Here is a 56801-nt window from a genome sequence, read left to right as displayed (position 1 = left end):
AGCTGCCCATTGATACCCGTCACCAGCGGCGAACCACCGACCGTTGTCGGCGCCGTGTCGCACACAGCCCAACGCGAAACCTGCGGCGACAACACCGCCGGAGTCTCCACCGGAGCGCCCTGTATCCCCACCGTCGGCCCTTTCGGCCACTTCGCAATCTCCCCCGGCGCCACAAACGTCGGCCGATCCGGCGACCCCGCAATCAGCTGCGCCGACACCAGATTCAACGCCGGATACAGCCGCTTGTCGACCACTACAAATAACGCACCCGACGAACGATCAGCAACGATCTTCGACGAGTCATCGATCACTCCAGCCGGGCGAAACCACCCGTACACAAACGCCCCCACCACGAGCACCACACCCAACACCGCTGACAACATCAACAGCGTGCGATGCCAGCGAACCGGATTGATCTCCATGCTCACCGAGCGACGCAACAACGCAAACGACAAGCGTCGCCGAACAAAGAAATGACCCGAAACCTGCGTCTTAGACGCCAACTTCAACGGCACACCGGCACCGTACCGCCGACCGCTACACGCCCGCTACCAGCCCGTCCAAAGTGGATGAAAACCCAGAACACCCTTAACCCCGCGTGCCGTGCCCATCAATTGCGGCCCATTCCGTCACCGTGACGGCCTCGGCGCGCCACGCCGTCCAACCCAGTAACTACGATCGAACCATGACCAATCCATCAGGCGCCGGAGGTCAATCCAGCACCGACGCTGGTGACCAGGACGCCCCGCCACCGCCTCCCCCGATCGCTCGTGGATCGAATTCGATATCGGAATCCCCCGCCGGCGCAATCAAGATGCGGGATTGACCTCCTCCCGCGACTGAACGTCGCGGGATTGGCTTGCGCCGAAGAATTTTCCGGTCATTGAGCGCAAGGTCATTGACCGCCACGACTAGCCCGGAACAGGCCACATGACGACGGTCCAAGCGAGGCCAATTCTTCACTGCGGTCCCCACGGTGAAGGTGGAATATTTCAAGCAACGAGCTCGGATTCGATTACCCGCCATAATAATTCAAATTTGGTAACGAAGTCGCCTGGATACGCAGTCGCCGCGGCATAGACCATATCCGCGACGTCGACCGGCCGCCGCTCCCAACCTGCCAGCAATTCCATCGTGCGGGCGGTGACCCACTGAGCGTGATAACGCTCGCGATCTCCCGTGGAGGCCTCCGGCCGAGGCCTGTTCGCGCTGAGGTTCACGTAATACACGGTTGAGGCGATCCGATACTGGTTCCACGCCTCCTGCGAAATGTCGTCGCCCGTGCCCAGCACATCCCACATCTGCCGCAGATCCGGCGTCATCTCCCCCGACATCTTCACGGCCTCAATCATCTGAACAGCCAGCGGCACAACCACTTGATTTTCAACCATGCGCTTCTCTGGGTTAGCAGAGGTCGTCTGCTGAAGCCGGGCATATATTTCCGGGTGCAAGGCTTCGAGACGATGCTTGTGCATATCGTCGAGGATGGGGCGGATGTAAGCACCGTCCTCGAATTCGCGCTGACACACCGCGTATTCGACACGGGGGACCCGACCCAAGGGACTCTCCGCAGTTACCGCCATCGCAACCAAATGCGTTCCACCGCGGCCGCGCAGCCGCGCGTATTCGGCTAGCACCTCAGCAGCGTCGGACGACCCGAACCAACGGTCCCGAAATTCATTGTCTACCAGCTTATCTGACGCCAAAAGGCGGGCAGTGCGCGGCAAGAACACTCCCCGCGGAATGAAACCGAAGCCTTCGTTGGACATCACCACGCACTCGGTGGCCCCGCCAGCCTCCCGGCGAAATACCCCTACTGCCCACTCAATGCACGCGTAATTAACGATGTCACTGTCACGACGGAGCTTGCGCGCCAATGCTTTTGCGGTCGCAAGCTCGGCTGACTCCGGCCGTCCACGCTGTCGGGCACCAGCCCCGGCGCTGACAACACTTGCCGGCACCACTACCGCCCCACCCGATCCGGCCGTTGATCCAGCTGCCGGACCTGTAGACGGCGCGGGACCACCTGGTGAGCCCGTGCTGCCCGTAGGGGCGACGGGAGCGGCAGCACTTGCGCCTCCAGCAGCAACCGGGGCCGCGGGTGCCCCCATCCCCGGGGGCGGAAGCATCATCGCCGGTGCAGCACCGGTTGACCCGCCAACATTTGCAGAGCTGGCGAACCCCGCGCCCGCGGGGTTCACCGCCGCAGGGGTAGCACCCGCCGCTGTCAGCCCCGCCGAGGGAACACCCGCACCCGAAGTCAGACCCGCCGCTGGCGTGGCCGCTGCCTGTCCCGCGGCCGGCGTTCCAGTGCCGGTCGCGGGTGGCAGCGATCCCAATGCCGATCCTGCTGAAAGTCCTTGGGAGAAAGCCGGTCCCAACTGCGCCGGAGCGCCCGCTGCCGGTGCGGGGTTAGCGGGCAGGTTGCCCAGCCCGGCGGCCTGAGTCCCGGGCAGCTGCCCCATACCGCCGGGCAGCCCGCCTAAGCCCCCACCAGAGCCCAGCCCCCCCATGCCACCCGCGCCCGGCATCGAGCCAAGTCCCCCCGTCATCGACGTCAACCCTGGCGGGAAACCAACGGACTGTATGCCGCTACCACCGCCACCACCAGGTATTTGCCCGCCGCCACTTGTGAACGGGTTTGCCACCACCGGCACCTGCTCCGCGGGATCTCCTTCCTGGTGGGTTCCTTGATGCCGGTTTCCGGGCGCGTGGCCGTTACCGGCACCGATACCCTGCGGTTTGTCAGCGGCGTTCGGATATCCGGGGTCCACGTCGTCATCACCTAGCCCGGTTTTTCCCTGTCCTGCAGGTACGGCTATTCCGCCTTCTCCGCCGTGGGGTAGGACGGGGTCTTGAGGTGCTGGACCGCCCAGGCGTGAAGTCAGGGCGGTGATATCCGTGCCGGCAGTGTGTTCGAAGACCCCGGCCTTGGCTGTAGCGGCTCCTACCGCACTCGTGGTCAGGGCGCGGGCGTGGGCGTGCCAGCGCGCTACGATCTCCTGCTGTTGTATCGCGTTTCTGGCTTGCGACAGTTCAGCATTGGCTTTGACCACGACACTCTGTTGGGCGGTTTGCGCGTCGCGGTAAACGCTGGCGACTCCGTTGAAATAGTCTGCCGCCGCGTTATAGATCTCGACCATTCGGCCGTAGTCGGCGGCCAATTGGCGATTTTTTTCGTGCCCAGCTTCCCAACCGGGCGATTGTGCGGCCTCTTCGCGCATCGCATTGGCGGCTTTGAGTCGCTGCTGCAGCTCCGTAGTCTTTTCCGCCCGGGCCTTGTAATGAGCGGCTTGAGCCTCCAGTGGTTCCGCCCCTGGCGGCACCATATCGGGCGTGATGATCATGTTGCCGGCGATGTTGGCTGCAGGCACATCCACCATCAGCAGTCCCCCTTTGCTGCGTTACTGGCAAGCTGCGTTGACTTTGCCCTCGGCGGCATTCACCCGATCGATTGCGGCATCTCGCGCCGTACCCCGCCGATGCGTGGTGGCGTTTTCCTTATCGATGTTCGCCGCCAAGTAATCATCGATCCCCGATCGAATCGTCGCGGGAGTCTCAGCGGGCAACTCCCGGCGCAGATACGTGCTTTCCACCAAAGTCACCCGCGCCTCATTGGTCAACGCGTCCTGCATGGCAGGTGCATTCCAGTCCGCCGGAGCGTGAGTTACCGCGTTGGCGGCGTCATCTATCGCTGAGGCTGCTCTCCCCCAAACTTGGCATGCCTTTGTGCGTGCGGCCGCGGCCTGGTCGGAACTCGGTTCGGGTGGCGACCACGGCGCGACGACCGTATTGACGGGAGCCTTGGACGGGGTCATAAACGTCACTCCGGCTAGCACGGCGGCCCCAAGCGCAACGACGAGCGCCGCGGCCGACCCCACCACCGCCCCGCGGGAGGGCCCTGCTGGAGGCGACGCAGGTGGCGGGAAAGCGGGTGGGAGCGGTGTCCCCGTTTGGGGCGGGTGCAGGGTGGCGGTCATATGGTCACCACCGGTGTTAGGTCCTGAGCGTTCTGATTGTCGGTCTCGACGTCTGCGGTCAACGATTGGTCGTTGCGCTGAGCCACCTTGCCACCGTGTGGTGCCAGTGCCGCTCCGGCGCTTGCGACTTCCTGGTTCACCCCTGCGCTGGCTGCCACGCTCGGTGCCCACATTGAAGCCGCGTGGACGCTGTCGGCCGCCGTGGCCGCCGCGCCATGGGCTGCTTGCTCGGGCACGGTCGCAGCGAACTCGACGGTTGCCGAGCCGGTCAGCATGTTCGCCGACTCCGCCGCGGCAGGCATGACCTGCAGAATGTCATGGGTTTGCATAGTTACCCACATACCTTGTCGAGTTGATCCCCGGTCTTCGTAACTGCGTCGACAAAGACGTCCGCATCGTGGTTGGACACTTCGCGAGTGTTGGCGTCGGCCAACGCAAGGAGAGCGGTTATGTAAGCGTTGGTCGCATCGGCCACGGCTTTGGGTGTTGCTGACGGCACATGCTGTTCCATGTACTGCGTCTCCACCATGACCACGAGCTGAAAATTGGCGAGCGCAGATCCGTACTGGGGAGACTGCCGGTCACGCGAAGCAACAGCAAAGCTCTTCTGCGAGTTGAGAATCGACGCCGCAGCGACGTTGCTGGCGTCGCAGGCTTCCTTCTTGGCCGCGGCCACTTGGTCCGGGCTGTAGCTCGGCGGTGGCGGGGGTGGCGCCGTGACCGTGGTGGTCGTCGCGGCCGGGGTTGATTGGCTCAACTTCATCGCACTCATCACCGTTGCGCTCAACGCCAACAGCAGCGCAAGCGACAGCATTACCCATACCGCCAGCCAGCCCGGCCAGGGCCGCCGGTACACCGGCTGCGGTAGGGGGGCTTGCGGCGGCATGTAGTTGGGCGGCGGCGGTGGCAACACCGCGGCACCGGTCGGTACGCCGACCGTACTCGTGGAAGTCGGCGGGCCGCTGGATGCAGCTGGATACCCCGGCTGCCCAACTGCCTGCGGATTCATGAATTCAGGGTACTTGTCTGCGGTGACATCGGGCTACCACTGCAAGTGAATCCGCGGCGAAACGCGTGCTCAGGTGGCGGTCCAGATTTCGCTTTTGGGGTCGATGAACGCTTGCACAGCAGCGTCGAGCGCCTCTTGCTCTTGGCCGCCTCCCACGCTGGCTGTTTCCTCGGCCGCGGCGTTGACTGCTTCGTCGATCGTGGTGTTGATGAGCTCGGCCAGCGCCCCGTGTGAGTAGCGGGTGGTGCAGCCCTGAGCCAGCGATAGGGAGGTGAGTTGTCCTTGGGAGTTCACCGACAACACGACGTCACCATCGCCACCGATGGCTTCTAGGTCGATGCCGTCCATCTCCTCAAGGAGCTTGGAGAGCATCGTCGATACCCGTTCCATGCGCGCTATGACACTGGCGGTGAGATTCTTATCCGCCTGGTAGCCGTCATACTCGTACACCGTCACGGGGCCTCACCGTTGTTGTTGGACGCAATCTCTTCCTGTAGGTGGGCCAGGGCTATCGACGCAGAGTCGAGCTGGGCCATCACCTCGGCGACGCGATCCTGATCGGATTGATAGCCCGCGCACCCATTCACCGTCACTGGGAGTCACCGCTGGTGTCGGGGTCGATGCGTCGGCTGCGCGACCTGACGGTCACTGTCCGCCTCGGCCCGTCTTTGGGGTAGGCAGCGGCGTCAACGGTGGCCGTGTGCCGAATTGGGTCTCCCCGTTCGCCTTTGATCGGTTCGGAATTAGGTCGCGATGGCATCTCGATGGACTTATGGGGGTCTTTTACCTTGCGGTTGGCCGCCCCGGCGCCGGCGCCCATGCCGCCCATCGGCGGCATGAACATGGGCGGGCCACCCATACCGCTCTCTGCGGCCGCAGCGGCGGGATTCGGGGCGCCGCTGGCCCCCGCCAACGGAGGCGGCGTTGAGGCGGGTGAACCCATTCCGGAGATCGCTGAAGCCGCCGGTTTGAGATCTGCTCCGCCGCTGGCCGCTTGGGTGGTAGCGCCGTCGTCACCATCGCCACCGCCACCGCCGGCACCGGAGCCCAGGGAATCTGCTGGCTCGATTTTGGCGGCATCGTCGAGCCCGTTCTTGCCTGCCATCCCTTGCGTTAATCCTGCGACGCCCTGGGTGGCTTGCTGCGCTAATCCCTGTAGCTCTTGGGCGAATTTCTGCGGTATCTGGGTGACCATCCCGACCCCGGCGCCCAGCATGCCGGTCAACATCGAGGGCAAAGATGAGGCCATGCCGGACATCGGACTCGTTCCCGCAGGCGCTAGCGGGTTAGCGGCGGGATCACCATCGCCGGAATCCAGACCGTCGAGGTCGCCAGGATCGGTGTCGGGGTTGACGTCGCCGCCGTGGGTGGTGCCCGGGTGATCGCGCGTCGTTTTCGGCTCGGTTCCCTGCGGGGTTGTCGATGGCGGGCTATCCCCTTGTCCGGCACCAGGTTCCACGATCGCTGGGGCTGGCGGTGGCCCAGGCGGAGCCTGCGGTATGGTCTCGCCGGTGTGGTAGCCAGCGGACACAACCTGGGTGTGGTTCGTTAACTGGGTCAAATTCGTATGTGCCTTGGCCACCGCAGCCGCCGATCCCGGACTGGGATAAGAGCTGTTGAGTGCGATCGCGTTGTGCAGCTCGCGGTGACGGTTAGCGAATTCCGTGGTCGTCGGAGTCGCCTGCTTGGCTTGGGCAAATCTGTCCTTGTGGCTGCCGGCGAGCTGTCCGACGGTGTCGGCATGGCGAGCCATCTCCTGCGCCCAGTCCGCGTAACGATTCAACGCCGCCGTAATACGCGGTGCCGCTTCCCCTTTGAGGTGTTCACCGACCGTGGCTGCCCCGCGGCGGGCCGAGTGCGCGGCACCGCTAAATCCTTCTGAGAGTGCGGCGCAGTCTGCCACAAAGGAATCCCCGGCAGCGGGCCGACCCGCTTCCATGATCGCTGAGGTCGTTTCGGCTGGGCGCGGTGCCGGCGGGGCGATCGGCATATCGGGGGCAACGAGATTCACCGTCACCGCCGGGGTGAAGCCCGGTGTGGGGGGTGCAGGGTTACCTTGCAAGCTGACCACGGCTTGATTGGACTGGTCCATCTGCCCATATGCCGCTGCTGACTGGGTTATCGCATTGGCGCCGGCGGCCAGGACCACGGCACCGTCAGCGGCTCGCGACGTCATTACCGCCGCGTGCTCACTAAGGCGGGCAGCCACGCTCGTTGAGGTCTCATCGGTGGCCAGCGGAGGGTGTACCGGTGACTGCGCGCCGAGCTCGGCAAGGCTGTTGGCAGCGGCGACAAGACCAGCGACCGCGCTCTGCAGCCCAGCAACATCCACCTGCAGCACCGCCGGTCCTCCCTCCCCTTCTTCTCGCTGACGTTGCGACGAGTTCGCTAGAAATCGATCAGGGCCTCATAGCTGGCCACCTGGTCCTCGGTGGGCAACGCACTCGAGACCGTCACGTGTTGGGCCTCCCACTCCTGGCGCAGCGCCAACTGCGAGCGTAGATGAGCCAGCGTGTTCAATTTGATGATGCGGTTAGCCAGTTCGGCGTCGCTGAGCTGCATCGCCACCGCCTGCAGCTCCACGCCTAACGAGTTGCCGCTGCGGCCCACCGCCACCACGATCGACTCATCGCGACTTGCGGCCTCGAACACCGCGGTGTCGTAGTCGGTCGACGGCGCTTCAGACATGTTGCTAATCCGTGGAAATCGTCAAATTGGCACGGTTTTCGGCGTTCATCTCCGCCATGCGGGCCGCGGCGGTGCGAAGCTGCTGTGCCATGGCCCCGTGCCGCTCTTGTTGGTCGCGCAATGCGGTCTCGCGGTCGTTGACAGCGGCCACTGCAGCACGACGCGCCTCATAAAACAACGGTCCCCACGACTCGGCCGCAGCCACGGTGCGGGCATGGTCAGTACGGGCCTGCCCGCACGCCTCGGCGGCGCGTTCGTGGGCGATCGCCCATTGAATCAGGTCATCGGTGTTGACCTGCAAGGCCTGCTCGTTCACGGTCATTACGCTACTCCCTCACGTTGTAGTAAAAGGTCGCTTAAGTTGTCGGCAGCGCCGGCGCGGTGGCCGCCGCGGTCACCGTTGTCGCTGTCGGGGCCGACACGTGCGTCCATCCCAAGAAATTCGGGCCGGTCTCGAGCTGGTCAATCGGCGTGACCTGGCCATTGAGCCAAACATGGTCTTTGTCCAGGGCCATCACTCGATGATCGGTGTATTGGCCCACATCGCCGAATTGCAGCCGCGAGGGAGCCATGGGTGAACTCACCGGCGAACCCAGCGGCGGCAACTGAAGATTGGCCGCTGCATAGGCGTCATCGATGCTGTCTCCTGAGAGCACCGCACGTCCGGCCTGCGCGAGTGCGCCATTGGCCGCGGTTCGCACCGATTGGTCGGGCAACTGGACCTGAGTCGAGGGTGCTGGCGTCTGACCCGGCGCGGCCGGCGCTGACGGCGGCGGTGTGGAGCCACTGCCAGCGTTTTCTGTGCCCGCCTTGTCCCCTTTGTCTTTGTCGCCTGGATCGTGCAGCGCGGCCGGCTGCGTGCCGCCTTGAGATTTGTCGTCACTGGTGTGCGACCCGGACGGGTCTTTCAACGGGTCGGCGTGCTCATCAGAAGCTAGGCCTGGATCGTGGCTGCCATCGCGTAGCGCCCCACCGATCGCGGAACCCAAATCTCCCAGCCCGCCGCCACCGCCAAGTGAGGGAATCGCTGAACCGAGAACACCTGGCAGCGAGCCGAGCGCGCCCATCGCAGGTCCGGCCATCATGCCCAACCGCGACATCAACGGGTCCGATGCCAGCCCATCCAGTAGCGGGTCATTGCCACTGGCGGCGCCGTCGCCGGGCCCGGCGCGAGAATCCGCGCCGCCGCCCGGTTTGGTGCTGGTGGTGTCCGGGCTGCCGCTGCCAGTGCCGTCGGGACCCTTCGTGTGAAGGTCATCGCCGGGTTTCTTTTCTTGCAACGCCTGATAGCGCGCCGAGAGGCCATCCAACACCCGCGCTTGTGAATCTGAGTCCAGCCCAGCGTTTTTCAGAACGTTGAGGATATCGTCGGTTTTGCCCTGCAAAAACTCTGCCAGCTGCTCCTGGCCGGTCGCAGTATCCAGCGACGATCCCAACTTGGTGACCTGGTCGATGATCTCTTGCTGCAGGCTTTGCAGCCGCTGACGGCCATCCGCGCTAGAACTCGACGCTTTCAGCAGCGCGTCGGCCAGTTTGTCATCAGCATCATTGAGCGCCGAATGATTCTTGGCCAGCGCCTCGTCGAGCCGCTTGGCGGCGTCGGCCCCTGCCCCGCTCAGCCTCGGTGGCGGTGGCGTGCCGGCCGGGGTCGTCGGTGCAGGCGACCCCGGAGGGGGCGGCGGCGCAGGAGGCGCTGCGGGTTGATCGCGGCCCAGCGCCTTATTGATTTCGGGCATCGGCGCCGTATCCGGGTTAATGCCCATGTACGTGAGCTTGGCCCGGTCGATCTTGGTGAGCTGATCGCGCGAGGTGACCGGAGCCGTTGGGGCCGGGTCTAGTGGCACCGGGCCGCCGGGCGCCGGGCTTTGAGGGAAGGGTGCCCCCAATACCTCGGATACTCCGCCGAGCACCTGGGACAGCGCTACATCGGTCCAGCCGGTCATGTTCGGGACGATAATTCCCGAGTCGCTTTAACCGCTACCAACAGCGCCACATTCACCAAAAACCGGCTAGGCCAGCATGCCCACACGGCCTGTCGACTTTTGTTTTCTTTCAAGGCACGCCGCACCAGATGCGTCCTGCAACTTCGCACACCTGCGTCAATCAGTCCGGAGATACGGCACACACGGAGTGCCTTAAGCCGGGAAGCCTCGCGACTGTGAGCGTATACGGCGAGGCAATCGGCGATAGCCGTAAGCTCCAAGGGCAACGATCGCGTGCTCTACATCGGTCGCATCGAGCAACGCGCATATCTATCGGCGGCAATGACTTTCGGGTTCGCACCACCATCACGGGTTGCGCCTCCTCGATTCTTCTCGCCGCACGCCCCTTCCCCGCAGTGGAATCCTAGCTGCACAAGTAGTTGCCGCCAACACCCGACATACGCGACGCAAAAGCGACGCACCTCTACTAGCGCCAGCCTGGACAAGAGCAAGGTCAAACTGCGATGGTAACGAATCAGCCTGGCGCGCAGGCCTATTGCGACCTGGGCGGGAACAGATCATCTGACCGGTGGCGCCGAAGAAGCGGTCTTGCGGCTGGCCGTAAGTACGTCCTGGATTTCCGCAATCTTCGTGTCGACGTCTTGCACGACTGCGCGCGTGATGCTCGGATCGTCGGCTAGCTTAGCTGGGATACCGCCGCGCAAACTGGTCAGCTCGTCGGCGATCCACTTTATTCGATGCGATGCGAACTGGTCGCCTTCGGCAAGTGGCATCGCCAGCGAGGCCAACCTGACACCTCTATCAGCGATCCGGGCGCTGCACCCCTTTGGTTCCAATGTTAAATCCCTTCGAGCGCTGCACTTTCCACCAACGCTAGGGCAACTTATCGGCCTACGCGACAATGACGGTCAACATTTCCACCAGAACTTTGGCGCGCGCAGGTTGACGCCGGCCTTGGGGGAGATTCGCATCGCGACGGGCCATGGGGGCAGTACGCCGCCCGTTGTTCGCAGGCCGTCCCTCGGGTGTGGCTTCCAGTCAGTAGTTAGCGGCCTCCCTGCGGATAGGTTGGTGGCCCTAGAGGGCCGGAAGGGTTGTAAGGTTCGGGGGTTAAATCGCTGTGCCACATATAAATCCCCGACCCTGGCAACCATTCGTCGTATCCGTAGGGTGGCAGCGGGTTAGAGCCAGGCGGATAGACTTTCGCTCCCGGAAAGTCCGACTGCGGTACCCACACGCCTGTGTTTGGGCCCAACTCGACATATGGGTCTGGATTGCCGTGTTCGTCAATGACTGTCGGCGGACCTACGGCTCCAGGCGGATACACCTTGTAGCCGGGGATTTCATCGGATCTGACAAAGTAGTGCGGAACCTTCTCGGGGTCGTCCGCTCCTGACCGGTCCCATATATCAACCCACGGTGGCGAATCAGGAAAGTTGGGGGGGCCCATCCCACCCCGGCCGGCGTTGTAGGGCATATGTCGCTTATCACCGGGCTTCCAAGTCCGCGAATCCAGCGGCGCAGCGGGCGGTGACTCCTTGCCGTGACCACCGGAAAGACGTCCGTAATCAGCGTTTTGGATGGTGCCGGCTATTTCAGTGTTGCGCTGGCGGACGTTTTGCAGCAATCCCTTCGCCTGGTTGAGCTGACCTTGCAAAAAGCTGGCGAGTTGCTGCTGCCCTACGGCGCTACGCATGCTGGGGGCCAGTGCGCTAACGCCCGCGCGGGTCTGAGCGATCAGGTCGTCCATGCTTCGTGCTCCCGCCGCGGCGGCCTGTCCCGCATGGGTCAGCGCCGGATTGACTTGGCCATCGGCGGCTACCGTGCGGTCTAACGCATGGACCTGATCGGCGTTGGTCGCAGCGTAGGTCGTCGCTGCCTCGCCTTGCCAATTGGCAGCTGCGGCCTGCCCCACTTGCGCTACAGCTGCTCGGCCCGCCATCAACTGCTGCGCCGAAGGCGCCGACCCTTCGAGGGGCGCCGCGCCGAAAAGCCGGCGAGCATCACTGAGCACGCGACCTGTCTCGGCCACCAGTCCATCGAGTGACGACATACTGGCCAGTATTACCCAGATCCAGTGCGGCTTCTATCGCCGTAGCCGACTTCGTGCTCATGTGGCGTGCGGGGCGTCGGCGACCGGATCGGCCAACTGCTCGTTCATTCGGTCTCCGACATGCACATGCTGGCGTACGAGCGGCGTCGCAGCTTCCTTCAATGCTGGGGCCGCGATCCAGGTCAGGGGTGCCGGGGGTGCGCGGCTGTCCAGGTCGCCAGTGAGTGCGAGCGCTTGTCTGATATCGAGCCGGGCGGCGGACTTTTGTTCGGGCGTGCTCGTGACATCCAGAAGGAGGGCCCGCGCGCGTTGCTGGACGGCATGAACGTGCTCGCGGCGGGCGAGATTGTCGGGCAAGGCTTGCGCGGCGCGGATGTCTTGTTGGGCTTGAGCCGAAGGTCCGGATTCGGGCATGCCGCACAGTAAACCGCGGGGCTGTGCCGCGCGACAAAGGCTGCGAGGTTTCGCCATGTGTCGGCATGCGGTGGCGACGGCTCGAATATGCGGCGATGAAAGGGCACGCGGAACTTCAGCGCCACACAAGGGACCGTTCGAATGTAGTGTCTAACTTCCGGTTTGGATAATCAGAAGTCGTGCTCGGGAGCGGCGAGGCCTTGCTGGTGGTCGTGTTGTTCGAGGGCGAGGCGTTCTCGGGCGCGGACAATTTTGCATAGGGCATCGGCGCTGGGGTAGCCGAGTTCTTCGACCAAGGCGGGTGTGGGGTTCAGGAGCAGGCTCCATCCGGGTTTGCGGCCGCGGGCGGCCATGCGTTGTTCGGCCGCGGCGGCTTTGGCTTTGGCTTCGGGGCTTTGGGCGGCCATGCGCAGCTCGAGGGTGAGGGCTTTAAGTTCTGCGTCTTTTGTGGCCAGTTCGTCGGCGTGTTCGAACGGTGCTGGGGGGTTGGTTACAAAGTCGTCGAGGGCGGCCTGGTCGCGGTCGCGTTCGTGCTGCAGTCGTGCGTGGTGTTCGGGTAGGCCGGTGTAGAGGTTTTCCACGCGGCGCAGCAGTCCGAGTTGTTTGGGGCCGTTGACGTCGGAGCCTAGACCTGCGCCGGTGGATAACAGTTCCAGTCCGGAGATTTCTGCGGTGCGCGACGGCACGGCTAGTCGTAGTACCAGTTGGTCGTGGGTGAGGTCGGGGGCGGCCAGGATGTCGATGCCGTAGATGGTGGCGCCGATGGGTTCGAAGCGGCTGGCGCCGCGGTCTTTGCCGGCGGTGTAGGCGCGCCGGCAGGCCGCAGCCAGTGCGTGGGAGGCGGGGACGCGCTCGGTGTAGGTGGTGTCTGCGACGGTCAGCCGTGGTGGCCCGCCGGCGGAGGCGTGCGCGGCGGCTGCCCGGGCGATTGGGGTGAGCTCGTCGATGGCGCGTTGTTTGTTGGGAATCGCGCGCTCGAGCACACTGACTTGCCAGTCGCGGTTGCGCACCGATTGACTGTGTGCGCGCTGCAGGGCGGTGAGGCGTTTGACGGTGTCGTCGAGTTCAACTTGGTGTATGTAGCGCGGGTCGCCGGTGGCGATGGCCTTGGTTTCTGCGGCGGCGGTCCCGATGTCACCGCCGGAAAGGTCGTCGATCTCGATATCGAGGACCTCGTTGCGGCGCATCTGTTCGATGAACAGCGTTTTGGCTTGGACTTTTTGCCACATGACGGTGTCGTAGGAGCCTTCGGTGACATAGATGAAGATGTCAATGCCGTCGAGGTTTTGGTTGCCTTGGCGCTGAATGCGGCCTTCGCGTTGTTCTAGGTCGCGCGGGCGCCATGGCACGTCGACGTGATGCAGGGCGGCGGCTCGGGCTTGCACGTTGACCCCGGCGCCGATTTTCTCGGTGCTACCGATCAGCACTGAGACGTCTCCCCTAATGCACTGGGCGAACAGCGTTTTGATCTCTTGAAGATTTTTTGCCTCGTGGACGAAGCGGATCGCGGCTTCGGGCATGCCGCGCGCCACGAGTTCGTCCTTGATCGCCCGGTAGATGGTGAACTGGGCGGGGTCTTTGGATGGGGTGCCACGGTCGCAGAACATGATCTGCAGTGCCCCGGTGCCGGCCGGCGCGCCGGTGTCGGGATGGGTGTAGGCGCGATGCGCGTGGCGGTGATGGACACGCATGGCTGCGTCGGCGACTGCGCAGGCGCGGCTGTGTCGGGGTTTGGGCAGGTGGGCCAACCGTGGATCCAACGACACGTTGCGCCCGTCGTTGCTGATTTTGAGTGGGTTGTCGCGTCTGGGATTGCGTGAGTCGAGATGATCGAGGCGGTAGCCCAAGTCGGTAATGAAGTCGACGACTTCGATGTCGGGGTGCAAGCTGATGATTTGGCGTTGCCCGGTGCGAAGCGGCGGCAGCTCGACGGGGACTTGGTCGCGGGTGACGACGTCGGTGTAGACCGAGGACAGCGCCAGCAGGGCGGGCAGGTTGGTGAACTTTCCCACTCGCGTGACGGGCCGCAGCTTGGTGCCCGTGGTGTTGACCTCGATGGTGGTGGTGGTCGCGGTAAACGCCGCACCCCAGTCCCCCAGGTCAGCGACCCCGGCTTGCTCTAAAAGGTCGGGCCGCAAGTAGGTTTGCATGACCCATAGCTCGCCTAATGAGTTGCTGATCGGTGTGCCGGTGGCGAAGGTCGCGACCCGTTCGACAACCCGGTGCGCGGGAATGCCTTTGGCCAGCGCCTCGTCGCGGCGCCGCTGGCGCAACACGGTGAGTTTGAGGGCGAGGTCCTCGGCACGTTGCGATGCGTTGGGGCACGACAATTCTTCAATGTTGCAGGTGCGGCCCAAGTTCTTGTACGTGTCGGCCTCGTCGATCATCAGATAGTCACAGCCGGATTCCTCAAACCGCAAGCCAGTGTCTTTGGTGTTGGCGGCTACAAGTTTTTCTAGCCGGGCCTTGGCGCTTTTGATGGCCAGCTCGATGCGCTTTTTGCTGCGGTCGGCTTCGGCGGATTGGAGTTGTTCGCGCAGGGTGTCGAGCTGGTTTTCGATGTAGTCGACGCGCATGTCCGTGGAGACGTTGATCGCGGTGAACGTCGACTGCGGGATGACAACGAGATCCCAATCGCATGAGGCGGTTTGGGCGATGAAGCGGCGACGTCCATCAGCGGTGGTGGCCGCTGAGCCGAGCAGAATTTTGGCGGCCGGATACCACTGTTGGGCTTCGCGGCCAACTTGTTCGGTGATCGCGTTGGGTACCACGAGCCAGGGTTGGCGTACCAACCCCAGGCGCCGCAGTTCCAGCGCTCCAGCGACCATGCTTCCCGTCTTGCCCGCTCCGACAACATGATCCAAGAGAACGGTGGGCTCGGAGATGATGCGCGCGGCGGCGTTGCGCTGGTAGAAGTGCGGCGTGAAGTGATCCGACATGCCGGGAAAACGCATGTGTGAGCCGTCGTAGGCAGGCGCGCGCAGCGAGTTGAAGCGCCGGTTGTATTCGGCGACCAGGGTGTCGCGGCGGGCCTCGTCAGACCACAGCCAGCGGGTGAATTCCTCGCTGATTTTGGCCATCTTGGCTTGGGCGGCGAAGGTGGCCTGCGGGTCGAGGACACCGTCGTCGTTGTTGACGAGGACGGCTTTGGAGTTGCAGGCGGTCTCGAGCAGGCTGACCGCGTCGCAGCCGCGTCGGTCGGTTCCCCATTCGTCGGTCATCAGCCGGCTGTGGCGTTTGTAGGAGGCAAGGTCGACGACCCAGCGCCCGCCGATGTGTTCGGCGACCACACCGGTGGTGTCGAATGTTTTCTCGGCGAAGGCGGCGACGACTTGGGCTGGGATCCAGGGCGCGCCGGGGCGCACTTTGATGTCTTGGGCTTCACGCTGGGGCGGCAGCACCTGTTGCAGGGCGGCGGCGTAGTCGTTGTAGATCGGGTTGGTTTCGGCCGCATCGAGTGCGCGGGCGAGTTTGGTGCGCACGTTGCCTGACAGGGCACTCACGGCGGGGACGAGTTCGTTGGGGTCGTCGAGGCTGGGATAGACCAGTCCGGCGATCAGGTGAAGGGCGTCGTCGACTTCGACTTCTAGCAGGTTGGCGATTAGGTCGACGTCGACGCGCTGGGTGCGGTCCAGGCACATCGCCAATGCTTCTTCGGGGGTGTCGGCGGTGGCGCGCTCCAGCGGCGGGGTGAGCAGGTCGGTGGAAAAGATGGGCGATTTCTGGGCGGTGCCGGTGTCTTCGTCGAAGATTTCCAATGAGGCGACCAGTGCCCATCCGGGGTCGTGGCGCATTCCGCCGTCGAGGTGACGCCGCTTCTTGTAGGGCGCGGGCGCTTCGGAGGCCTCGGTGTCCCATTGAGCGGCGACGTCGTCGGGCACGGGCCCGGTGTAGGGGCGCTCGGGGGTGCCTTCGGCGGCGCGCCAGGCGGTTTCGGCGGCGGCCAAGCGCTGATCGTGGCGTTCTTGGGTGACGGTGGGATAGACCCAGGTGAACCGGTTGAGTGGGCCATGGCGGCGCACGTAGTTGTCGTAGAGGGTGTTGAGGTGTCCGCGGAGCTGGTCGCGCTCGGCGGCGGGCTGGCCGCCGCGTTGTGAGGCGATGAGGCTGGCTGCGACGTCGCGCAGGCCGATGAGTTCGCGGGTTTCGGCGAGCAGCGTTTTCGGGGTTTTGTGGGGTTCCCATTGGTGTCCGGCCCAGTACTCGATGCCGCGAGCGGCCTCGCTGTAGCGCAGTGTGTAGAGCGGGATGTCCTCACCGCGGTCGGCTGCGGTGATCAGGCCGGGGTCGAAGGCGGCTGCGGCGAAGTCGGTGAGTTCAGCCGGCGTGGCGGTTAATCCGAGCCCGTGCTGGATGGCCGAGTCGATGATCACATGTAGCCGGTCGCGTAGCTGCTCGGCGAGGTCGGTGCCGCTGGTGCCGCGCACTACGAGTTGGTGGGAGCCGTTGAGTCCGCGGCCCGCGCGCATCTGGCCGAGCACGTTGTGGGGGTTGGCGACGAAATGGGCGTTGATGTGCAGGATTTCGGTGGCGCCGGTGTCGGGATCGATGAGCTCGATGGGTTCGGTGTTGATCCAGTCGGGCAGTTCGTCGGCGGCGGGAGTTCGGGGATCGCGGCGGCGCAGGATGAGCAGGTCGGTGACGACCTCGGTGCCAGCCACCCGCGTAAACGCCTTCGACGGGAGCCGGATCGCGCCGATGAGGTCGGCTTTGGCCGAAATGTCACGCCGGGCGGCCGATTTCGCCGCGTCCAGGGTGTAGCGGCTGGTCAGCACAGCCACGTATCCACCGGGGGCAGTCAGCGCGAGGGATTTGACGATGAAGTGGTTGTGGATGGAGTGACGTGCGGGGTTGTGGGCGGGGTCGGTAACCGCGTAGCGGCCGAAGGGGACGTTGCCGACGGCGGCGGCGAAGCTGTTCTCGGGGACGCGAGTGGATTCGAAACCTTCGTGGCGGATCTGAGCCGACGGGTAGAGCAGGGCGGCAATGGCTGCGGTGGTGGCGTCACTTTCCACACCAACCATGACTGCCTCATCGGGGGCGTGAGCGATAAATGTTCCTGCCCCGCAACCTGGTTCGAGGACCCTGCCACCGCTAAACCCGGCCCGACCTAGTGCTTCCCACACCACGGCGGCGATGGCCGGATCGGTGTAGTGGGCATTGAGGATGGAGGCCTCTGCCTGGCGGTATTGGTCACGGTCGAGCAACTCGGCCAGGGTGTCGCGTTCGGCGGCGAGCTCGCTGGCGCGGGGGTCGAACACCTGGGGTACTGCACCCCACCCTGACCAGGTGGCCAGGACACGTTGTTCGGCTGGGGTGGCCGGCCGCTGCGCGTCTTGCAGGGTGCGCAGCAGCTCGACGGCGGCAATGTTGGCACGGATGCGTGCTTTGGACCCCGATGGCACCAGGGTGTCGACGCTTGCCGGAAAGTCGGTGGGGCTGGTGAATTCTTCTATCCGCCGCTCGGCGGCCGGCGTCGGTTCGTCTGATACAGCCGGGCTTTGTACGGTGCCCGGTGACGCGTCGATTGGTTGTTGGGCTGGTGTGGGCGGGGCTGGCCGCGGCAGCGGGGCGCCGCCGGGGTCAATCGAGCGTGGATCGGTGGGCTGATCGGCCTCATCGAACAGTGAGGGCTGGGCGTTTACCGCTCGGGTAGGCCGTCGTCGCGCAGATCGGTGTAGACCATCTGAGCCAGCGTGCTCGTGAGCGGATCGTCCGGGCCGCTCGGTAGGGGCAGGCCATCCTCGGCCCGGGCGGCTAGCAGGTATCCGGCCTTGATCCGAAACACCGCCGAGTAATTCGGGTCCGGCCACAGATCCGCGATCAACGCCTCGATGTTCTGGCTGGGGTCGCTGCGATACTGGGGCCGGGTCCAGCGTTGATCCCAGGGCACCTGACTGCGATCGGGCGCTGGGTCGTTGTGCTCCCCCCACAGGTTGCTGGGCTGGCCCTCCTCGGTCGGGATCTGCTCGTAGAGCTCGTTGTTGAGCACGATCTCCATCGCCTGGCTGCGTGCTGTGTTCAGCAGCCCCGCCTTGGTCAGGTAATCCGGATGCTGGCCGCGGCTGCGGATCCACGCCCCTACCGCCTGGGCGCCCATCTCGGCCGCCAGCTCGGCGACCTGGTAGCTGATCCTGGCCGCCTGGCTGTCCAGGAATGTCTCGCGTTGGGCTGGGCTCCACTGCGGTGGCAGCTCGAGCGGGCCCGCGTAGGCTTCCGCCACGATCTGGCGTATCTCTGGGCTCGTCACCACCACCGTCCCCGCCGAAGATGTCGAACAGACCCGGCTGGTGTGGATCTGGCCGCGTCCTCCGTGCCATATTGTGCGCTCCGATCGGCTCGAGTCGGGGTCGGGGTAACCGTGGTTAGCCATAAACTGGCGCAGCCGACGCTCAGCGACCCGTCTTCGTGCCGCAGCCGAGCGTGCATCGGGGGGAGTCACGGCGTTGTGCCGCAGTCGAATAGTGTCGGGGTGGAGATCTGCCGGTTGGACCACGAGACCTCGGTACGCGCCGCGTAGACGCCGCTTTGCGATGTGGCAGATGGGATTTCGACTCGGTCCCAGTCGCGCAGCTCGATGTCATACAGTGTGTTTGCGCTCATTGGGTTGCCTTTCGGTTACGGGATCGGGGGCAACTGCCTGGTGGTGCAAGCGTGGGGGGCACGATGAGCGCCAGTGGCGGTGCGGATGTGAATGCTGCAGGAGGTCAGCTGCCGGACAAGGCGCAAGTTGTGACCAACCTTGCCTAGTGCGCGCGCATAGTCATCGGGGTTGACGTAAACGCGGATGCGGCGCTGTTCAGGGTTGATGACTTCGGCGATCGCAGACTTGATTCCCAGTGCGTTGATCACGTACCTGGCAGTGTCGCTGTCGTAGGCGATGATGCTGACATGTTCGCCGCAGAGGCGCTTTTCGACGTCGGCGATACGCAGGCCGCCCCACCCGATACAGACGGCGACCGCGTTGATCCCGCGAACACGTGATCGGACCGCGACTTTAGCCAACAGTCCGGGCTCGCGTGCGACCGCAATGATTTCGACGGAGCCGTTGGCCAGTTCGGGCACCCGAGCTGTCAGCGCCGCTCGAACGGGACACGTGATCATCGGATGGCGCCCTTTCAACGTGGCGCCGGCTGGCCGTCCGAGGCGCTGAAAGCGGCTTCCAGGGCGGCGATTTCGCGGTCGGCGGGGTTGGCGGCCGCCGTCCAGGTGACCTCGCGGCCTTCACGGCCACCGCGGGTCAGCAGGCCTTGACGCTCAAGGCCGCACAGCACCCGGTAGATCTGCTCGTGGATCGGGGCGCAGGATATCGCGACCCCCGCGACCGGCACGTCAGGCGCGTGCAGGCGCAACTGGGCTGTCGTGAGGGGCCGTTGCGCGATGCGGAGTTGGGCGAGCAAGTCGTCGCGCAGGACGCGGGTGGCTGCACTGCCGCTAGGCACTGGCCTTCTCCCTTAGCGTCGCACTTGCCCTGGACGCGGGTTTAGCTGCTTGTCGGCGGCGCAGGTCGCGCTGGGTGGCCGCAAAGTGCACGGCCTGACGGATTTGCAGGGACCGCAGCCGTAGCGCTGGGGGTTGGTTTCGGTAGCGGGCGATGACCTCGCGTAATTGCGCTCGAGCGGCCTTGAGGGCGGCGACGTCACGGGCGCCGGGCATGGCCACGCTCGCCCACACCCCATCGGTAGCGCCAAATCTGAGGGCGTTCTGGGCGCAGGCGACGATGATGGGGCAGTTGGTGCAGATCGCTGCCGACTCTCGCTCCCCGCTATATCCCCTGAACCAGGTGTCGGGGTCTTCGTACTCGCACAGGCCGGTGTCGGCTCGCAAGGGTCGGATGGTTGTCACGGCGCGTCTCCATTCCTAATTATACCTGTGCACCATGTTGTGTATGTTGTGTATTACTACGTTTATAGCTGCTCATGCGCTGATAGGCAACATCAGTCCGGAAAAGGCTTCGGCAGAGTAAGTCGACACAGTTCAAGGACGCACAGCTGTTGGCACCCCTGCGCATCTGCTGCGCGAAACCATCCTTTTCTGCCTTAAACAGGCTATTTCTGTGCATCTCTCGCGTGGCACATCTGTGGGGATCCCGTGTCCGACCGTGGCTGAACGTGGTCAACTTCTATAGTTAACTTGCAAGTATCCGAGAGGTCGTCGGTCGACGACGGCGGCGACGATGGCGAAGGACACGGTGAGCACCAAGGCGACTCCACCTGGCGAGAGCCCGCTAGAGCGGGTCGGTAAGGCCGTTGCCGACCGCCGAGTCGAAGTTGGGCTGGAAACGCAGCGAGAGCTAGCTGACGCGGCGAATGTGTCGCTGAACACGGCCGCGTTGCTTGAGCGCGGCAAGTCATTTCCTCATCGGATCAACCGCGTGAAGTTCGAAGATGCCCTGCAGTGGCCGCGCGGCACCCTCGATGCGCTACGCCGCGGTGAGCCCATCCCGCAGACCCAACCGCGCCCGGCAGCGGCGCTCACGGCGCAGCCCTCGTTCGAGTCGGTGTCGACCGATCCGCACACCACGTTGCAGGCCTTGGGAATCGCTAAGGCGATAGCGGCGATATCTGCGATATGCGCACAGATTCTGGTGCGCCACAGCAACAGTGCACAGGGGAAGGCAACGCTGCGCGACCTCGACGATCAACTGTTGCAGTTAGAGTCGCTCATTGTCGCGAGTCTGCCGCACGTGCGCGGAAAGTCGTTTAGCGAGACCATGTCGGCGCTGACCGAGCTGCACGAGTATCGCGACGTCATCCGCGACGCCGCCGGGGACGCGCAGGCCTCGACCGAAACTGCTACGCCATCGGCCGGCGCGCCACGTACGAGGCTGGCATCGGCGAAATCCTGACCGGCACACCGGATTGCTGGGCTTCTACGCACTGCGTTGAGCTGATGGCGAGCATGACGTGCCCTGCTTCGGGAAAGATCAGGTCTCCGGCTTCGACGTTTCCATGAGCTACCTTGGCGCCCTGGTGAATCTGGGTGTATGTGTCGGGACCCAAGGTGATGCCGGCCTGAGCGTAGGACCAGTGAACCAGGCCGGAGCAGTCAAATTGGTTGGGCCCCTTGGCCCCCCAGACATAGGGGCACCCCAAGCGGGTTAGTGCGGCTTTGACCGCGATGCGCGCTAATGGCCCTCCCCCAGCGATCGCGGCGTCGTGGTCACCGGCGAGTTCGGGGTTGGTGTGGTGGTGGTTTCGGGTAAGCCCGGACAGGGCGGTGTCGAGGCCGGGGATAGAAAGTGGGCTGCCCACTCCCCCGCCGGCGGCGCCCAGGCCGCCCATCGGCATGCCACCGGTCATGGCGCCGGCGCCCATCGGCATCGCGCCCATCCCTGCGCCGTAGCCGCCGGCACCTCGCCCGATCAACGCCGCCAGCTCCATATTGCGCCGCTCACAGATGCGCAACAGGGCCTTGGCCCGATCCAGCTGGCTTTGCAAATGCGTCACCAATTCCCGCTTGCCTGCCAGGGTTCCGGTGGCAGGAGCGATCGCGGCCACCCCCGAACGGGTATCGGTGATCACCCCATCCATGCCCCCGCCACCCGCGGCAGCAGCCTCTCCCACGCCGGTCAGCGGCGGGCCGGTCCCCGCGTCGGCGGCGATCGTGTGATCCAGGGAAAATAGCTGCCCAGTGTTGGCAACGCCGTACCCGGTGGCCGCCGCACCACCCCAGCCTGCGGCGGCCTGTCCCGCGCCCGCCACAACCTGGCGACCCGTCACCAGTCCCGACGTTGATGACCAACCCCCGTTAATCACCGGTGCCACCCCGAAAAGCCTGCGCGCATCGCCCAATACACGGCCAGCCTCAGCCACCACCTCATCGAGCGACATACCCGGCAGTATCACCTAAACCGCGCCCACCCGGCTATCACCAGCACCAACTTCGCCGCTCAGTAACCCTTCGGCGGTCGTGTGGGATCGGCCTGCTGGATGTTGGCTGCCAGATTCGACGCGTCAGCTGCGACGCAATAGCGGCCGCGGGCGTAGTTGATGAACGCGCACGCTTCGGATACGTCGTCGAATCGGCTACTTGCTGTGCCCGGCTGGTGATACTGCCGGAACGTTGCACCGGTGAATTGGAACGACCCTCCGCTGGGATCTCCCCTCTGCGCGTTGGCATCGGTGTGGTTTATGGCGTCGTTGCGGTATCCGGATTCACGTTTAGCCACCAGCATCATCCCGGCTTCCCACCGGGCACGTGCTACGGGATCGTGAACGCCTTCGATGTCGAGGGCTTTGCGGATCGCCGCGCGGACGCGGTCGGCCCCTGGACCTGCGGGCTCGGCGGCCAGGTTCAATCCCTGATCCGGTTCGGGGTTGGTGTGGTGGTGGTTTCGGGTAAGCCCGGACAGGGCGGTGTCGAGGCCGGGGATAGAAAGTGGGCTGCCCACTCCCCCGCCGGCGGCGCCCAGGCCGCCCATCGGCATGCCACCGGTCATGGCGCCGGCGCCCATCGGCATCGCGCCCATCCCTGCGCCGTAGCCGCCGGCACCTCGCCCGATCAACGCCGCCAGCTCCATATTGCGCCGCTCACAGATGCGCAACAGGGCCTTGGCCCGATCCAGCTGGCTTTGCAAATGCGTCACCAATTCCCGCTTGCCTGCCAGGGTTCCGGTGGCAGGAGCGATCGCGGCCACCCCCGAACGGGTATCGGTGATCACCCCATCCATGCCCCCGCCACCCGCGGCAGCAGCCTCTCCCACGCCGGTCAGCGGCGGGCCGGTCCCCGCGTCGGCGGCGATCGTGTGATCCAGGGAAAATAGCTGCCCAGTGTTGGCAACGCCGTACCCGGTGGCCGCCGCACCACCCCAGCCTGCGGCGGCCTGTCCCGCGCCCGCCACAACCTGGCGACCCGTCACCAGTCCCGACGTTGATGACCAACCCCCGTTAATCACCGGTGCCACCCCGAAAAGCCTGCGCGCATCGCCCAATACACGGCCAGCCTCAGCCACCACCTCATCGAGCGACATACCCGGCAGTATCACCTAAACCGCGCCCACCCGGCTATCACCAGCACCAACTTCGCCGCTCACGCCTCCCAGCGCGCCCAGCTGTGAGCGTTGCCGTGGGGTGCGTTTGGCTTTCGGCTCGCCGGTGTTGACGCCGACAACCACCACCTGCGATATCGAACGTTGCCACCGAAACCGCTTGACGCCCAACATAATTGAGTGTGGCTGAGCGTGCAGTATGCCACGCCACTTCGATGGATGGGTCAGTTTTCCGCGGAAAATTGACCCTCGCGATGCTATGTGAGCAACTTCCTGAGCTGGCCGACCAGTGTCCTGGCTCCTTTTTCGCCAAGTTGATCGCGCAGCGCTATCGCCAGGGCGCGTGGATCCGCGTCGAACTTTCGAAGCGCCCGCGTCACCGAGCGCAGCGGCGGCGTCGTTGGTTCGTCTTGTGCCGCCGAATCCGAATTGCCGTCCTCGGTTTCGTTACCGGTGTTGGCCCCTTCACTGGGCCGGCCGCGAGCGGCCTTCCATCGGGCGACCTGCTGTGCGAGCGGAACCTGGGCAAGTGTACGCGCTTCGCGAATCGCCAGATCGCCCCTGCGGGTGGCTTCCTGAAGATCGGGTGCCAGTTTGAGTAGCGCGCGCCGATGTGACACCCACGTCTTGCTCTTACGAAGATGTTCAGCGGCGGCGTCAGCGCTGCCGTACTCCCCTACGAGCCTCTCGACAGCTTTGGCTTCCTCGATCACGTCGAATCCCGAGCGGTCGACGTTCTCGGAGATTACCGCTGTGAGCAGCGTTGCGCGATCTTTGGCGAGTTCGTCTTTAATCACGATGTCGAGCTCGGGTCGGCCGAACTTCTGCGCGGCGGCCAACCGCCGGTTGCCGATGATTACGACCCACCGCGCCGAAATCGTGATCTCGGGGTAGAGGTTTTGAAATGCTCTTCGGGTGACAACAACTACGGGCTGTAGTTGGAAGTCAACGATGGAGGCCAACTCGTCGAGGTCTCCGACCGAATCGCGCGGGTTGTGTGGGTTGCCGACCAGGTCTCTTAGAGCCACCGACCGCGACAGGCCCGACCGTGGGGCGACGACGGGAGTGTTCGCGTTTCCGTCAACAGATGAGTTGTCGCCAACAGCATCGACGAGATCATCGAATGTCTTGACACCACCGCGCCCCATTACCGGACTCCTACCATGTTCAGTTCGTCGGCCAGCCTGTAGAAGTCAGCCGCCGCGTTGGCCGCCGAGCCACTCTTCTTGTACTGGCTGACCACGACGCCCTCGCTGGAGGCATTCGTGTGAATCTTGTAGTGCCGCACTACCGTCTCGGCTAAGGGCCACCCCTGTCCGCGAATGAACTTCTGTGTTTGCTTTAACCAGTGTTCGCCATCGCGCGGGTCCCAGTCATTGATGAAGACCCGCTAGGGGATGTTGCGCGGTTCGAGAAGCTTACGGATCGTGCGCGCGGTTGGGTCGAAGCACATCGGCGCCGGCAGCACCGGAACGATCGCTTCGTTGGTGACGTCGAGGACGGTCCGCAGTGCATCGGCGGAGTATCGTCACCTAGACCATCTCGAGAGGAGTCCGCGTCGAGGTCGAACCAGCCGGCGGTATCGACGTAGACCTCGACGATACCGGGCAGGTTGTTGAGCTGCTGCAGCCATTCGAGGGGATCGTCGTGCGCTTGGACAAGATGGAAGGGGAGTGCGTCGACCCGGTTGGCCCACCATTTTGCCGACCCCTGCGGGTCTATCGAGACCGCAGCGACCGGCGAGAACGCGTCGGGCTCGAGATGTGCGGTCAGTTTTTGGGCTCGTACGGCAGCCAGATTGACGGTCGCGGTACTCTTGCCGACACCGCCTTTTTGGTTCAAAACAGTGACAACTTTAGTCATGGGGGCGAAGACCTTGGTGTGCTTGGGCCGCGGCTGCGGCCTACTCCGGGAACCGGCCACCAGGAAGTACGTCGCTGACCGAATGACCACCCCTCAGAAACGCTGAATTGTGCGTTACATCTCGCCAGTTTTCCGCGGAAAACTGCCCAGATCCAACCGGAGATCGCGCGCTGTCTTTCAGGCCTTCCCGGTCCGTCAATCACATCAGCGAGTCCATGACCTGTGTCGATTGACGAGTGAGAGGCCAGTTTTCCGCGGAAAACTGGACATGTCGGGCTCGGATCATCACCCCAAAAGTCATGCGATTCCGCGGGGGCAGTGAGTTGTGCGCGCGCCTCGTCGACTCGCCGCTCCCGATGGCATCCGGCCGCGTCATGACGTTGGCCGGCAGCCGCCGCCGAGAGGGTGAACACTTCCTCGGGCGCTCGTGGATCGGGGCGTTGATTGCGCCGGGGCCCCGCACGACGTAGGAGTCGAACCGGCGGCATTCGCTGGCATGCACAACCGGGTCCACCCACAACAGCGCCCCAATCGTCGTTCGCACGTGCACAGACGCTTGACGACCTCACCGACACCATCGGTCGACGGTTCACGGCGCATCAGCACCTAGTGCTTGCGCCGCCACGTTGTTGGGCACGCCACCGCTGACCTCTGGCGCGGCGGCGTCTACTGAACCTAGTGCTTGCGCTGCGGCGTCGGTGGCTGCGCCACCGTTGGCTTCCGGCACCGCGCCCTCTCCTACACCCCGCGCCCCGCTGCCTTCCGCACCTAGTGCATCCGCACGCGGCTCTGCCTGCGCGTCGGCAGCCTTCAACACCGCGCGCACCTCACCGACTTTGACTCCCGCCAGTTCAGCGATCGCAGTGAGGCTTTCACCGCGGCCTTGCATCCGGGCCACCGCTGTCGCACCAGCCTGGCGGTGTTCGTGACGGCGCCGCTCCCCCTCTGCGCGTATCTCGTGGATACGGTTGCGCTCCCACTCATCGACGGCGACCAGCCGCCCAAGCTCGACGAGAAACGACGCAGCGTCATCGACATTTTGACGCTCACGCTCCAGACGTGCCTCGTTGGCCTTATGCTGCGCCTCCCGGACACGCTTGCGCGCCGCCGATTTCGAATTGATGTTCACCACGTAGGAACCATAGGACGCACCCACCGTCGCGCTCTACCATCCTGACCAACATCATCTGTGTCCCCATTTGTCCGCACCCACTGTCGCCAAATCGTCTGCCCACCAATGCAACACATCCGCACCGATCCGCACCACTCACCACAACCACCTGTCCGATTTGGGAAACGGTCGGGTGCGCTCGGCACGGGCTAACGCACACGTATGCCAACGCCGCCCCGTACCGCAGCCTCAAACCCGCTAGATGCACTGGTCGACACACCGTGGTTTCGCCTGGTGTCCGATGCCGCAATATGACCATTTCAGATGCACTTCCGGCGTCGCACCCGTTCGGGCTTCTATGCTCTCCTAGAGCTGGTCTCGCAGATTCGACCCCCTGACCGCACTCGACGGTGCATTTCCGATCGAATGTCGCACTGCTGGTAGCGGGGATCGAGAACTTTGCCTCATGATCTCGGTATGACCTGCCGGCTAGTACCGACGGCGGGAGACGGGGTTGGAGACGATGACTATAGAAAATGCGTCGGTCATGCTCACCGCTCATGAAGTTCGAGCGATGACCGGAGTTCCGGTCTCAACGCTGCATGATTGGGCGGCCAGGCGGGAACGTGGGATTGATGCGCCTGGTCCACATCACCTCAGGCTTAGCGATCGGCACCGTCGATGGTTACTGGATGACGTGAAAGATTGGCTGGAATCGACTCGGGTGTAGGGTGATTCGCCCTCACCCGACTACTTAGCGCAACCGCAAAGTTTGAGCTAACGATCGAGCTCGCACATGGTCAGTGCTGGCTGGAGGCACTGATCCTCAATTCCCCCAACGGCATTCGGGAGGAATCTTGGCCATAAAGCGCCGCGAGACGAAGGACGGCGTGCGTTATGACGTCCAATGGCGCCTACCGGATCGTTCGAAGCGCAAGAAGAGCTTTCGAACGGAGCGCGAGGCGCGCCAGTTCGAAGCAAGGCTCGTCACCGACAGCGCCGCGGGCGTCAGGGTGGATCCACGCGGCGGCAAGATCCTGCTCCGCAACGTCTATCGATCCTGGCTAGCCTCCCGACCCGACCTGAGCGCGAAAGTCCGCCGCGGATACGAAGACAACTGGAGGCTGCGTATCGAGCCACAGTTTGGTTCGTGGCCGATCGCACGGATCGACCACGAGTCGATCCAGCGATGGGTGAATGCCCTGTCAGCGTCGGGTCTCGGACCGCGGACGGTGAGGTGGACGCACTCGGTCCTCAAGATGACCCTTGACCGCGCCGTCGAGGAAGACCAGCTCCTCGGCAAGAACCCCGCATCACGCACCAAATTCCCACCGATGCGGCAAGCTACCCACGTCTATCTAACCGTCGGCGAAGTCGCAACACTTGCCCAAACATGCGGGGCTCAAGGCGATGTCGTCTTGCTCCTGGCTTACACGGGCCTACGATTCGGTGAACTCACCGGCCTCAATGTCGAGGATGTCGACCTGGGCGCTCGTCGAATCCGTGTTCGCCGGTCGATGACCCAAGTCGGCGGCAAACTCGTTGAAGGGAATCCGAAATCGGAGGCCGGCCGACGTTCTGTCCCTATCCCCGAGCGCTTGATGCCGGCACTTAAGGCGCGGCTCGACGCACGACCCGGTGGCGCGCCGGCGATCGCGTCGCCGAAGGGTTCCCGGCTGAGCCTGGAGAACTGGAAGCGTGCGGTCAACTGGCGGAAGTCTGTGACTGAGATCGGTCGGGCCAACTTGCGTGTGCATGACCTACGGCATACCTATGCATCGCTGTCGCGACGGGCCGGGGCCGACTTGCGACTCCTGCAAAAGGCAATGGGCCACGCATCAATCACCGTGACCGCGCACACCTACGCGGACCTGTTCGATGACGAGCTCGACGACATCGCAACCGCGCTTGACTCGCTCGACGATAGTTTTCGCGCGGGCCGCAGCTGATCCGGTTTGGCCCCATTTCATCGGCTGCTCACGCGGTCGAGGAGGCGCCGCGGCCGTTTTGCAGCGCTCTGAGCTGCATAAACAATGTGGTGGCCAGGGGCGGGATCGAACCGCCGACCTTCCGCTTTCCGGGGCCTGCCTGACGGTCACCTCGCCTTGTTACCCGCGACCCTGATACGCCACCAGAACGGACATATTGGGACAGGCTTGCAGACGCGTCGTAGGTTTGCACGCCAGAACAGGCCACGTCGGCCAACGGTCCACTAGGCACGGTGGTTTCGTGTCGCCGTCGCTCATGACGCAGACAACTGGTTACCGAACGAATACGGTAGACGCCATGAATGGCATCGTTGTGTCGGGCTGGGCAGGGCTACCCGATTCACCATCGCGGCACTACGCCAACACGATTGGCGCGATGGGAGTCTCGACGCCATTTCGCACCGCAGTGGGGCAGTTGGTCGACGGATGCCGCGTTCAGGCAACCGCCGGCAACATCGAGATCTACTCGTTCCAGGCGCGTGCTGAGTTTGCGCGCATCGCGGCCGTCGATGATTCTCCCGGCGCCGACCGCTGTTTCGTCATCGAGGTGTGGTCCCGGACAGCGAACGACGGCCAAGGGGCGTGGCATCCGCAGCGCCCCACTCCGCCGGCGCTGCACCGCGACGTCCTCGCACATGGCATGTGGCAGCTGTACAACTGCCTTATCGCGCTTCGGCCTGCGCTTCGTAGTGATGTACGTCAAGGGATCTACCCGCGTCTGTGAACAAGTTTTGCTCGATGGCATCGAACGTCAGCGAAATCCTGAACCATCGAGCCGCCTCAGCCTGGCGGCCTGCGGCAAGGGCGAGGCTACCGAGCCGCCACATCACACCGACACTCGGATGTTCATCTGCGGTGAGCGCAGTCAGGTAGCTCGCCCGCGCCAGTAACGTCTCGCCAGCCGCCTCGAATTTCTCGCCACCCAATAGGGTTTCGCGCGTCGCCTGCACGTCACCAATGTGGAGCGCGTCAACGACCGCCTCCGGCACGTCCGGGAACTGAACTGAAACGCCGCTACCCGCAGAGGCCGCCGCGGGTATCGCCTCGGTGAGGATGTCGAGAACCTGTTGCACGACATCCTCGATTTCCGAGCCATCATCGCGCCAATGCTGGATGTCCTCATATACCGCGCTATCGTCACTGTCGAGTTGGGCAACGGCTCCTCGTTCGCCTAGGAACCAGTCGCGCTCGGCCGCCGCGTCCTCGACGTCGAGACTATTCGAGTAGCTCACGATTTGTTCGAGCGTCGCGTCGGGATTTTCGTTCTGATAGTTGTTCACCGCTTCGGCCATAGCGCCAACGGCCGCAGCATCAGGCACCGCCGCGGGTACAGGGACGCCTGCGGGCGTGAGAATCCCGTATATATGGCTTTCTTTCTCGACAAGCGAGGGGAGCCCCTGTGCCGCGGCGGTAACGGCCGCCGAGGGAACACTTTGCCCCATTTCTCGGGCCGTCAGGGTGCGCAGGCTGACGAAGGGAGAAGCACGCAGCGCGGCGACGCTGGACGGTACGTACCGGTAGGGGCGAAAGGCGGCTCCGACGCGGCCGTGCTTAGTGACATAGACGGTTTTGCCTTCTTTGAGAGCATCAAAAACCACCGTGGCCTGCGCTTTTAGCGCCGACACAGGCAGAACGGTGTACCTAGGTCCTGTAGCCATGTCGTCCTTCCTAGTAAGCGCGAAAATGTGGCTATCGGGTTGTTATCGCACCGGCCCGCTATGCGGTGCTCGGTCTTGTCTGTTGTCTGTGACGCCCACTGAGGCCTAATATACCGACAAGTGTCGGCATTAGCAACGGAGGCTGGACGTGCACAAGGACACTGCCAAATGGCTGCTGGCGTTTCTCCCGATCCCGACGTTCTTTGCTCTCGGCATCACCCTTGGACCGCGATTCGCGGCGATCGATGAAGTCGGCATCATCCGCTGGATATGCCAGTTCTGGGTCGCCAGCCTGGCAATCGGGCTAGTACTGGCCGCCGCCCTGGCAATCATCTGGCTGTGCTGCAGAGTGCTGCTGGCCAACCCGGACGAGTGGTCCAAGCTCACAGCCGATGGCAACAAGCGATGGATGTCGAGGGCCTTTAGCACATACGGGGTCGGCCTGCCGATGTTCCCCGACGCCGATACTTTCTCCAGCACAGAGGCAAAAAGGGTGGCTAACACGGCCACGGGTGACGAGATAAAAGCTCTCACCGACACCACACAGCGGATCGTGGCGTTGTCGGCCGACCTGAAAGCCCGACGCCGTTTCAAGACCTTCGGATGGGCACTCGCCGCCTGCGCCGTGCTCATCGCTGGCGGCCTATTCGTGATCGGCGCCGCACTGCCGGTAACACCCGATGCCGTCACCAAGCCCACCAAGGTGTCCATCTACATGCCACCGGGTACAGAATCGAAGTTCACCACCGCTACCGGATGTACATGCCTGCGCACCACCACAGCAATCGCCGTACACGGCCTGTGGGACCGGCCCACACTACGAGTATTCGGAAATGGATGCAGAGACACTGAATGGACACCCTCAGCCGATCTACACGCTGTGATCGCACCAGGTTCAGCGTGAAAGCCAATGACCACGAGCGCCGCCAACACCAACCCCTTTCCAACTTGCCGGAAATTGCCGCATTCGCGGAGGTCGCTAGGTCCGCCGAATACCGCTGACTCGGAACACCGTGTCAGCACGGCTCCCCGTATCTCGCACTGCGCGGTACGTCTTGATGCTCCAATTGCTGTTAAGAAGTCAAGCGGCGGTGAGCCATTGGCGGTAGTTGGCTGCGAGGGTGTCGTTGCGTTGCCGTCCGCGTTCGAGCCGCGAGACGGTCATGATCGGGACCCCGAAGTGGTGGGCGACGATGGCTAGGCTGAGGTTTTTGGCGTGCCGGGCTGGCCGCAGGTCGCTGTAGTCATCAACGAGACCGGGCCGAGTGAGCAGTCTGAAGACCTCGCCGGCGTTGGCTCGTTTGAGCAGCCGCAGAATCTCTTTTTTGGTGCGGCCGTTGGCCAGTTGGCGCGCGACGTAGTCGCCAAAAGGCAATGGGCCACGCATCTATCACCGTGACCGCACACACCTACGCGAATCTCTTCGACGACGAGCTTGACGGCATCGCAACCGCGCTTGACTCGCTCGACGATAGCTTCCACCGGGCCGCGGTTAATCCGGTTTGGCCCCATTTTGGCCCCATTTCATCGGCTGCTCACGCGGTCGAGGAGGCGCCGCGAGCCGTTCTGCAGCGCTCTGAGCTGCATAAACAATGTGGTGGCCAGGGGCGGGATCGAACCGCCGACCTTCCGCTTTTCAGGCGGACGCTCGTACCGACTGAGCTACCTGGCCGGAGGGCAGCGAGTGCCTCGCCGCGCTTGGCGACCCTGACGGGACTCGAACCCGCGACCTCCGCCGTGACAGGGCGGCGCGCTAACCAACTGCGCCACAGGGCCTTGCTGCTGCTCCGCGTCACCGCGTCGCGTACCCCCAACGGGATTCGAACCCGTGCTACCGCCGTGAAAGGGCGGCGTCCTAGGCCACTAGACGATGGGGGCCAGAACCGAATCACTCCGGGGTACTCGCAACGTGGTTTCGTTGGGAGCCACGTCAGCTTAGGTCACGGTGTGCCCAATCCTCAAACGAGCCTCGTTTTCGGTCCAAGTATCCTGAATCTCCGCGGCCCCTATAGCTCAGTTGGTAGAGCTACGGACTTTTAATCCGCAGGTCCCAGGTTCGAGCCCTGGTGGGGGCACCACAACGCGTGTATTACCTCGGGTGATGCTTGACATTTCTACTTCGGGTGATGCTTGTCGGTGTTTCGGCTGATGCTTGACAGTTGCTTCGGCTGATCCTTGACACTCCCTAGATGAGGGAGTTGAGCGTGGCCGAGCAGCGGTATCAGGCCGTGATGGCGGTGATCAGTGATGGGTTGTCGATCTCGCAGGTTGCCGAGAAGGTTGGGGTGTCGCGTCAGACGCTGCACTCGTGGTTAGCCCGCTATGAGGCCTCGGGTCTTGAGGGGCTGGTGGACCGGTCGCATCGGCCGGTTAGGTGTCCGCATCAGATGCCGGCGGCGGTGGAGGCCGCGTTGTTGGAGTTGCGGCGCTCGCGGCCGTATTGGGGGGCTCGACGGTTGGTGTTCGAGCTGGCCAAGCGCCGGATAGGGCCGGTTCCCTCGGAATCGGCGGCTTATCGGGCCCTGGTGCGCGCGGGCATGATTGACCCGGGGCTGCGGGATCGGCGCTCGCGCAAGTGGAAACGCTGGGAACGCGGGGCGCCGATGGAGCTGTGGCAGATGGACATCGTGGGCGGATTCCCGCTGGCCGATGGCACTAGCGCCAAAGCCCTGACCGGGATTGATGATCATTCCCGGATGTGTGTTTGCGCGCGATTGATGGCTCGTGAGCGCACGCGGGCGGTCTGTGAGGGACTACGCAGCGCGCTGGCCGCGTACGGGGTGCCCGAGCAGATTTTGACCGATAACGGCAAGGTGTTCACCGGGCGGTTCAATCATCCGGTGGTCGAAGTTCTCTTCGATCGCATCTGCCGCGAAAACGGGATCGAGCACCTGTTGACCCAACCGCGCAGTCCGACCACGACCGGCAAGATCGAACGATTTCACCGCAGTATGCGTGCCGAATTCCTCAGTAACAAGCCAGCTTTCGCGAACCTCAAAGTGGCCCAGCAGGCGCTCGATGAGTGGGTGGACTACTACAATTCCGCCCGACCGCATCAGTCACTGGACATGGCGACACCGGTGCAACGGTTCACCCCAGCAGCCCCGAGGTCGCCGGCAGCGATGTCAGCGCCACAGGGTGGCGACGAGCGCACCGGGGACAGTTGGGTCAGCCGCCGAGTGTGCGCCAATGGCATCGTGTGCGTGTCCTGGCAGCAGGTCTGTATCGGGCGCCACTATGCCGGTGCCCGCTGCGATGTCCATGTTGATGGGGACCTGCTGCGGTTTTGGGTTGGCGAGGATCTGGTCAAAACCGCCGCGCGCACCAGCCGCGGCGAGGTACGAAACAAACGGGCCCTGCGCTCCAGCGCACCGGCCTAACTAACAAACAGAGTGTCAAGGATCAACCGACATAAATCTGTCAACCATCAACCGACTCTGAACAGGGGCACCGGCATGGTCCGATGACGGCTCATCGCCCGAACACGGCGGTGCTGTAGGTGACATCGGCGAAGGCCGTGGCGACGTCGTCGTCGGCGTAGACGAATCCGTTGGCCGCGTGCAACTCCGCAACCGTGGTGGAGGTGGTCTGCCAACCGCGCTGGCTCAGATGCTCGACGATGTGGCTGCGCTGGCCGTGGTAGACCAGGTCGTTGAAGTCGATCTCGAAGCCGAGTTCGCTCATCCGGTCGTGGTGGGCGCGCCACCGCGGGTCGGCGAAAACGGCAGTGTCAGGGACGAATTCGAAGGCGAGACGGCTGCCCGGGGCGCTCAGGGCCGTGATGCTGTCGAACAGCGCGTCCTGGGCTTCGTCCGGCAGGTAGACCAGCAAGCCTTCGGCACTCCATACCGAGGGGGTCTGCGGATCGAATCCGGCCGCCTGCAGGGCCGAGGCCCAATCGTCGCGCAGGTCGATGGCGACGGTGCGCCGCTCGGCGGTGGGCTCGGCCCCCAGGTCGCTCAGCGTCAGGGTCTTGAACTCGATCTCCTCCGGCATGTCGACCTCGTAAACGACCGTGCCCGCCGGCCAAGCCAGCCGGTAGGCGCGGGAATCGAGGCCCGACGCGAGGATCACCGCCTGCCCGATGCCGCTGCGGGTCGCCTCCAGAAAGAACTGGTCGTAGAACCGCGTTCGGCAGGCCATCCCCCGCGCCATTCGCTGCGGATCGAACTCCGTGTTCCCGCCGGCTGCTATTTCGCCGTTCACCAGCCGGACGTAGACGTCGATCCCGACCGCGCGCACCAGCGGTGCGGCATACGGGTCGTCGATCAGCTTCGCGTCGGAAGACAGCGCTCGCTGCGCGGCCACCATGGTGGCCGTCGCGCCGACACTCGTCGCAAGATCCCAGCGATCACGTTCGGTGCGCGCCATAGTGCCCCCTTAGACCCGGGCCGGAAAAGATAGACAACCTAGTTAGTATCACAAGGCCGCCGCGGGACTACTCTCCGAGTTATCTGCCCCCGTTCGACGCCGGAGGACCGATGACCGATTTCGCGCAGCGGACGATCGAGCTGGCTCGCCGCAACGTAGGCGAGGGTGGGCGCCCGTTTGCGACGGTGATCGTCCAGGACGGCGAAGTGCTCGCCGAGAGCGCCAACAAGGTGGCCCAGACGAACGATCCCACCGCTCACGCCGAGATCCTGGCGATCCGCGAGGCATGCATGAAGCTGGGCACCGAGCACCTCGTCGACGCGACCATCTACGTGCTGGCCCACCCGTGCCCGATGTGCCTGGGCTCGCTGTACTACTGCTCACCCAAAGAAGTCGTCTTCCTGACCACGCGGGACAGCTACGAGCAGTACTACCTGGATGACCGCAAGTACTTCGAGTTGTCCACCTTCTACGACGAATTCGCGAAGCAATGGGACCAGCGACGCTTGCCGATGCGCTACGACCCCAGGGGCGACGCCGTGGAGGTCTACCGGCTCTGGAACGAGCGCAATGGCGGCCGCCGGTCGACGGTCGTTCCGTCGGCCTGATTCACGTCCTTGGCAGGACGACCGGCCTTCGCTAGTATTTGCGTATGCATGCAGATAATGGCAAAGGCCGGCTGCCTGACGACCAGGCCAACCTGGTGGTCGAGGTGTTCCGGATGCTGGCCGATGCCACTCGCGTGCAGGTGCTCTGGGCGTTGACCGACCGGGAGATGGCGGTCAACGAACTCGCCGAGCACGTGGGGAAACCGGCGCCGTCGGTCTCCCAGCACCTCGCGAAGTTGCGGATGGCGCGGCTGGTTCGCACCCGCCGGGAGGGCACGACGATCTTCTACAGCCTGGAGAACGATCACGTCCGCCAGCTCGTCACCGACGCGGTCTTCAACGCCGAGCACGCCGGCCCCGGTGTGCCCGGCCATCACCGCGGCGACGGTGGCCTGAAGGCCGTCGGCCAGTCGTCTCGCTCGCCGACCCGGCGGCGCGGCGCGCTGAACGAGCAGTAGTCACAAGGCATTTGACAAAGGAGAAGTCAACGATGAGCGAACAGCACACCCATGACGCGCCACACGCGCACGAACACCAGCACGGCGACGTGACGCATGCCCACGCGCACACGAGCCACGAGCATGACCATGTCGAGCACGAGCACTCACACGCTCACGAGGACGGGACCGAGCACACCCATCAGCACGTGCACCAGGCGGGCCTGGAAGAAGTTCACGGTCACCTGCACGCATAGCGCGAGCGGCGCTTCGGCGACTCAGGAAACCATCGGGCAGTAGTGCTTGGGGTTGCCGCGCTCGTCCTCGGGCGGCAGGTTGCGCGCCGGTGTTTGCACCAGCGGCGTATCGAGCGGGATCCGCCCGCTGGCGCGGTCCAAGCCGGCCCGCGCGCGGGGGTGCTTGCGGAATCTGCTGGGCACCAGGGCGAACACGCCACGCACGACGTCGCCGAAGCGCCGGTGCAGCCACTCGTCGCGCCGCGACCAGCGGTAGCCCATCAGTTCTCGCACCGGTGGGTCGTACAGGCCCACCGTCACCCAGACGAAGAACGGCGCCAACAACTTGCGTTGCGCGGCCCACAACGGATCCGGAATCCATTGCGCGAACGGGGGTTTGGGAAGCTCGGTCAGATCGAGCACGGCCCGGGCGGCCCAATTGTTCTCCAGCACGTTGCGGCACATGTGGTCCCAGTAGACCTGGAATTCCTCCCACGAACCCGGCACCGGCCGCATGCTCATGCCGTACATGCGATACCACTCGACGTGTTCGTCGAACAGTTGCCGCTTCTGCTCCTCGGTGATGCCGCCGCAGAATCGTTCGGCCACATGAATGGTGCCCATAAAGAAGGTGGAGTGCGCCCAGTAAAAGACGTCGGGGTTCAACGCGTGGTAGCGCCGGCCCTGTTCGTCGACCCCCTTGATGTCGGTGTGGTAATCGCGGACCTCGGCGCCGGTACACGGGGCGCGATCCCCGTCGAACACGACTCCCCCGATCGGATACAACGAGCGCAGCAGGCGCGGCCAGCGCTCGCGGAAGAACGTGGAGTGATCGGTGACCGCCGCGCCCAGCTGAGGGTGCATGTTCTGCATTGAGCCCGCCCACGGACCCTGCAGCATGCCCCGCCAGTCCCCGAAGTACCGCCAGGTCAGCGAATCGGGCCCTAGCGGTGCGGGTGGCGCGTCATACCCCGCCGGCGAGACCGGGCAGCCGCCCGCGATGCCGTCGGACGCGCCCGCCGGGTCGCCGGAAACCGACTGCTCAGCGGTGCCCACACCATCGCGACCTGCGACGTCGCTGGCCAGAGGGGACGACGCGGACGTATCTTGAGTCACTATTAAGTCCCTGTAGGTATCGTGAATTTTGACTACAACCGTTGTCAATCTAGAGCTTAGGAGCGATGTGCAGACGGGTCAACGGCGGGGACGCTGGACCGGGGTCCCCTTGGAGAGTCGCCTCGCGCTTCGCCGTGACAACCTCATCGACGCCGGCGTGCAGCTACTCGGCAGTGCCGGCGGGCCGGCGCTGACCGTGCGTGCGGTCTGCCGTGAGGCCGCGCTGACCGAACGCTACTTCTACGAAAGCTTCACCGACCGTGACGAATTCGTGCGCGCGGTCTACGACGATGTCTGCACGCGCGCCATGAACGCCCTGACGTCGGCGACGACCCCGCGCGAGGCCGTCGAGCGATTCGTCGAGCTGATGGTCGACGACCCGGTCCGTGGCCGCGTGCTGCTGCTGGCGCCGGCGGTGGAGCCCGTTCTGACCCGCTCCGGCGCGCAGTGGATGCCCAATTTCATCGATCTGCTGCAGCGCAAACTGTCCCGGATCGGCGACGCCGTACTGCAGAAGATGATCGCCACCAGCCTGATCGGTGGGTTGTCAGGGCTGTTCACCGCCTACCTGCACGGGCAACTGGGGGCGACCCGCCAACAGTTCATCGATTACTGCACCAACATGCTCTACATCACGGCCGCGCCGTACGTCCCGGCCGGCGAGCTCGGCAAATCGCAATAACGCGCGTTGTCGGTGGCGCCGCATCGGCCGGCCACAAAGACCCGCACGAAACCGGCACAACTGGTCATCCGGCGCGCCGACGAGGAACTTGATGCTACTCAAGTACACAGATATATTGACTGCTACCCATCGACACAGATAACTGGAGGGCCTATGTCAGCCGAGCTGACAAACCTACAGCTGCTGCACGAACTCGAGCCATTCGTCGAGAAGTACCTGAACCGGCACGAGAGCATGCACAAGGACTGGAACCCGCACGACTACATCCCCTGGTCGGACGGCAAGAACTACTACGCGCTCGGTGGGCAGGATTGGGAGCCCGGTCAGTCACAGCTCTCGGACGTCGCCCAAGTGGCGATGGTGCAGAACCTGATGACCGAGGACAACCTGCCGTCATATCACCGCGAGATCGCGATGAACTTCGGCCTGGATGACGCCTGGGGGCAGTGGGTCAACCGCTGGACCGCCGAGGAGAACCGGCACGGCATCGCGCTGCGCGACTACCTGGTGGTGACCCGCGCGGTCGACCCCATCGAATTGGAAAAGCTGCGCATGGAGGTGGTGAACCGCGGCTTCAGTCCGGGCCAGAACCATCAGGTCCGAGCCGACCTGTTCGCGGAAAGCCTGTTCGACTCGGTCATCTATGTGACGTTCCAGGAGCTGGCGACCCGGATTTCGCACCGCAACACCGGCAAGGCCTGCAACGAGACGATCGCCGACCAGTTGCTGGCCAAGATCTCGGCCGACGAGAACCTGCACATGATTTTCTACCGGGATGTCAGCGAGGCCGGGTTCGAGGCCGCGCCCAACCAGGCGATGAAGTCGCTGCACAAGGTGCTGCGCAACTTCCAGATGCCGGGCTACCAGGTGCCCGAGTTCCGCCGGAAGGCCGTCGTCATCGCCGTGGGCGGCGTGTACGACCCGCGCATCCACCTCGACGACGTGGTCATGCCGGTGCTGAAGAAGTGGCGCATCTTCGAGCGTGAGGACTTCACCGGTGAGGCGGCCGCCATGCGCGACGATCTCGCGCTGCTGATCAAGGAACTCGAGACGACGTGCGAGAAGTTCGAGATCTCGAAGCAGCGTCAGCTCGAACGGGAAGCCCGAACCGGTAAGAGGACCACCGCGTTCGAGCTGCACCAGACCGCGGGCACGCTGACCATGAGCCGGCGGTAACCAAGCGGTGCACATCGGTTCCATCGCGCTCGCCAGCCCGGTGGTCCTCGCGCCGATGGCGGGCGTGACAAACGTCGCATTCCGGACGCTGTGCCGTGAATTGGAGCAGGCCAAGGTCGGCACCGTCAGCGGGCTCTATGTCTGCGAGATGGTGACGGCGCGTGCGCTTGTCGAGCGTCACCCGGCCACCCTGCACATGACCACATTCGCCCCGGACGAGTCGCCGCGTTCGCTGCAGCTCTACACCGTCGACCCAGCGACCACCTACGCGGCCGCCAAGATGATCGCCGACGAAGGCCTGGCCGATCACATCGACATGAATTTCGGCTGCCCGGTGCCCAAGGTGACCAAGCGCGGCGGCGGATCGGCGCTGCCGTACAAGCGGCGACTCTTCGGTCAGATCGTCGCCGCGGCGGTGCGTGGCACCGAGGGCACCCAGATACCGGTGACCGTCAAGTTCCGCATCGGCATCGACGACGAGCACCACACACACCTCGACGCCGGCCGTATCGCCGAAGCCGAAGGCGCCGCCGCCGTCGCACTGCATGCCCGCACGGCCGCGCAGCGTTACTCCGGCACCGCCGACTGGGACGAGATCGCCAGGCTCAAACAGCAGGTGCGGACCATCCCGGTGCTCGGCAACGGCGACATCTATGACGCCAGTGACGCGCTGACCATGATGGCCACCACCGGATGCGACGGCGTCGTCATCGGCCGCGGCTGCCTGGGCCGGCCATGGCTGTTCGCCGAGTTGTCGGCCGCCTTCACCGGCAGCCCGCCGCCCACCCCTCCGACGCTGGGCGAGGTCGCCGACATCGTCCGACGCCACGGGCAACTGCTAACCGCGCACTTCGGCGAGGACAAGGGCATGCGGGACATCCGCAAGCATGTCGGCTGGTACCTGCACGGCTTTCCGGCCGGCTCCGAGCTGCGCCGGGCGCTGGCGATGGTCAAGACGCTCGACGAATTGGACTCCCTGCTCGACCGGCTGGACGGCACCGTGCCGTTCCCGGACGAGGCGACGGGCCCTCGCGGCCGGCAGGGTTCCCCGGCCCGGGTGGTGCTGCCGGAAGGCTGGCTGGCCGACCCCGACGACTGCACGGTGCCGGCGGGCGCCGACGTCATGCACTCCGGGGGCTGAGCCGACGGCTCGAAATCGCGCCCGGGCCGATAAGTCAGTACGATGTGGGCTTTATTGCGTGCGCTCGGGTGGCGGATCGATTCCGTGCCGCCACACCAGCGGTGGCAATGGTTGGCACCAGCCGCGGCGCGCGCAACGCGACACTGCGCTGACATATGCACGAGCACGCTGACGTCTGCATCAGAGCTTCGGAGGCCTCTACGACATGAGTGACGCCGAGAACGACGCCACTCTCAATGGTCGGCACGGCCCGGGCGGGACGCGTACCCATCGGATCGCGACGGACCCGGCGCCGCTGGGCGCGGCGCCCTGGGAGCGATTCTTCGCGCCGCCGGCCAACGACAACCTTCACCGCTGGCAGCCCGAGGGCGCGATCGAGGCCGCCGGGCAGCGCGAGGATGACGCCGATCGGGGCGGATCCCACACCGGCGGCGGCGTCAGCGTCGCCGATCTGATCGCCAAGATCGGCGCCCCAAGCCGGCCGGTCCATCATCGTGCCGCTCCGGAGGACCCCGAGGTCGAGCCCACCGGCGCCGGGCCCGGCCTCCCGATCGAGCTGCAGAAAACGCAGGTGATCGACGACCTCGCCTATTCCGTGGACGCCGTCGCCGAGCTTCGCGCGCTGGAGGCCGCCGATTACCCGAACGACGACCCCCAAGACCTGGCTCCTGAGACCAGCGCCGAGGAACCCAGACGCCGGCGCCGGCCGCTGCTGGTCGCCGGGCGGTCGACGGCGGCCCTGGCTGCCGTGCTGGCGCTGGCCATGACCGGCGGGGCATGGCAGTGGAGTACGTCGAAAAACGCCCGGCTGAACACGATCAGCGCGCTCGACCAAAACTCCAGCGACATTCGCGACCCGGGCGGACAGTACGGCGACGAGGACTTCTTGATCGTCGGCCTCGACTCGCGCCTGGGCGACAACGCCAACATGGGCGCCGGGACGACCGACGATGCCGACGGAGAGCGCTCGGACACGGTCATGCTGGTCAACATCCCGGCTAACCGCAAGCGCGTGGTCGCGGTGTCATTCCCGCGCGACCTGGCGATCACCCCGATGCAGTGCGAAGCGTGGAACCCAGAAACCGGCAAGTACGGGCCCCTCTACGACCCCAAGACCAAGACTTACGGTCCCAAGATGGTCTACACCGAGACCAAACTCAACTCGGCGTTCGCCTTCGGCGGCCCCAAGTGTCTGGTGAAGCAAATCCAGAAGCTGTCCGGCTTGAGCATCAACCGCTTCATCGCCGTCGACTTCTCCGGCTTCGCGAAAATGGTCGACGCCCTCGGCGGCGTCGAGGTCTGCTCGAGCACGCCGCTGCACGACTACGAGTTGGGCACGGTCCTCGAACACGGGGGACGCCAGGTGCTCGACGGCTCCACCGCCCTGAACTACGTGCGGGCCCGCCAGGTCACCACCGAGGTCAACGGCGATTACGGCCGGATCAAACGTCAGCAGCTGTTCCTGTCGTCACTGCTGCGGTCGTTGATCTCCGAAGACACGCTGCTCGACCCCCACAAGCTCAACAGCGTCGTCAACATGTTCATCAGCGACACCGTCGTGGACAACGTGCAGTCCAAGGACCTGATCCAACTCGGTCAGTCGTTGCAGGGCATGGCGGCCGGGCACGTCACGTTCGTCACCGTGCCGACCGGCGTCACCGACCAGAACGGCGACGAGCCGCCGCGGATGGCCGACATGCGCGCCCTGTTCGACGCCGTCATCAACGACGATCCGCTGCCCGAGGAGAACGACCAGAACGCGCAGAATTTGAGCACGTCTGCAACGAAGGGCCCGTCGAAGGCGCCCACCACCAGGAAGTCCCCGGCACCGGCGCCGGAGGCGCAGCCCGAGCAGATCACCACGACCTCGCCGAGCGGCGTGACGGTGCGCGTTTCCAACGCGACCACGCAAAGCGGTCTGGCGACCACCGCGACCAGCCAGCTCAAGCACGACGGCTTCAATGTGATGTCACCCGACGATTACCCCAGTTCGGTCAACGCGACGACCGTGCTGTTCTCGCCGGGCAACGAGGAGGCCGCCGCCACGGTCGCGTCCTCGTTCGCCGGCGCGAAAGTCCAGCGGGTTTCGGGCTACGGACAGGTCGTGCAGGTGGTGTTGGGGCCCGATTTCAAGTCGGTCTCGGATCCCTCGCCCAGCGGCTCGTCGATGAGCCTGCACATCGAACGCGGTTCGAGCAACGCACCTGCCAAGCTGCCGGAGGACCTGACCGTCACGAACGCGGCCGACACCACCTGCGAGTAACCGCTTTTGACGGCGCTCCGCCGCCCGTTTCGCGCGGCGAGACCGTACCCTTGGTGATATGCGGACCGCCTACCACGAGCAACTCTCGGAGTTATCCGAGCGCCTCGGTGAGATGTGCGGCTTGGCAGGAATCGCTATGGAGCGGGCTACCCAGGCTCTGCTCCAAGCCGACTTGGTGCTAGCCGAACAAGTCATCTCCGATCACGAGGCCATCGCCGTACTCAGTGCGCGCGCCGAAGAAAGCGCCTTCGTGCTGCTGGCATTACAGGCGCCGGTGGCCGGAGACTTGAGGGCCATTGTGAGTGCGATCCAAATGGTGGCGGACATCGACCGGATGGGTGCGCTGGCACTGCACGTCGCCAAGATCGCCCGCCGACGGCATCCCCAGCACGCCTTGCCCGAAGAGGTCAATGGCTATTTCGCCGAAATGGGTAGCATCGCAGTCGAATTGGGCAACAGCGCGCAGGAGGTGGTGCTGTCGCGCGACCCGGAGAAGGCCGCTCGGATTCGCGAAGAAGACGACGCCATGGACGACCTGCACCGGCATCTGTTCTCGGTTCTGATGGACCGTGAATGGAAGCACGGCGTCGCGGCGGCCGTCGACGTGACCTTGCTGGGCCGGTTCTACGAGCGTTTTGCCGACCACGCCGTCGAGGTGGCTCGGCGAGTCATCTTCCAGGCGACCGGCAGACTTCCCGAGGAAGAAGCGAAACCCGCCTCGCAGTAACGATCGGGCTAGCCGAACCGGCCGGAAATGTAGTCCTCGGTCGCCTTTTGGCTCGGGTTGGAGAAGATCTTCTCGGTGTCGTCCACTTCGATCAGCCGCCCCGGTTTTCCGACGGCTTCCAGGTTGAAGAACGCCGTGTAGTCGCTGACCCGCGCCGCCTGCTGCATGTTGTGGGTGACGATGACGATGGTGTAGTCCTGCTTGAGTTCGCTGATCAGCTCTTCGATGGCCATGGTCGAGATCGGGTCCAGCGCCGAACACGGCTCGTCCATCAGCAGCACATCGGGCTGCACGGCGATGGCCCGCGCGATGCACAGGCGCTGCTGCTGCCCGCCGGACAGTCCGCCGCCGGGCCGGTCCAACCGATTCTTGACCTCATCCCATAGGTTCGCCCCGCGCAGCGAATACTCGGCCGTCTCGTCGAGCACCTTGCGGTTGCGCACCCCCTGCAGCTTCAGGCCGGCCACCACGTTGTCGCGAATTGACATGGCGGGGAACGGGTTCGGCCGTTGAAACACCATCCCGATGGCTCGGCGCACACCGACCGGGTCGACTCCGGTGCCATAGATGTCTTCGTCGTCGAGGAGCACGCTGCCCTCGACCCGTCCGCCGGGCACCACCTCGTGCATCCGGTTCAGCGTGCGCAGCACCGTCGTTTTGCCGCAGCCGGACGGGCCGATGAACGCGGTCACGCTGCGGGGCAGAACCGACAGCGTCACATCCGAGACCGCGTGAAACGATCCGTAGTAGATGTTGACGCCCTTGAGGTCCAACCGTTTGGCCACTTAGTGCTCCTGCCTATGACTTCCTGGTGCCCAGAAATCGTGCTATCACTCGGGCCGCGATGTTGATGATGGCGATCACCAGGATGAGGGTTAATGCGGCACCCCACAACCGATCCGTGGGGATGGGGTTGAGGCTCGCGCCGGCGGTCGTCTGGTTGAACATCATGCCGGGCAACGTCCCCATGAACCCGCTGAAGATATCGAAGTTCATCGATTGTGCGTAACCGACGAGGATCAGCAGCGGCGCCGTCTCGCCCATCACCCTGGCCATCGCCAGCAGTATTCCCGTGACGATGCCGGACAACCCGGTGGGAATGACCACCCGGGCAATGGTTTTCCACTTGGTGATGCCCAGCGCGTAGCTGGCCTCGCGAAGGTCCACCGGGACGATTCGCAGCATTTCCTCGGTGGCGCGCACGATCACCGGAAGCATCAGCAAGACGAGTGCCAGCGATACCGCGAACTGCGACCGGGGAAGTCCCAGCATGGCCACGCACAACGCGTAAATGAACAGCGCCGCAACGATTGACGGCACACCGCTCAGGATATCCACCATGAACGACGCCAGTCGCCCCAACGCGGTGCCGCCGCCGTACTCGACCAGATAGATCGCGACCATCAGCCCGAGCGGGACGGAGATGAGGGCACATACCACTCCCTGCAGCACCGTGCCGACCAGCGCGTGGTAGGCGCCACCCCCGGTGACGAACGCCGTCATCCCCGCTTGCGAGTGCGTCCACCACACGGTTGACGCGACCGCCTTGAACCCCTTGACGGCCACCGACCACAACACCATCACCAACGGAGTCACAGCGATCAGCAGCGACAAGGAAACCAGCACGGCCGCAACGTAATTCGTGGTACGACGACGCCAGCTGACCGGTGAGAACGTCCGCGGCTTGAGGGGCCGGTCCAACATCGACGTCATCGGGCCGCCCTTCGTCCCGCCCCGGCGACGGCGCCGCGCGCCAGGGCGTCGACCAGGAAGGTGAGCACGAAGAGCGTCAGGCCCGCGGCGATGTACGCGCCGGCCTTGTACCGGTCATCGAATTCGGCCGCGGCGCCGGCGATCTTGGTCGCAAAGGTGGAGCCGCCGTCGAACAGCGACCACCCGAACGCCGACTGCGTACCCCGCAGAATGATCAGCAGCGCCACCGTCTCACCCAGGGCGCGGCCCAGCCCCAGCATGGACCCACTGATATAGCCCGACCGCCCGAACGGCAGCGTGACCGTCTTGACCACTTCCCAGCGGGTGGCGCCGAGCGCCAGCACGGCCTCGATTTGGTCCTGTGGCGCCTGGACGAACACTTCGCGCGTGACCGCCGTGATGATCGGCAGGATCATCACCGCCAGGACGACGCCGCCGGTGAAGATGGTTCCCCCGCCGGCGGGCGACGCATTGCCGTTGGCGAACAGGAAACACCAGCCCAGCGAGCGATTGAGCCAGGTCGCGACGGGCCGAAGCTGCGGCGCCAGCACATACAGTCCCCACGCGCCGTAGATGATCGAGGGCACCGCGGCCAGCAGATCGACCGAGTAGGCCAGGGGCGTGGCGACCCGCCGGGGGGCGTACTGGGTGATGAAGATGGCCACGCCCAGGGCGACCGGCATGGCCAGGATCAGCGCGAACAGCGACACGAACACGGTGACCGGAACGAGGCTGGCGATGCCGAAGTGCATAGCCGAGGTGTCCGTGGTGACCCATACACCGCCGTAGCTGAAGAAGTTCTCCCGATTGCGGTGCAGCGCCGGTATTGCACGCCCGAGCAGGAACGCGGCGATCGCGGCGATGACCACGATGATGACCACGCCCGAGGATTGCGCGAGCCAGCGGGAAATCCGGTCCGCCACATGGGGCCGTCCCTGTCCCCACGGGCTGGTGGGGGTGGCCTGCTTGTCCGGAAACGGCGCGGCGACAACCGCACCCGAACCCGCGTCGATGGGATTCGGCGATGTCACGGTGATCCCGTCACAGGTCTGCTGTCACTCCTTGAACCCGATGCACCCGGTTACTGCATCGCATTGATGGCCGTAACCAGTCGTTCCCTGACCTTATCGGGCAGCGGCACGTATCCGGCCTTCGCGAGTTCGCCCTGCGCGGTACTGGCGGACACGGCCAGGAAGGATTTGACGGCCGCCGAAGTCTCGGCGTCGTAACCCTTGGAGCACACGATCTCGTAGGTGACCAGCAACAGCGGGTAGACGCCGGGTTCCTCGGAGCCGTACATGGCATTGAGGTCGAGCACCAGGTCGTCGCCTTCGGCGAGGAATTTGGCCGCGTTGACGGCGTTCCCGGCAGTCTCGTTGGTCAGCGGTATGACGCCGCCGCGGGTGGCGATTTTGGCGTAGGGCATGCGGGCCTGATCGGCGAAGGCCCTCTCGACGTATCCGACGGAGCCCGGGGTGGCCCGCACCGCCTGGATGATGCCGGCCGACTTCGCGGCGCCCTCGCCGACACCGCCCTGAAACTCCGTCCCGACTCCTTTGGACCAGCTCTGCGGCGCGGCCGCGGTCAGGTATTTCTGCACGTTGTCGGTGGTTCCCGACGAGTCGGTCCGGTAGATCGGCGTGATTTTGGTGTCGGGTAGGCGCGTGCCCGGATTGAGCGCCGCCAGGATCGGGTCGTTCCAGGCGGTGATCCTGCCGGTGAAGATCTTGGCCAGCGCGTCGCTGTTGACCACCAGGTCCGGATTTCCGGGCAGGTTGTAGACGATCCCGATGGGGCCGAAAACCATTGGCAGGTCCCACGCCGGGTTACCGTCGCAGCGCTTGGCGGCGGGCCCGATCTGGTCGGCAACCAAGGGGGAGTCCGCGCCCGCGAAATCGACATGTCCCGCGATGAACTGCTCACGGCCGGCGCCGGATCCGGTTGGGTTATAGGCCAGCCCCTTTCCGGGGCAATACTGGCTCCACACCTGGTTGAACACCGTGATCGCGTTCTCTTGAGCGGTCGAGCCCTCCGCCGTCAGCTTGTCCTTGCCACCGCATCCGGCAGTTCCGGTGACGCCGGAGCTGGGCCCCGCGGTCCCGCGGCGATTCTCGTCGCTGCCGCAGGCGGCCAGTGCTCCGGCAACGAGCGCCATCACCAACGCCACGGCGGCCAGCGCCCTGCTCTGCCTGTCGCGCCTCACCGATCTCGCTTTCCTGACATGTTCCCGACGCATGTGGGCGCCGCGGCCCCCTCCCATGTGAGGTTGCCAAGTGCCGGCGGAAGTATGCGCCGACGCGGCGCGCGGCAACGTCTCGGTGGCCAGGACCAGATTAGCGATCCGCGTTGACGCCGCTCGTACCCGCGGTCAGTTGGCCGCGGGAACGACCGCGTATGCGGTGTCGACGCTGTGGACGGTGAACCCCAAGCGCTGGTAGGTGCGCACCGCGGCGACGTTGTCCGACTCGACGTAGAGCATCACGGTGGGTTCCGGGGCGTCGGCCAGGCGGCGCCCCAACCAGTCGATGCCGACGGCGGTCAGCGCCTGCCCGAGGCCGCGGCCCTGCGCCGAGGGATCGACGCCCACCACGTACACCTCGCCCAGGCCGGGCTGGTCCAGGTGCACCTTGGTCCAGTGGAAACCCAGCAACGTGCCGGCCGGCTCGCCGCCGGAGTCGTCGAACGCCAGGAACAGGCCCGCCGGGTCGAACCACGGTTCATTGCGGCGCTCCGCCAGCTCGACGTCCGTCCAACCGCCCTGTTCGGGATGGTAGGAAAACGCGGCATTGTTGACCCGCAGCAGCTCGGCGTCGTCGGCGGCGCCCGCGTACGTGCGGATCTTCACCCCCGGCGGCTGTGGCACGGTGTCGGGTAGGTCGCGCAGCGAACGTCGCATCTGCATCAGTTCCCGCACGGCGGCCAAGCCCAGCGCGGAAGCGGTAGCACGAGCCGGGTCAAGCGTGCCATGCGCCCAAAAGCGGTTTCCCGCACCGGTTTTGGCCAACGCGGCGCGTGCCAGTGTGGACCCGATACCGCGACGGCGCGCCTGCGGGTGCACGACGAGTTCGGCCATGCCCGTCTCGCTGTCGCGCGGCGGCCTCAGGTTGAGGTAACCGATGATCGCGCCGGCCGTCGTGCCCCCCGACTCCGGGTTCCTGATCAGGAGATGCTCGGTGCGGTCATGCCCGAGCTCGCGCAGTACCTGCTCGCCAACGGGCGCGACTCCGTCGAATTCGGTTGCCGCACTGATAAGTTCACACACGCCCCGCTGCTCTTCGCCGATCAGTTCCCGGCGCCACTCGGGTGACGTCACTGCGTGTGCAGCGGATCGGCCAACGGGTCTTGGACGTCCTGCGATTCGGATTCGGATCCAGCGCCGTCGGCGTCATCGGGCTCGGAAACCGGGGTGCGGCCGCGCGCGGGGCGGACGGCCTTGTAGCCCACGTTGCGCACGGTGCCGATCAGCGCCTCGTACTCCGGGCCGAGTTTGGCCCGCAGCCGGCGCACGTGCACGTCGACGGTGCGGGTGCCGCCGAAGAAGTCGTATCCCCACACCTCGTGCAGCAGCTGCGCGCGCGTGAAAACTCGCCCGGCATGCTGCGCCAGGTATTTGAGCAACTCGAATTCCTTATAGGTGAGGTCCAGCGGGCGGCCGCGCAGCCGCGCGGTGTAGGTGCCCTCGTCGATCACCAGCTCGCCGAGGCTGACCTTGCCGGCGCTCTCCTGGTCCGCGAGTCCGCCGCGCCGGCCGATCACCAGCCGCAGCCGCGCATCGACCTCGGCGGGCCCGGTGGTGGGGAGCAGGATCTCGTCCAGACCCCAGTCCGAGCTGACGGCCACCAGCCCGCCCTCGCTCACCACGGCCAGCACGGGCCCCGCCCGGCCGGCGGTGCTCAACAGGCGGCATAGTCCGCGTGCCGCCGACAGGTCGGTGCGCGCGTCGACGATCACCGCATCCGCGGTCCCGGCCTCGAGCAACGATGACGGTTCTGGCGGCGCCGTCCGGACGGTATGCGGAAGCAGGGACAACGACGGCAAGACCGGGTCGGGATGAAGCTCCGAGGTCAGCAGTAGTAGCTCCAACTAGCCCCTCCAACTCGGGGGAACGGCATCTCCCAAATTCACAACGCCATTAAGCGTTAGTTACCAGGTCGTATAACGATAACGTGTCACCTGGGTTTTTCGCGTGGCGGACGATCCAGTGTGAGGGCCACCACCTTCAGATCCGGCGCGTACCGGCCCTCAGGGCTTACGCCACAATATGCGGGTGCGCAAGGTGCTGATTGCTGTGACCGTGACGGCGATCCTGGTTGCCGTGGTCGCCCTCGGCGCTATCGGCGTCGACTATGGGACCAGCATTTATGCCGAATACCGGCTGTCGTCCAGCGTCCGTAAAGCGGCCAGGCTGGGCACCGACCCGTTCGTGGCCATCGTCGCGTTTCCCTTCATTCCGCAGGCGATGCGCGGCAACTACAGCCAGGTGGAGATCAAGGCCAACGCCGTCGACCACGCGATGACGGGCAGGGCCACCCTGGAAGCCACGATGTATTCGGTCGGTCTCGCCCAGGCGTCGTGGCTGATCGGCCCGGACGCCAAGCTCGCGGTGGGCAAGCTGGAGAGTCGCATCATCGTCGACTCGACGCATTTGGGCCGGTTCATGGGCATCAGCGACCTGATGGTCGAGGCGCCGCCCAAGGAAACCAACACCTCCACCGGCGGTGTCACCGCATCGGGTATCTCGGACAGCCACGGGCTGGTGTTCACCGGAACACCCAAATCGGCGGGCTTCGATCGACGGGTCAGCGTCTCGGTCGACCTCTCCATCGCCCCGGATGACCCGGCAACATTGGTGTTCACCCCGACCGGCGTCCTCACCGGATCGGACACGGCCAACCAGACGGTGCCCGCGGACAAACAGGACGCCGTGCTGCATGCCTTCAGCGGAAGGCTGCCCAATCAGCGACTGCCGTTCGGCGTCGCGCCGACGACCGAGGGGGCGCGGGGCTCCGACGTCATCATCGAGGGCATCACCCATGGAGTAACCGTGACCCTCAACGGGTTTAAGCAGTCATGACCGTCATAGTCGCGACCGTCGCGGTGCTTGCCGCGGCAACCCTTGCCGGGTGGTTGTTGACCCGGCGCTCCGGACGAATCCGGGAAATCGACTCCACGCCGGACCAGGACATCGACGCCGACATCGCGGCCCTGGGGCTTTCTCGCAGCGGCCCGACCGTGGTGCATTTCAGCGCGCCGTGGTGCGGACCTTGCGAGCGGGTCCGCCGGGTCGTCGAGCAGGTCTGCGACGACCTGCGCGATGTGGCCCACGTCGAGGTCGACCTGGACGCGAACCCGGAGACCGCACGCCGGTATTCGGTCCTGTCCCTGCCCACCACGTTGATCTTCGACGTCGACGGCAGGCAGCGATACCGGACGTCGGGAGTGCCCAACGCCGCCGACCTGCGGTCGGCGCTGAAACCGCTGTTGGCTTGACCACGGTGTCATTAGGTAAGCTGACCGACGTGTCAGCCCGCCTCGAGCCCATGCTCACCCAGCGCAGCGCAGTTCAGCTGTGCCGCACCGCGGGCTGTTGTTGTTGTTGCTGTTGCTGCTGAGTAGCCGCGCCTGCGCGCAGCACTCGGAGCGGCCCGGAATTCAGACCGTGGCACGTCTCCATTCGTCGTATCCGTCAGCAACAGAGGTATCGAGGAGTAGTCCTTGCCAAGCAACACCGCCACCACGCAGCCCGACCTGGTCGACGTGCGCGGACCGCGATTCGCAGCCTGGGTCACCACCGCAGTCCTGGTGCTGGCGCTCATCGTGTCGGCGGCGAGCCCGCTGGTCGCCGCAGTGATTCTGGCCGTCCAGGCCATCATCTTCGCCATCGGCGCGCTCGGCGGGCCACGCAAGCATCCGTACGGCCGGATCTTCGCCACGGTCGTCGCGCCGCGGGTCGGCCCGGTGCAGGATCGTGAGCCCACGGCACCGCTGAAGTTCGCTCAACTAGTCGGATTGATCTTCGCGGTGCTGGGAGCGGTCGGGTTCGCGACCGGCGCCGTGCTGTTCGGCGTCATCGCGACCGCGGCCGCCCTGGCGGCGGCGTTCCTCAACGCGGCCTTCGGGATCTGCCTGGGCTGCCAGCTCTATCCGCTGGTGGCCCGCTTCCGACGCACCGCGCGTCCCACCTGACCTGCTGTACCAAAAGCGATTGAAAGGATCCACTCCATGGCACGCTCCGACGTCCTGGTCTCCACCGACTGGGCTGAGAGCAACCTCGACGCCTCAGGCGTCGTCTTCGTCGAAGTCGACGAAGACACCAGCGCTTACGACGCCGGCCACCTCCCCGGCGCCATCAAGCTGGACTGGCGTTCCGATTTGCAGGACCCGGTCAAACGCGACTTCGTCGACGCGCAGCAATTCTCCAAATTGCTCAGCGAGCGGGGCGTCTCCAACGACGACACCGTCATCCTCTACGGCGGCAACAACAACTGGTTCGCCGCCTACGCCTACTGGTACTTCAAGCTGTACGGCCACGACAAGGTGAAGCTGCTCGACGGTGGCCGCAAAAAGTGGGAGCTGGACGGGCGCGCGCTGTCCAGCGACACCGTCAACAGGCCGGCGACGTCATACACCGCCGCCGCGCCGGACAACAGCATCCGGGCGTTCCGTGACGACGTGCTCGCGGCCATCAACGTCAAGAACCTGGTCGACGTGCGTTCCCCCGACGAGTTCTCGGGCAAGATCCTGGCGCCCGCGCACCTGCCTCAGGAGCAAAGCCAGCGGCCCGGTCACATCCCTGGCGCCATCAACGTGCCGTGGAGCAAGGCCGCGAACGAGGACGGCACCTTCAAGTCCGACGAAGAACTGGCCAAGCTCTACGCCGCCGCCGGCCTGGACGGCAACAAGGAAACGATCGCCTACTGCCGCATCGGCGAGCGGTCGTCGCACACCTGGTTCGTTCTCTATGAATTGCTCGGGCATCGGAATGTGAAGAACTACGACGGCAGTTGGACGGAATACGGCTCCCTGGTGGGTGCCCCGATCGAGTTGGGAAGCTGATATGTGCTCTGCACCGAAACAAGGACTGACGTTGCCCGCCAGCGTCGACCTGGAGAAGGAAACGGTGATCACCGGTCGCGTCGTGGACGGCGAGGGCCAGGCAGTGGGTGGCGCGTTCGTCCGCTTGCTGGACTCCTCCGACGAGTTCACCGCCGAGGTGGTGGCGTCGGCCACCGGTGACTTCCGATTCTTCGCCGCACCGGGATCCTGGACCCTGCGTGCGCTGTCGAAGGCCGGCAACGGTGACGCCGTGGTGGCGCCGTCCGGTGCGGGCATCCACGAGGTCGACGTCAAGATCGCCTGACCGCCAGCCGTCCCCGACGGGGACGCCGCGGGGCGAATAGACTTGTCCCCGTGGTGCTGTTCTTCGAGATCATGCTGGTTGTGGCGGTCGTGGTGATTTCATGGTTCGCCCTGTACACCCTCTATCGGCTCATCACCGACGAGTCGTGACCCCCGACGAGCCGTTGAGTTCCGCCGGCTCCGGCGACCGGGCGGTGGCCGCCGCCGCTGAGCGCGCCAAGCTGACCGCCGGCCGCAACATCCCCTCCTACGATGACCTTCCCCTGCCCGCCGACACCGCGAACCTGCGCGAAGGCGCGAATCTCAGCGATGCCCTGCTGGCGCTGCTGCCGCTGGTCGGCGTGTGGCGGGGCGAAGGCGAAGGCCGCGGGCACGACGGCGACTACCGGTTCGGTCAACAGATCGTGGTCTCCCACGACGGCGGCGACTACCTGAACTGGGAAGCCCGGTCCTGGCGGCTCAGCGAGACGGGCGATTACGAAGAGCGCGGCCTGCGTGAGACCGGATTCTGGCGCTTTGTCACCGATCCCGACGACCCCAGTGAATCCCACGCGATCGAACTGCTGTTGGCCCATTCGGCGGGCTACGTCGAACTGTTCTACGGCCGCCCCTTGACCCAGTCGTCCTGGGAGCTGGTCACCGACGCGCTGGCCCGCAGCAGGTCGGGCGTGCTGGTCGGCGGCGCCAAACGCCTCTACGGCATCGTCGAAGGCGGCGACCTGGCCTACGTCGAGGAGCGGGTGGATGCCGACGGCGGTCTGGTGCCGCATCTCTCGGCGCGGCTGTCCCGTTTCGTCGGCTAGCAGCGCCCTCCCGATATGGAGCGGCCCCCGAGCCGTATTCCCGGTTGGACAAAACCGGAAGCTCGGGGGCCGGGTGGCTGCGGGGAATTCGCTAGCGCTGTTGTGACGCCAGCTCTTCCGAGCCACTGCTGCTAGCGCGCAGCCACCTCACATGTCCATGAAGCTATCAATTTCGCGGACCACCTCCCTTCTTGTGTACGACCGACCGTACCGGCGAATCGGCCAGCCGACAACAGAATTCAGCGCTCAGCGATCGCTGACGATGGCGGCGTCGATCAGTTCGGCGAAATCCGCGGCCATCGGCGAGGGCCGCAGCGGTCGGCCGTCGAGGGTGTGCACGCGCGCGGCCAAGGTCATGCTGGAGATCAGCCAAACGCCTTGGGCGGCATCCAGATCCGCGACGCGCAGCGCCCGGTAGTCGCAGTCATAGCCCTTGTCCCTGGCCACCTCGAACAGCGCCTGCTGGGTGGTGCCGCGCAGGATCGGATACCACGGCGGCGGCGTCAGCAGGCACGGATTACCGTCCGGCGTCTCAGAGTCGGCGGCGATCACCACTGTCGAGCGCGGGCCTTCCAGGATGTAGCCGTCGGTGCTGACGAAGATCACGTCACCGGCGTCCGCACGGGCGGCATGCCGCAGGGCCGCCATATTGATCGCGTACGACAGGGTCTTGGCCCCGGCCAGCAGCCACGGCATCGCGTCCACTCCGGTGGCGGGCAACCCGCGGTCGAGCGTGATCGCCGCCAGCCCGCCACGCCGGACCGCCGTCACCCGTTCGGGTACGGGATTGACCATCACGTAGGCCGTGGGCACCGAACCGCCCTCGCGACCGCGGCTGTAGATCAACCGCATCGCGCCCTCGTCGGCGTTCCCCGCGCACCAGTGCCGGGTGGCTACCTCGATCGCGCCTCGCCATCGCGGCAGATCGGGCTGGGGCAGGTCGGTCAAGGCGGCCGACTGGGTCAGCCGCTGCAGATGCGGCTCGATCAGGCAGGCCCGGCCGTCGCGGACCAACAGTGTTTCGAAGACACCGTCGCCGCGGACGGCTGCGAGGTCGTCGGCGTAGAGCAGGGGCGCGTCGGGCGAATGGATTTCGCCGTCCAGCGTGACGATCACACCCGTTGGGCCGGCCATGGTGGAGAAGCCTATCCAATGACCCGCGAACGTGAAGCTGGCCGCACATTCGGCGGCCAGTGTGAAGCCAGCTTCACACTCGTGGGGAGCGCCCGGCGGTCCGTAGAGTTGAGTCGTGACCCGCCCCGTCCCCGCACCCGAGACCGGACCCGACGCCGGTGCCGTCTGGCATTACGGCGATCCGCTCGGCGAGCAGCGTGCGGCCGACACCGACGCGATATTCGTCGACCGCTCCCACCGCGGAGTACTCGCCCTGACCGGGAAAGACCGGCAGACCTGGTTGCACAGCATTTCGACGCAATTCGTCAGCGACCTCCCCGACGGCGCCAGCACGCAGAATCTCAGCCTCGACGGCCAGGGCCGCGTCGAGGATCACTGGGTCCAGACCGAGCTGGCCGGCACGACCTATCTGGACACCGAACCGTGGCGCGCGGAGCCGCTGCTGGGGTACCTGCGCAAGATGGTGTTCTGGTCCGAGGTCACCCCGGCCGAAGCCGATCTGGCGGTGCTGTCGTTGCTCGGTCCGAAACTGGCTGACCGCGCGGTTCTCGACGCGCTCGGGGTGGACACGCTACCCGCCGAGCTGACCGCGATTCCCGCGGGCGACGGCTTCGTGCGTCGGATGCCGGACACCCGGGACGGCCGGATCGAGCTGGACCTGCTGGTTCCGCGCGCCGCGGCGGGCGACTGGCGAAATCGCCTGGCGCAGGCCGGGGTCCGGCCCAGCGGTGTGTGGGCTTACGAAGCCCACCGGGTCGCGGCCGTGCGGCCCCGCCTCGGCGTCGATACCGACGAGCGCACGATTCCGCACGAGGTCGGATGGATCGGTGGTCCGGGCGCCGGAGCCGTTCACCTGGACAAGGGTTGCTATCGCGGGCAGGAGACCGTCGCGCGGGTGCACAACCTGGGCAGGCCACCCCGGATGCTGGTGCTGCTACACCTCGACGGGTCGGCGGACCGGCCGTCGACGGGTGATCCGGTACTGGCCGGCGGCCGCACCGTCGGCCGCGTCGGCACCGTCGTCGACCACGTGGATCTCGGGCCCATAGCGCTGGCGCTGCTCAAGCGCGGGCTGCCCGCCGACACGGAATTGGCGACCGGACCAGAGGCCTCGGTGGCTGCGGTGATCGACGCCGATTCCCTGCCCGCAACGGAACAGATCGGCGCCGGGCGGTTAGCTGTTGAACGGTTGCGGGGCGGTGCGGGATAATGAACGGTAACGTCCGCCACAGCGAGCAGGGCGCGCCAACGCCCGGTGGCGGGGCACGGTAAAGTGGTTGGCAGGACAATATGACACCAGGAGATCGGAGCCGCCTACTCGTTAGGCCGCTCCGTTATTGCGCGAGGGGGTTCCCCCATGGGCCGCGGCCGGGCTAAGGCAAAGCAGACCAAGGTTGCTCGAGAACTCAAATACAGTTCTCCGCAGACCGACTTCCAGCGGCTTCAGCAAGAGCTGTCAGGGACGGGTTCGGACGAGTCCAGCGAACTGGACGGCGACGGATCCGACGAATCCTGGGACGACCAGGACAGCTGGCGTCGCTAAAGCCAACGCCCCGGCGCCGATGCGTAGTGCACCGGCGCCGCGTTAGATCTACCGGAGTCCACGCGTCCTAGAACCTCGGGTGCTGACCCACCATCTTGGCCCGCGGGCCCTCTTTTCCGCCTTTGCCAACGGTGCCCAGCACCCAGCAGTCCAGGTGTCGTGCGGTCAGGATGGCCAATGCGCGGTCGGTGTCTTCGGGGGCCACGATGGCGATCATCCCGACGCCCATGTTGAACGTCTTCTCCATCTCCTCGCGCGTCACGCGGCCGCGCTGGGCGATCATGGCGAACACCGGCGCGGGTGTCCAGGTGCCGCGGTCCATCTCGGCGACCAGGCCATGGGGGATGACGCGTTGCAGATTGCCGGCCAGCCCGCCGCCGGTGACATGGCAGAAGGTGCGCACGTGGGTTTCGGCCGCGAGCGCCAGGCAGTCCTTGGCGTAGATACGGGTGGGTTCGAGCAGCTCTTCACCCAGGGTGCGGCCGAACTCCTCGACGTAGCCCTCGAGGTTCATCCGGTCGATCTCAAGCAGCACCGTGCGCGCCAGCGAATATCCGTTGGAATGCAGGCCGGACGAACCCATCGCGATGATGACGTCGCCGGGTTTGACCCGGTCGGGGCCCAGCACGTCGTCGGCCTCGACGACACCGATTCCGGTGGCCGAGATGTCGTAGTGGTCCGGTTCCATCAGACCGGGGTGTTCGGCGGTCTCGCCGCCCAGCAGCGCGCAGCCGGCCCGCACACACCCCTCGGCGATCCCACTGACGATGGCGCTCAAGCGTTCCGGCACCGTGCGGCCCACCGCGATGTAGTCCTGCAGGAACAGCGGCTCGGCGCCACACACCACCAGGTCGTCGACCACCATCGCGACCAGGTCCAACCCGACGGTGTCGTGTTTGTCCATCGCCTGGGCAACCGCCAGCTTGGTGCCGACGCCATCGGTGGACGCCGCGAGCAGTGGCTCGCGATAGTCACCACGCAGCGCGAACAAGCCGGCGAATCCGCCCAGGCCGCCCAGAACCTCGGGTCGCGTAGCTTTTGTCGCCAGCGGCTTGAACAATTCGACGGCGCGATCGCCGGCTTCAATGTCCACCCCGGCCGAAGCGTAGGTGATGCCCTGACTGCCTTGGTGGCGTCCGGGGCTCTTTCCGGGATCCGTCATCGCGATAAAGGCTACCGGGCGGCGTTCACGGCCGGGATCAAACGTCGGCGATGGGGCGCAACCGAGTTCCCTCAGTGCACGATTGGCACTTCGTCGGCCGCGAGATCGTCGAGGCCGGCGCCGCGCGCGGCATTGGCGAGCATGTGCTCGATGACGTTCTTGCCCAACGCGGTTTCGCCGGGCAGCTCGATCGGATACTGGCCGTCGAAGCAGGCGGTGCACAGCCGCGAGGCCGGCTGCTCGGAGGCCGCGATCAGACCGCGCAGGGAGATGTAGCCCAGCGAGTCGGCGCCGATGGCATGCCGCACCGCCTCGAGCATCTCCTTCTTGTCCTCGACCGCGTTGGCGATCAGTTCCGCCGGTGACGGGAAGTCGATGCCGTAGAAGCAGGGCCATTTGACCGGGGGTGAGGCGATCCGCACGTGCACTTCGACGGCGCCGGCCTCGCGCAGCATCCGCAGCAGTGCGCGCTGGGTGTTCCCGCGCACGATCGAGTCGTCGACGACGATGAGTCGTTTGCCCCGGATCACCTCGCGAAGTGGGTTGAGCTTCAGCCGGATACCGAGTTGACGGATGGTCTGCGACGGCTGGATGAAGGTGCGTCCGACGTAGGCGTTCTTCATCAGCCCCTGG

The 56801-nt window shown here is 65.2% G+C and carries 58 protein-coding genes, 4 tRNA genes and 1 pseudogene (1 of these 63 running past the window's edge); 22 read left to right on the top strand and 41 right to left on the bottom strand.

Annotation, left to right across the window (positions count from 1 at the left end):
• From eccB to AC5Y4T_RS17375, 20 genes are all read right to left on the bottom strand, one after another.
• Positions 1-515 carry the beginning of a type VII secretion protein EccB gene (gene eccB, locus AC5Y4T_RS17470; protein WP_069953617.1) on the bottom strand. The gene continues 976 nt to the left of window position 1, outside the view, so only the first 515 of its 1491 coding nucleotides appear in the window; its start codon is at positions 513-515; its stop codon lies off the left edge, out of view.
• A gap of 477 nt (positions 516-992) precedes the next feature.
• Entirely contained in the window at positions 993-3383 is a 2391-nt protein-coding gene (locus tag AC5Y4T_RS17465; RefSeq protein WP_499954525.1) for an EspK C-terminal domain-containing protein, read from the bottom strand.
• Between the two features lie 21 nt (positions 3384-3404).
• The gene (locus tag AC5Y4T_RS17460) at positions 3405-3635 is read right to left on the bottom strand and encodes a hypothetical protein (protein ID WP_069953615.1); all 231 of its coding nucleotides are present in this window, start codon (positions 3633-3635) and stop codon (positions 3405-3407) included.
• 341 nt (positions 3636-3976) lie between these two features.
• Complete coding sequence (locus AC5Y4T_RS17455; RefSeq protein ID WP_069953614.1) at positions 3977-4309, bottom strand: hypothetical protein; 333 nt, start codon at positions 4307-4309, stop codon at positions 3977-3979.
• A gap of 2 nt (positions 4310-4311) precedes the next feature.
• Positions 4312-4989, bottom strand: a complete 678-nt coding sequence (locus AC5Y4T_RS17450) for a hypothetical protein (RefSeq protein ID WP_232526891.1) — start codon at positions 4987-4989, stop codon at positions 4312-4314.
• Positions 4990-5058: 69 nt separating this feature from the next.
• Positions 5059-5445, bottom strand: coding sequence for a YbaB/EbfC family nucleoid-associated protein (locus AC5Y4T_RS17445; protein WP_069953612.1), 387 nt, complete (start codon positions 5443-5445; stop codon positions 5059-5061).
• Positions 5442-5582, bottom strand: a complete 141-nt coding sequence (locus tag AC5Y4T_RS17440) for a hypothetical protein (protein ID WP_158514580.1) — start codon at positions 5580-5582, stop codon at positions 5442-5444. Before AC5Y4T_RS17440 ends, AC5Y4T_RS17445 begins: the two co-directional genes overlap by 4 nt.
• Positions 5579-7330, bottom strand: coding sequence for a PPE domain-containing protein (locus tag AC5Y4T_RS17435; RefSeq protein WP_069953611.1), 1752 nt, complete (start codon positions 7328-7330; stop codon positions 5579-5581). Before AC5Y4T_RS17435 ends, AC5Y4T_RS17440 begins: the two co-directional genes overlap by 4 nt.
• 47 nt (positions 7331-7377) lie before the next feature.
• Positions 7378-7677, bottom strand: coding sequence for a DUF2694 family protein (locus AC5Y4T_RS17430; protein ID WP_069953610.1), 300 nt, complete (start codon positions 7675-7677; stop codon positions 7378-7380).
• Between the two features lie 4 nt (positions 7678-7681).
• A complete protein-coding gene (locus tag AC5Y4T_RS17425) occupies positions 7682-7999 on the bottom strand; it encodes a type VII secretion target (RefSeq protein WP_069953609.1) in 318 nt (105 codons plus the stop codon).
• Between the two features lie 34 nt (positions 8000-8033).
• On the bottom strand, positions 8034-9620 hold the full coding sequence (locus tag AC5Y4T_RS17420; RefSeq protein WP_232526888.1) for a DUF4226 domain-containing protein: 1587 nt from the start codon (positions 9618-9620) through the stop codon (positions 8034-8036).
• Positions 9621-10177: 557 nt separating this feature from the next.
• Positions 10178-10408, bottom strand: coding sequence for a hypothetical protein (locus AC5Y4T_RS17415; protein WP_145929510.1), 231 nt, complete (start codon positions 10406-10408; stop codon positions 10178-10180).
• Positions 10409-10665: 257 nt separating this feature from the next.
• Entirely contained in the window at positions 10666-11673 is a 1008-nt protein-coding gene (locus AC5Y4T_RS17410; RefSeq protein ID WP_072501169.1) for a DUF4226 domain-containing protein, read from the bottom strand.
• 57 nt (positions 11674-11730) lie between these two features.
• Positions 11731-12087 carry a hypothetical protein gene (locus AC5Y4T_RS17405; RefSeq protein WP_145929509.1) on the bottom strand — a complete coding sequence of 119 codons (357 nt, stop codon included), beginning with the start codon at positions 12085-12087 and terminating at the stop codon, positions 11731-11733.
• A 170-nt stretch (positions 12088-12257) separates the two neighbouring features.
• A complete protein-coding gene (locus tag AC5Y4T_RS17400) occupies positions 12258-17492 on the bottom strand; it encodes a helicase-like domain-containing protein (RefSeq protein ID WP_083533334.1) in 5235 nt (1744 codons plus the stop codon).
• A gap of 236 nt (positions 17493-17728) precedes the next feature.
• The gene (locus AC5Y4T_RS17395; protein WP_069953921.1) at positions 17729-18337 is read right to left on the bottom strand and encodes a hypothetical protein; all 609 of its coding nucleotides are present in this window, start codon (positions 18335-18337) and stop codon (positions 17729-17731) included.
• A gap of 188 nt (positions 18338-18525) precedes the next feature.
• Positions 18526-18690, bottom strand: a complete 165-nt coding sequence (locus AC5Y4T_RS17390) for a hypothetical protein (RefSeq protein WP_158514579.1) — start codon at positions 18688-18690, stop codon at positions 18526-18528.
• 15 nt (positions 18691-18705) lie between these two features.
• On the bottom strand, positions 18706-19191 hold the full coding sequence (locus tag AC5Y4T_RS17385) for a hypothetical protein (protein WP_083533331.1): 486 nt from the start codon (positions 19189-19191) through the stop codon (positions 18706-18708).
• A gap of 14 nt (positions 19192-19205) precedes the next feature.
• Entirely contained in the window at positions 19206-19529 is a 324-nt protein-coding gene (locus tag AC5Y4T_RS17380; protein WP_069953604.1) for a hypothetical protein, read from the bottom strand.
• Positions 19522-19932 (bottom strand): WhiB family transcriptional regulator, encoded by a 411-nt coding sequence (locus AC5Y4T_RS17375; protein ID WP_072501167.1) that lies wholly within the window; start codon positions 19930-19932, stop codon positions 19522-19524. Before AC5Y4T_RS17375 ends, AC5Y4T_RS17380 begins: the two co-directional genes overlap by 8 nt.
• Positions 19933-20263: 331 nt before the next feature.
• On the opposite strand from AC5Y4T_RS17375, the gene AC5Y4T_RS17370 reads away from it, so the two are divergent.
• The gene (locus tag AC5Y4T_RS17370; protein WP_069953602.1) at positions 20264-20935 is read left to right on the top strand and encodes a helix-turn-helix transcriptional regulator; all 672 of its coding nucleotides are present in this window, start codon (positions 20264-20266) and stop codon (positions 20933-20935) included.
• Here AC5Y4T_RS17370 and AC5Y4T_RS17365 read toward each other — a convergent pair.
• The 5 genes and pseudogenes from AC5Y4T_RS17365 to AC5Y4T_RS17345 all read right to left on the bottom strand — a co-directional run bounded on the left by AC5Y4T_RS17365 (position 20883) and on the right by AC5Y4T_RS17345 (position 26072).
• Complete coding sequence (locus AC5Y4T_RS17365) at positions 20883-21920, bottom strand: C40 family peptidase (protein ID WP_499954516.1); 1038 nt, start codon at positions 21918-21920, stop codon at positions 20883-20885. The two genes, AC5Y4T_RS17370 and AC5Y4T_RS17365, sit on opposite strands and share 53 nt — an antisense overlap.
• Positions 21921-21979: 59 nt before the next feature.
• Positions 21980-23059, bottom strand: a complete 1080-nt coding sequence (locus AC5Y4T_RS17360; RefSeq protein WP_499954514.1) for a lytic transglycosylase — start codon at positions 23057-23059, stop codon at positions 21980-21982.
• Between the two features lie 275 nt (positions 23060-23334).
• Positions 23335-24225, bottom strand: a complete 891-nt coding sequence (locus tag AC5Y4T_RS17355) for a ParB/RepB/Spo0J family partition protein (RefSeq protein ID WP_069953599.1) — start codon at positions 24223-24225, stop codon at positions 23335-23337.
• Positions 24225-24940 (bottom strand): annotated as a pseudogene (locus tag AC5Y4T_RS17350) (ParA family protein). The gene AC5Y4T_RS17355 and the pseudogene AC5Y4T_RS17350 overlap by 1 nt, the downstream one beginning before the upstream one ends.
• Before the next feature lie 589 nt (positions 24941-25529).
• Complete coding sequence (locus AC5Y4T_RS17345; RefSeq protein WP_232526886.1) at positions 25530-26072, bottom strand: hypothetical protein; 543 nt, start codon at positions 26070-26072, stop codon at positions 25530-25532.
• Between the two features lie 836 nt (positions 26073-26908).
• Between AC5Y4T_RS17345 and AC5Y4T_RS17340 the strand changes: the two genes are divergently transcribed.
• Positions 26909-28000, top strand: coding sequence for a tyrosine-type recombinase/integrase (locus AC5Y4T_RS17340; RefSeq protein WP_069953598.1), 1092 nt, complete (start codon positions 26909-26911; stop codon positions 27998-28000).
• 280 nt (positions 28001-28280) lie between these two features.
• Positions 28281-28763 (top strand): hypothetical protein, encoded by a 483-nt coding sequence (locus AC5Y4T_RS17335; RefSeq protein ID WP_499954511.1) that lies wholly within the window; start codon positions 28281-28283, stop codon positions 28761-28763.
• Here AC5Y4T_RS17335 and AC5Y4T_RS17330 read toward each other — a convergent pair.
• Positions 28702-29664 (bottom strand): hypothetical protein, encoded by a 963-nt coding sequence (locus AC5Y4T_RS17330; RefSeq protein WP_095762828.1) that lies wholly within the window; start codon positions 29662-29664, stop codon positions 28702-28704. The two genes, AC5Y4T_RS17335 and AC5Y4T_RS17330, sit on opposite strands and share 62 nt — an antisense overlap.
• A gap of 181 nt (positions 29665-29845) precedes the next feature.
• Between AC5Y4T_RS17330 and AC5Y4T_RS17325 the strand changes: the two genes are divergently transcribed.
• Positions 29846-30601, top strand: coding sequence for a hypothetical protein (locus AC5Y4T_RS17325; RefSeq protein WP_069953596.1), 756 nt, complete (start codon positions 29846-29848; stop codon positions 30599-30601).
• Between the two features lie 177 nt (positions 30602-30778).
• Here the strand turns inward: AC5Y4T_RS17325 and AC5Y4T_RS17320 are convergent, their stop codons facing one another.
• From AC5Y4T_RS17320 to AC5Y4T_RS17305, 4 genes are all read right to left on the bottom strand, one after another.
• Positions 30779-31084 (bottom strand): helix-turn-helix domain-containing protein, encoded by a 306-nt coding sequence (locus tag AC5Y4T_RS17320; RefSeq protein ID WP_232526885.1) that lies wholly within the window; start codon positions 31082-31084, stop codon positions 30779-30781.
• Positions 31085-31292: 208 nt separating this feature from the next.
• Positions 31293-31369 (bottom strand) — tRNA-Phe (locus AC5Y4T_RS17315).
• A 27-nt stretch (positions 31370-31396) separates the two neighbouring features.
• Positions 31397-31473, bottom strand: a tRNA-Asp gene (locus AC5Y4T_RS17310).
• A gap of 29 nt (positions 31474-31502) precedes the next feature.
• Positions 31503-31575: transfer RNA gene (locus AC5Y4T_RS17305), tRNA-Glu, on the bottom strand.
• Positions 31576-31699: 124 nt separating this feature from the next.
• On the opposite strand from AC5Y4T_RS17305, the gene AC5Y4T_RS17300 reads away from it, so the two are divergent.
• Positions 31700-31775: transfer RNA gene (locus AC5Y4T_RS17300), tRNA-Lys, on the top strand.
• 111 nt (positions 31776-31886) lie between these two features.
• Positions 31887-33077: an IS481 family transposase gene (locus tag AC5Y4T_RS17295; RefSeq protein ID WP_499954508.1), complete on the top strand. Its 1191-nt coding sequence runs from the start codon at positions 31887-31889 to the stop codon at positions 33075-33077.
• Positions 33078-33168: 91 nt separating this feature from the next.
• On the opposite strand, the gene AC5Y4T_RS17290 is transcribed toward AC5Y4T_RS17295, so the two are convergent.
• Positions 33169-34068 (bottom strand): class I SAM-dependent methyltransferase, encoded by a 900-nt coding sequence (locus AC5Y4T_RS17290; RefSeq protein WP_499954506.1) that lies wholly within the window; start codon positions 34066-34068, stop codon positions 33169-33171.
• Between the two features lie 110 nt (positions 34069-34178).
• Between AC5Y4T_RS17290 and AC5Y4T_RS17285 the strand changes: the two genes are divergently transcribed.
• The 3 genes from AC5Y4T_RS17285 to AC5Y4T_RS17275 are packed head-to-tail and all read left to right on the top strand — an operon-like array spanning position 34179 to position 35370.
• A complete protein-coding gene (locus tag AC5Y4T_RS17285; RefSeq protein ID WP_499949675.1) occupies positions 34179-34676 on the top strand; it encodes a nucleoside deaminase in 498 nt (165 codons plus the stop codon).
• A 44-nt stretch (positions 34677-34720) separates the two neighbouring features.
• A complete protein-coding gene (locus tag AC5Y4T_RS17280) occupies positions 34721-35134 on the top strand; it encodes an ArsR/SmtB family transcription factor (protein ID WP_499954503.1) in 414 nt (137 codons plus the stop codon).
• Between the two features lie 32 nt (positions 35135-35166).
• Positions 35167-35370: a zinc transporter Slc39a7 gene (locus AC5Y4T_RS17275; RefSeq protein WP_499954501.1), complete on the top strand. Its 204-nt coding sequence runs from the start codon at positions 35167-35169 to the stop codon at positions 35368-35370.
• 21 nt (positions 35371-35391) lie between these two features.
• Here AC5Y4T_RS17275 and AC5Y4T_RS17270 read toward each other — a convergent pair whose 3' ends face one another.
• Complete coding sequence (locus AC5Y4T_RS17270) at positions 35392-36465, bottom strand: oxygenase MpaB family protein (protein WP_499954499.1); 1074 nt, start codon at positions 36463-36465, stop codon at positions 35392-35394.
• A gap of 67 nt (positions 36466-36532) precedes the next feature.
• On the opposite strand from AC5Y4T_RS17270, the gene AC5Y4T_RS17265 reads away from it, so the two are divergent.
• From AC5Y4T_RS17265 to phoU, 5 genes are all read left to right on the top strand, one after another.
• A complete protein-coding gene (locus tag AC5Y4T_RS17265; protein ID WP_499918850.1) occupies positions 36533-37147 on the top strand; it encodes a TetR/AcrR family transcriptional regulator in 615 nt (204 codons plus the stop codon).
• A 153-nt stretch (positions 37148-37300) separates the two neighbouring features.
• Complete coding sequence (locus AC5Y4T_RS17260) at positions 37301-38323, top strand: acyl-ACP desaturase (RefSeq protein ID WP_499918851.1); 1023 nt, start codon at positions 37301-37303, stop codon at positions 38321-38323.
• A gap of 7 nt (positions 38324-38330) precedes the next feature.
• The gene (gene dusB / locus AC5Y4T_RS17255; RefSeq protein ID WP_499918852.1) at positions 38331-39464 is read left to right on the top strand and encodes a tRNA dihydrouridine synthase DusB; all 1134 of its coding nucleotides are present in this window, start codon (positions 38331-38333) and stop codon (positions 39462-39464) included.
• A gap of 295 nt (positions 39465-39759) precedes the next feature.
• Positions 39760-41727: an LCP family protein gene (locus AC5Y4T_RS17250; protein ID WP_499954551.1), complete on the top strand. Its 1968-nt coding sequence runs from the start codon at positions 39760-39762 to the stop codon at positions 41725-41727.
• A gap of 58 nt (positions 41728-41785) precedes the next feature.
• Entirely contained in the window at positions 41786-42454 is a 669-nt protein-coding gene (gene phoU / locus AC5Y4T_RS17245; RefSeq protein ID WP_067121885.1) for a phosphate signaling complex protein PhoU, read from the top strand.
• Positions 42455-42462: 8 nt separating this feature from the next.
• Here the strand turns inward: phoU and pstB are convergent, their stop codons facing one another.
• From pstB to AC5Y4T_RS17215, 6 genes are all read right to left on the bottom strand, one after another.
• Entirely contained in the window at positions 42463-43239 is a 777-nt protein-coding gene (gene pstB / locus AC5Y4T_RS17240) for a phosphate ABC transporter ATP-binding protein PstB (protein WP_499918853.1), read from the bottom strand.
• A gap of 13 nt (positions 43240-43252) precedes the next feature.
• Positions 43253-44167 (bottom strand): phosphate ABC transporter permease PstA, encoded by a 915-nt coding sequence (gene pstA, locus AC5Y4T_RS17235; RefSeq protein ID WP_499918854.1) that lies wholly within the window; start codon positions 44165-44167, stop codon positions 43253-43255.
• The gene (gene pstC / locus AC5Y4T_RS17230) at positions 44164-45198 is read right to left on the bottom strand and encodes a phosphate ABC transporter permease subunit PstC (protein ID WP_499954497.1); all 1035 of its coding nucleotides are present in this window, start codon (positions 45196-45198) and stop codon (positions 44164-44166) included. The genes pstA and pstC overlap by 4 nt, the downstream gene beginning before the upstream one ends.
• Before the next feature lie 50 nt (positions 45199-45248).
• Positions 45249-46370 (bottom strand): phosphate ABC transporter substrate-binding protein PstS, encoded by a 1122-nt coding sequence (gene pstS / locus AC5Y4T_RS17225; RefSeq protein WP_499949684.1) that lies wholly within the window; start codon positions 46368-46370, stop codon positions 45249-45251.
• Positions 46371-46535: 165 nt separating this feature from the next.
• The gene (mshD, locus tag AC5Y4T_RS17220; protein ID WP_499954495.1) at positions 46536-47480 is read right to left on the bottom strand and encodes a mycothiol synthase; all 945 of its coding nucleotides are present in this window, start codon (positions 47478-47480) and stop codon (positions 46536-46538) included.
• Entirely contained in the window at positions 47477-48250 is a 774-nt protein-coding gene (locus AC5Y4T_RS17215; protein WP_499949686.1) for a winged helix-turn-helix transcriptional regulator, read from the bottom strand. Before AC5Y4T_RS17215 ends, mshD begins: the two co-directional genes overlap by 4 nt.
• Before the next feature lie 178 nt (positions 48251-48428).
• On the opposite strand from AC5Y4T_RS17215, the gene lmeA reads away from it, so the two are divergent.
• From lmeA to AC5Y4T_RS17185, 6 genes are all read left to right on the top strand, one after another.
• Positions 48429-49241, top strand: a complete 813-nt coding sequence (gene lmeA / locus AC5Y4T_RS17210) for a mannan chain length control protein LmeA (RefSeq protein ID WP_499954493.1) — start codon at positions 48429-48431, stop codon at positions 49239-49241.
• Positions 49238-49657 carry a thioredoxin family protein gene (locus AC5Y4T_RS17205; RefSeq protein WP_499949689.1) on the top strand — a complete coding sequence of 140 codons (420 nt, stop codon included), beginning with the start codon at positions 49238-49240 and terminating at the stop codon, positions 49655-49657. The genes lmeA and AC5Y4T_RS17205 overlap by 4 nt, the downstream gene beginning before the upstream one ends.
• Positions 49658-49882: 225 nt before the next feature.
• Positions 49883-50353 carry a DUF4395 domain-containing protein gene (locus AC5Y4T_RS17200; RefSeq protein ID WP_499954491.1) on the top strand — a complete coding sequence of 157 codons (471 nt, stop codon included), beginning with the start codon at positions 49883-49885 and terminating at the stop codon, positions 50351-50353.
• A 36-nt stretch (positions 50354-50389) separates the two neighbouring features.
• The gene (locus AC5Y4T_RS17195; RefSeq protein WP_499918867.1) at positions 50390-51223 is read left to right on the top strand and encodes a sulfurtransferase; all 834 of its coding nucleotides are present in this window, start codon (positions 50390-50392) and stop codon (positions 51221-51223) included.
• Between the two features lies 1 nt (position 51224).
• Positions 51225-51527 (top strand): DUF1416 domain-containing protein, encoded by a 303-nt coding sequence (locus tag AC5Y4T_RS17190; RefSeq protein WP_007777644.1) that lies wholly within the window; start codon positions 51225-51227, stop codon positions 51525-51527.
• Positions 51528-51672: 145 nt separating this feature from the next.
• Positions 51673-52329, top strand: coding sequence for a heme-binding beta-barrel domain-containing protein (locus tag AC5Y4T_RS17185; protein WP_499918868.1), 657 nt, complete (start codon positions 51673-51675; stop codon positions 52327-52329).
• A gap of 246 nt (positions 52330-52575) precedes the next feature.
• Here the strand turns inward: AC5Y4T_RS17185 and AC5Y4T_RS17180 are convergent, their stop codons facing one another.
• The gene (locus AC5Y4T_RS17180) at positions 52576-53445 is read right to left on the bottom strand and encodes an aminodeoxychorismate lyase (RefSeq protein ID WP_499919054.1); all 870 of its coding nucleotides are present in this window, start codon (positions 53443-53445) and stop codon (positions 52576-52578) included.
• Positions 53446-53578: 133 nt separating this feature from the next.
• Between AC5Y4T_RS17180 and ygfZ the strand changes: the two genes are divergently transcribed.
• A complete protein-coding gene (gene ygfZ / locus AC5Y4T_RS17175; protein ID WP_499954489.1) occupies positions 53579-54673 on the top strand; it encodes a CAF17-like 4Fe-4S cluster assembly/insertion protein YgfZ in 1095 nt (364 codons plus the stop codon).
• A gap of 147 nt (positions 54674-54820) precedes the next feature.
• Positions 54821-55006 (top strand): DUF3073 domain-containing protein, encoded by a 186-nt coding sequence (locus tag AC5Y4T_RS17170; RefSeq protein WP_067354477.1) that lies wholly within the window; start codon positions 54821-54823, stop codon positions 55004-55006.
• 67 nt (positions 55007-55073) lie between these two features.
• On the opposite strand, the gene purM is transcribed toward AC5Y4T_RS17170, so the two are convergent.
• Positions 55074-56168: a phosphoribosylformylglycinamidine cyclo-ligase gene (gene purM, locus AC5Y4T_RS17165; RefSeq protein WP_499918873.1), complete on the bottom strand. Its 1095-nt coding sequence runs from the start codon at positions 56166-56168 to the stop codon at positions 55074-55076.
• Between the two features lie 71 nt (positions 56169-56239).
• Positions 56240-56801: amidophosphoribosyltransferase (locus AC5Y4T_RS17160; RefSeq protein ID WP_499954487.1), on the bottom strand; the 562-nt coding region annotated here is incomplete at its 5' end.

The organism is Mycobacterium sp. NGS11 (assembly GCF_059813315.1).
The sequence above is the reverse complement of the archived record's forward strand: the minus strand, read 5'-3'. Positions and strand labels throughout refer to the sequence as shown.

Coding starts and splice junctions, on each gene's coding strand:
- AC5Y4T_RS17465 (WP_499954525.1), bottom strand. CDS start 3,383: ATGGTGGATGTGCCTGCAGCCAACATCGCCGGCAACATGATCATCACG.
- AC5Y4T_RS17385 (WP_083533331.1), bottom strand. CDS start 19,191: ATGATCACGTGTCCCGTTCGAGCGGCGCTGACAGCTCGGGTGCCCGAA.
- AC5Y4T_RS17460 (WP_069953615.1), bottom strand. CDS start 3,635: ATGCAGGACGCGTTGACCAATGAGGCGCGGGTGACTTTGGTGGAAAGC.
- AC5Y4T_RS17430 (WP_069953610.1), bottom strand. CDS start 7,677: ATGTCTGAAGCGCCGTCGACCGACTACGACACCGCGGTGTTCGAGGCC.
- AC5Y4T_RS17455 (WP_069953614.1), bottom strand. CDS start 4,309: ATGCAAACCCATGACATTCTGCAGGTCATGCCTGCCGCGGCGGAGTCG.
- phoU (WP_067121885.1), top strand. CDS start 41,786: ATGCGGACCGCCTACCACGAGCAACTCTCGGAGTTATCCGAGCGCCTC.
- AC5Y4T_RS17365 (WP_499954516.1), bottom strand. CDS start 21,920: ATGTCGCTCGATGAGGTGGTGGCTGAGGCTGGCCGTGTATTGGGCGAT.
- AC5Y4T_RS17280 (WP_499954503.1), top strand. CDS start 34,721: ATGCATGCAGATAATGGCAAAGGCCGGCTGCCTGACGACCAGGCCAAC.
- AC5Y4T_RS17450 (WP_232526891.1), bottom strand. CDS start 4,989: ATGAATCCGCAGGCAGTTGGGCAGCCGGGGTATCCAGCTGCATCCAGC.
- AC5Y4T_RS17390 (WP_158514579.1), bottom strand. CDS start 18,690: ATGAGCGCAAACACACTGTATGACATCGAGCTGCGCGACTGGGACCGA.
- AC5Y4T_RS17425 (WP_069953609.1), bottom strand. CDS start 7,999: ATGACCGTGAACGAGCAGGCCTTGCAGGTCAACACCGATGACCTGATT.
- AC5Y4T_RS17420 (WP_232526888.1), bottom strand. CDS start 9,620: ATGACCGGCTGGACCGATGTAGCGCTGTCCCAGGTGCTCGGCGGAGTA.
- AC5Y4T_RS17170 (WP_067354477.1), top strand. CDS start 54,821: ATGGGCCGCGGCCGGGCTAAGGCAAAGCAGACCAAGGTTGCTCGAGAA.
- pstA (WP_499918854.1), bottom strand. CDS start 44,167: ATGACGTCGATGTTGGACCGGCCCCTCAAGCCGCGGACGTTCTCACCG.
- AC5Y4T_RS17275 (WP_499954501.1), top strand. CDS start 35,167: ATGAGCGAACAGCACACCCATGACGCGCCACACGCGCACGAACACCAG.
- AC5Y4T_RS17260 (WP_499918851.1), top strand. CDS start 37,301: ATGTCAGCCGAGCTGACAAACCTACAGCTGCTGCACGAACTCGAGCCA.
- AC5Y4T_RS17295 (WP_499954508.1), top strand. CDS start 31,887: ATGAGGGAGTTGAGCGTGGCCGAGCAGCGGTATCAGGCCGTGATGGCG.
- AC5Y4T_RS17355 (WP_069953599.1), bottom strand. CDS start 24,225: ATGGGGCGCGGTGGTGTCAAGACATTCGATGATCTCGTCGATGCTGTT.
- AC5Y4T_RS17190 (WP_007777644.1), top strand. CDS start 51,225: ATGTGCTCTGCACCGAAACAAGGACTGACGTTGCCCGCCAGCGTCGAC.
- AC5Y4T_RS17285 (WP_499949675.1), top strand. CDS start 34,179: ATGACCGATTTCGCGCAGCGGACGATCGAGCTGGCTCGCCGCAACGTA.
- AC5Y4T_RS17290 (WP_499954506.1), bottom strand. CDS start 34,068: ATGGCGCGCACCGAACGTGATCGCTGGGATCTTGCGACGAGTGTCGGC.
- AC5Y4T_RS17405 (WP_145929509.1), bottom strand. CDS start 12,087: ATGCCCGAATCCGGACCTTCGGCTCAAGCCCAACAAGACATCCGCGCC.
- lmeA (WP_499954493.1), top strand. CDS start 48,429: ATGCGGGTGCGCAAGGTGCTGATTGCTGTGACCGTGACGGCGATCCTG.
- AC5Y4T_RS17320 (WP_232526885.1), bottom strand. CDS start 31,084: ATGCGTGGCCCATTGCCTTTTGGCGACTACGTCGCGCGCCAACTGGCC.
- AC5Y4T_RS17370 (WP_069953602.1), top strand. CDS start 20,264: ATGGCGAAGGACACGGTGAGCACCAAGGCGACTCCACCTGGCGAGAGC.
- AC5Y4T_RS17410 (WP_072501169.1), bottom strand. CDS start 11,673: ATGTCGTCACTCGATGGACTGGTGGCCGAGACAGGTCGCGTGCTCAGT.
- AC5Y4T_RS17205 (WP_499949689.1), top strand. CDS start 49,238: ATGACCGTCATAGTCGCGACCGTCGCGGTGCTTGCCGCGGCAACCCTT.
- AC5Y4T_RS17360 (WP_499954514.1), bottom strand. CDS start 23,059: ATGTCGCTCGATGAGGTGGTGGCTGAGGCTGGCCGTGTATTGGGCGAT.
- purM (WP_499918873.1), bottom strand. CDS start 56,168: ATGACGGATCCCGGAAAGAGCCCCGGACGCCACCAAGGCAGTCAGGGC.
- AC5Y4T_RS17195 (WP_499918867.1), top strand. CDS start 50,390: ATGGCACGCTCCGACGTCCTGGTCTCCACCGACTGGGCTGAGAGCAAC.